A 54,315-nucleotide genomic window follows, 5' to 3' on the forward strand; every position below is an offset into this window, starting at 1 on the left:
AACGACAACGGCTCAGGTGCGGCGGCGATCCTGGAGACCGCGCTGCAACTCGCGAGACGACGGGTCCGGCGCTGCACACAGGGGGGTCAGCGGCTGAATGGGTGGTCAGCCGGGTCCGCAGCGCCGGTCTTCCCCGGACCCGAAGCCCGGGGAAGGGATCAGCCGAACCGGCGGACGAGCAGACAGCCGGCCTGGAAGCGGGACCTGGCACCGAGACCGGCGATCAGCGCGCTGATCTCGGACCGGACGGTCCGCAGCGACAGGCCGAGTTCCCGGGCGATCGCCGCGTCCTTGGCACCGGTGGACATCATCCGGCCGATCGCCACCTGGCGACTGGTCAGCTCCTTCGCCGCCGCGGGGGTACGACGCCGCGATCCCAGCTCGTACACCTCGCAGACCAGCTCCGGCGCGACGTCCTCCCGCCGTACCGCGGGAACGGCCTGGTACACCGACATGCCTGTACTCCTCCCCGGTAAGTAACGGTCACGATTCTCCGGCTGGTCCAGACCGCTCACCAGGTACAACCCATACAGTTGACCCATACAAACCGCGACTGTCGCGTCCGCCGGGCCCGAGCGGGCCGGGTGAGGGTGTGATGTCTGCCACTCAGAGCAGTTCGCGGAGCCGCCGGACGAACGGCCGGTCCGGGATCAGCCAGTCCGCCTCGTCCAGTTCGGCCGGGGCGAACCACCGGAGCTCGGCGTGCTCCCGCAGTACCGGGTCGCCGGCAACGATCGACGCCCGGTAGACGCGGAGGCGGTAGCGCTCGGAGATGTCCACCGCCGGCCCGAGTGACTCGCCGACCTTGATCTCCAGGTCGAGCTCCTCACGGATCTCCCGGACCGCCGCCTGCTCCTCGGTCTCCCCCGGCTCGACCTTGCCACCCGGGAACTCCCACCCACCGTCGGGATCGGGCCGGTACGCCGCCAGCACCCGGCCGTCCCTGACGACGGCGACTCCTACCACGATCTGCACGGGGCGACTCTGCCAGATATACAAGGAGAACTGTCCCCGGCCTCGGGCAGGATGATCTGCATGCCGTTGCAGAACAGGGTTTTGCCGACGCAGGAGATCGTGGCCGACGCCGGCCGCGGCCTGCTGATGGGCAATCGCGGCTCGCTGCACAGCCCCGACCGCCGCCTCGGGACGACGCGCTGGCGCTCCAAGGCCTGGATCTGCTGCGTCCTTGACTGGAAGGGGGTTCAGCGCGATCCGATGCCGCCGGGGCGCTGGACCGCACTGTTCTTCTTCGACGAGGCGGTCGCGCTCGCGGCCGGCCATCGGCCCTGTCATTACTGCCGCCGCAGGGACTTCCTGCTGTACGCCGGCGCCTGGGCGACCGGCCGCGGTCTCGACGAGCGCCCGCGCGCCGCGGCGATGGACGCCCAACTGCATCTCGAACGTGTCGAACCACGCACCCGGCGACAACGCACCACCGTCCAGAACCTCGGCGAACTCCCTGACGGCGCAATGATCCGGTACGACGGCCGCCCGGCGCTCGTGCTCGGCCACCAGGTGCTGCCCTGGTCCTGGGACGGGTACGGCGAGGCCCGCCGGCCGCCCGGACTGCGTGAGGTGGAGGTGCTCACCCCACCGGCGAATCTCGTTGTACTGAAGGCCGGATTCGCTCCATTACTCCACCCGACTGCGGTCGGCAACTGAGGTAACCCTAACTGGAAACACGCCGTACCGAGGGGTCTTCCGTTGGGCGCTCCGCAGAGGCAAAGTGTGCCCATACTGACAGCCACAAGACAACTACTGGAGTCGGCATGGGTGAAGGCAACAGCGGCGTTGCCGCAGTCGTCCGCGCGCTCGAGGCACTACACACGTCCGTCGGCAAACTCAGTCAGGAGTACGGTGACACTCTCGGCATCCGCCGGTTGGTGTCGGATGTGGCCCGGCTGAACGACGACTTGGCTGAGCTCGGCCCTCCCGACCCCCGTCACAGACCCGGACCCGTTCCGGAGGAACTCGAGGAGATTCCCGACGTGGAGTATGACGCGTCCATGTGGACAGACGCGGAGCACGAAGGCTTCGGCGCGCCTGACAGGCACGCTCCCTGATGGCGGCGACGGGAGTCGACGCCCCCGGTCGCGCACAGATCGGGCTCAAGACCGCACGAACAGACCGGTGGTGGCTGGCACCGCTGCGGATCGGTGTGATCCTTCTCTTCTTCATCGTCTATGCGACGATCCGGATCTTCATGGGCAAGTGGTACTGGGTCGACGATTTCCACTACCTCACCCCGCTGTACTCGCCCTGCCTGAGCAGCTCGTGTGTCGAAGGATCCAGCCACCTCGGCACCTGGTTCGGCGGATTCCCGCGCTGGCTGCCGTTGAGCCTCATCACCTTCGTGGTGCTGGCCGGCTTCCGCGGCACCTGTTACTACTACCGCAAGGCGGGCTACCGGTCGCTGTTCTTCGCGCCGGCCGCCTGCGCGGTCCCGGAGCCGCACAAGAGCTACACCGGTGAGACCAAGTTCCCGCTGGTCGCGCTGAACCTGCACCGCTACTTCTTCTACGGCGCCCTGGTCTTCGGTCTGCTGAACGTCTACGACGGCATCCAGGCCTTCCACGGCAAGGACGGTGGATTCGGCATCGGCCTTGGCACGCTGATCATCTGGGTCAACCTGGTGATGCTGTGGCTGTACACGCTGTCCTGCCACGCCTGCCGGCACATCGTCGGCGGTCGGCTGAAGAACTTCTCCAAGCATCCGCTGCGCTACCGATACTGGACCTTCGTGTCCAAGCTGAACCCGAAGCACGGCACGTTCGCGATGGCGTCGCTGTTCACCGTGATCCTCACCGACGCCTACATCATGGGGCTGTCGGCCGACTGGTTCTCCGATCTGCGCTTCATCAACTGACCCACGGGATCTGAAGACTTCATGACTGAGCTGGAACGACACACTTACGACGTCGTCGTGATCGGGGCCGGCGGCGCCGGCCTGCGCGCGGCGATCGAGGCCCGCGAGCAGGGCAAGCGCACCGCGATCGTGTGCAAGTCGCTGTTCGGCAAGGCGCACACCGTGATGGCCGAGGGCGGCTGCGCGGCGGCGATGGGCAACGCGAACTCCAACGACAACTGGCAGGTCCACTACCGCGACACGATGCGCGGCGGCAAGTTCCTGAACAACTGGCGGATGGCCGAACTGCACGCGCAGGAAGCCCCCGACCGGGTCTGGGAACTGGAGACGTACGGCGCGCTGTTCGACCGCACGCCGGACGGCCGGATCAGCCAGCGCAACTTCGGCGGCCACACCTACCCGCGGCTCGCGCACGTCGGCGACCGCACCGGTCTGGAGCTGATCCGCACCCTGCAGCAGAAGATCGTCTCGCTGCAGCAGGAGGACTTCGAGGCCACCGGCGACTACGAGGCCAACCTCAAGGTGTACGCCGAGTGCACCGTCACCGAGTTGCTGAAGGACGGGGACGCGATCTCCGGTGCCTTCGGCTACTGGCGCGAGTCCGGCCGGTTCATCCTGTTCGACGCGCCCGCGGTGGTGCTGGCGACCGGCGGTGTCGGCAAGTCCTTCAAGGTCACCTCGAACTCCTGGGAGTACACCGGTGACGGGCACGCGCTGGCGATGCGGGCCGGCGCGACGCTGATCAACATGGAGTTCATCCAGTTCCACCCGACCGGCATGGTCTGGCCGCCGTCGGTGAAGGGGATCCTGGTCACCGAGTCGGTGCGCGGTGACGGCGGCGTACTGAAGAACTCCGAGGGCAAGCGGTTCATGTTCGAGTACGTGCCCGACGTGTTCCGGGCGCAGTACGCGGAGACCGAGGACGAGGCGGACCGCTGGTACAAGGACCCGGACAACAACCGGCGTCCACCGGAGCTGCTGCCTCGCGACGAGGTCGCCCGGGCGATCAACTCCGAGGTCAAGGCCGGCCGCGGGACGCCGCACGGCGGTGTCTTCCTGGACGTGTCGTCGCGGCTCCCGGCCGAGGAGATCACTCGCCGGCTGCCGTCGATGCACCATCAGTTCAAGGAGCTGGCCGACGTCGACATCACCGCCGAGCCGATGGAGGTCGGCCCGACCTGTCACTACGTGATGGGTGGCGTCGAGGTCGACCCGGACACCGCGTCCTCGAAGGTCCCCGGTCTGTTCGCGGCCGGTGAGGTTGCCGGTGGCATGCACGGGTCGAACCGGCTGGGCGGCAACTCGCTGTCCGACCTGCTCGTCTTCGGGCGGCGCGCGGGCATGGGTGCGGCGGTGTACGTCGACTCGCTGCAGGAGCGGCCGAAGATCGACGAGGCGGACATCGACGCCGCGGCGATCGAGGCGCTGGCACCGTTCGAGCTCGAGGGCGGCGAGAACCCGTACTCGATCCACCAGGAACTGCAGCAGTCGATGAACGACCTGGTCGGCATCATCCGCAAGGAAGAAGAGATGGAGCAGGCGCTCGGCCGGCTGGCCGAGTTCCGCGGCCGGATCGCGAAGATGACGGTGGAGGGCCACCGCCAGTTCAACCCCGGCTGGCACCTGGCGCTCGACCTGCGCAACATGCTGACCGTGTCCGAGTGCGTGGCCAAGGCCGCGTTGCGGCGGCAGGAGTCCCGCGGCGGTCACACCCGCGACGACTACCCGGGCATGAACGCCGAGTGGCGCAAGAAGCTGCTGGTCTGCGCACTCGATGCCGACGGCGGCGTGAACGTGACCGAGGAGCAGCAGATCCCGATGCGCGAGGACCTGCTCGAACTGTTCGAGCTCGACGAGCTGACGAAGTACCTGACGGATGAGGAGCTGCCGGCCAAATGAGTTACAAGGGCAAATTCCGCGTCTGGCGGGGTGACTCCGACGGCGGCGAGCTGAAGGACTACGAGGTCGAGGTGAACGAGGGCGAGGTCGTCCTCGACGTCATCCACCGGCTGCAGGCGACCCAGACGCCGGACATGGCGGTGCGGTGGAACTGCAAGGCCGGCAAGTGCGGCTCCTGCAGCGCCGAGATCAACGGCATGCCGAAGCTGATGTGCATGTGCCGGATGAACACGTTCGCCGAGGACGAGGTCGTCACGGTGACGCCGATGCGCACCTTCCCGGTGATCCGCGACCTCGTCACCGACGTGTCGTTCAACTACCAGAAGGCCCGCGAGATCCCGGCCTTCAAGCCGCCGGCGGACGTGAAGCCGGGCGACTACCGGATGCAGCAGGTCGATGTGGAGCGCTCGCAGGAGTTCCGCAAGTGCATCGAGTGCTTCCTGTGCCAGGACACCTGTCACGTGATCCGCGACCACGAGGAGAACAAGGAGAGTTTCTCCGGGCCGCGGTTCCTGATGCGGATCGCCGAGCTGGACATGCACCCGCTCGACGCCGCCGACCGGCAGCACGCGGCCCAGGAGCAGCACGGCCTGGGCTTCTGCAACATCACCAAGTGCTGCACGGAGGTGTGCCCCGAGCACATCAAGATCACCGACAACGCGCTGATCCCGATGAAGGAGCGCGTCGCCGACCGCAAGTACGACCCGATCGTCTGGCTCGGCAACAAGATCCGCCGCCGCCCCGCCTGATCGACCCTGGGAAGCCCCTGGAACCGTGCAGGTTCCAGGGGCTTCCGCGTGTCACTGCCGATAGACCGACAACTGGTAGACGATCGGCGCGTTCCCGGTGCCGCTGAGGTACAGGATGCGTGCCTCGCTACCGGTGACATCGGGGAACGTCACGGTCGTCGTCTCCCCCTGCTGCCCGAACCCTCCGGTGCCCGAGTACGCCGTCTGCCACGCCGTACCGTCCCAGTACTCGATCCGGTACGCCGTGGTGCGGTTGCCGTACTCCGACACGGCGACCGCGTTGAACGTCGTACTCCGTCCGAAGTCGACCGCCAGCCACTGCCCGGCCCAGCATCCGTCGCAGGCCTGCCAGTTCGTGCCTGGGTCGTTGTCGAAGGCCTTGGCCGCGACCTGGCCGGCGTCCCAGCTGGAGCTCGCCGAGTAGCTCCCGCCCGCAGTGAGATCCGGTGCATCGGTCAACGGGTGCCGGTACAGCCCCAGCTCGGTGACAGTCACCGCGGACGAGGCCACGAACCGGACCTTCGTCGTGGAGATTCGCTGGAATGTCAGCACGGTGCCTACACCAGCGCCTCCGATCTGCCCGGAACCCGACGCCGCCGTCTGCCAGGTCTGCCCGTCCCAGTAGTCGACCCGGTAGGACGCCTGTCCCGACCCAGTGACGATCACCGTGTCCAAGGCCGTCTCGCCCCGGAACGTCGCCTCGAATGAACTACCCTCCGAGCTGGTGCTTCGGTTGCGGTCAGCAGCATTTGCCGGGAGCGTGGCCGCCGGGGTCAGGTCCGGCAGCTGCTGGCGGTAGGTGGCCGTCATCGGCGTACTCGTCTGACCTGAGCGGGTGGTGATGGCTCGCAGCTGCACATCCATCGGGTCGGCGATCCGCACCGGCTCGCTGTAGACGGGACTTGACGGCGTGGGCGTCGTACCGTCCGTCGTGAAGTGGATGGTGGCATTCTCGGTCGACGTTGACAGCAGCACCGGCTGCACGCCTTGGTAGGCGCCGCCGGTCGGGTCGGCAACGGGCTGCCGGGGTGCGCTGCCGATCGGGGCACCGCGGTTGACGGTCAGGACCCAGTCTTCCGCGGTCGGTCTCGCCGGGACGCTCCAACTGCCGCCGGCAGCTTCCACCTTGGCGCTGATGGGTGTCCGTTGCCCGGTGCGTGGGTTGAACCACTCCGCCGTGTAGTAGTGGTCCGGATCGAGCCTCCGGATCGTGCCGGTCGTCGTACCGGTGCTGGTGAAAAGGGCGACGTAGGACTTGTTCGCGTCGGAGGCCAGCACATTGTCGCCGCCGGAGCCGAAGTCGGACCACGTCGCGTCACCGAAGTGCGGCGCGAGCTTCCACCAGTCCAGGCCACGGAAGAACTGCACGCCGTGCGTGAGCTGGTCACCGGTCTGACGATTCGCCCCCGTGTACCACCACTGGTAGCGCGCGGGCATCTCGTAGTCGGTGCCCGCGTCGATCGGCTCGCCCGGGGCGGAGTACACATCGTTCCAGACGCCGGCGACACCGTACCCGTAGCCCCGAAGTCCCAGCAGGTAAGCCTTGTACAGCGCACTCAGCGCATGCCTGCTGTCGGTCCAGAAGTCCTCGTACGGCGTCTCGTAGGCGAGGCTCGGTTTGCCGGACGCCCAGTACTCGGCGACCTTCCCGAGGTTCCAGCCGTCGCTGTACTGCAACTGCGCGGCAAAGCCGTCATGCCAAGGTTCGGTCGCGAAGTGGGAGTTCGTGACGCTGGTCTGGTCGGTGTTCTCCTGGTGCGGCATCAGCGGCTGGTCGTACGCGTCCGCGGCGTCGAGGGCCTTGATCGCGGCCGCCCACGGCGCCATCGCGTCACCGGCGTACACGCCGTAGAAGTCGTTGTCGATCTCTTGCGCCACGGTCCAGATCACCGGGTACGCGCCGTACCGCGCGTCCCAGTAGCGCGCGACCGCGGCCATGTAGTCCGGAGTCATCACGCCAGGGTTGTCGTGCGGCTGGGCGGCCCAGGCGACCATCGCGTTCGCATGCACGAGCCCGGCGTCGGCGATGTAGGCGAACTTCTTGTCCATCTCCGCGAATCCCGCCAGGTCGTCACTGGTCAGACCGTTGGTGAGATCGGCGGCGGGTTGTTCGTCCGGCCTGGTATGGCTTCCGCCGTGCGGCTGCCAGATCGGCTCGGACTGGAAGACGGTGAAACCCTGCCCGACGCGCTTGTCCACGACGTACTTGAACTGTGAGTCGACGCCCGGCGCGTTGGAGGTGTCGAAGCGCTCATGCGGCAGGATCCAGTGCGTGTCGCCGAGGTAGAAGAACGGCGTACCGTCGGCGTGCTGCAGGTAGTGCCCGTCCGTACTCGGCTTCAGGAAGCCGTGCTGGTAGATCTCGAGATTCCCCTGGTAGGGAACGGCTTGGACGGAGGCAACGACTCCGTTGAGTCCGGCATCGGTCGACGAGGTGCGCATCGTCCACACCCCGACGGCAGGTGGCGCGAAGCGGACCTTCCAGGACGAGCCGCCGTCCCAGAACGCCGGCCGCGTGATCACCTGCCCACGCGGTCCACGGAACGTCGCGGTCACCTGCACGTCGGCGAACGGATCGGGGTACGTCGCCTCGGCCGTCAGCCCGATCTCGACCGAGCGCCAGGTCTCGACCGTGTACACCGCCGGACTTGGACCGGCGGCGGCGTCGGGGACGAGAGCAACGGCGCCCAAAGAGAGACTCACGAGCACAGCCAACACCCTGAGGAGGTTCGTGCGCATGTCAGATCCCTTCCAGAGCAGCGGTTTCGTCGGTGTCGCCGTACACGATCAGCTTGACGATCTCCTCGACCGTGCTGTCCGCCCGGCGGCGGATGCCGGCGACCCGGCCGAGGTGCATGACCAGAATCCGGTCAGCGGTCTGCCACACCTGCTGGAGGTTGTGACTGATCAGGATGACCGCCTTGCCCGCGTCGCGCAGGTCGCGGACGAGCCGCAGGACCCGCTCGGACTCCTGGACACCGAGCGCGGCAGTCGGCTCGTCCATGATCACGATGCCGGCGCCACCGGTCAGGACGCGGGCGATCGCGACGGCCTGCCGCTGCCCGCCGGACAGCAGGTAGACCGGCACCCGGACGGACGGGAGCTGAATCGTCAGCCCGGCGAGGATCCGCTCCGCCTCCCGGTAGATCCGCCGCCGGTCGACGAACGGCCCGCGGCGGAACTCCCTGCCCAGGAACAGGTTCTGGGCCACGTCCCGGGTGTCGACCAGGGCGAGATCCTGGTAGACGGTCGCGATTCCGGCCGCTGCCGCATCCGCAGGCTTGCCGAACGCCACCGGCTGGTCGCGAACCTGCAGCTGTCCCTCGGTCAGGTCGTAGACGCCGGAGAGGATCTTGATCAACGTGCTCTTGCCGGCGCCGTTGTCGCCCACCACCGCGAGCACTTCCCCGGCGTGCAGGTCGAACGACACGTCCTGCAGTGCCCGGACATGGCCGAACAGCTTGCCGACACCGTCGGCGGTCAACACTGGTGCGGTCGAGGTCATCGGGCCCTCCGCCGTTCGCCGATCGCACCCAGGACGACAGCGAGTACGAAGACCGCTCCCCTGGCGAGCTGCTGGTAGTACGAGCTGACCGACAGCAACGTCAGCCCGTTGTTGAGTACGCCGATCACCAGGACGCCGGCGAGAGTGCGCTGGATCCGGCCGGATCCACCGGCCAGCCCGATGCCACCGAGCAGGACTGCCGTGAGTACGTCGAACTCCGCGCCGTTCGCGTAGTTCGGACCACCACTGCTCGACGTCCCGGTGGTGATGATGCCGCCGACGGCCGCGAGTACGCCGGTGGTGACGAACACCCCGGCGTACAACCACTTGGTCCGGATGCCGGCGCGCAGCGCGGCGCTCGGGTTGCCTCCGACACCGTAGATGTGCCAGCCCACCGGCGTGAACGTCAGCATCACCCAGCTGACCACGAACACCGCCACCAGGATCCACACCGTCGTGGGCACACCGAGCGGTCGCAACTGCAGGGCGTCGGGCAGGGCCAGGTCGGTCAGTGGCTTGGTCTGACCGCCGGTGCTGATCAGGGCGACTCCGCGCAGCACAATCCCCATCGCCAGTGTCGCAATGATCGAGTTGATGCCGACGCCGACGACGAGCACGCTGTTCGCCAGCCCGATCCCCACTCCGACGGCCAGCCCGAGCAGGACGGCTGCCGGCGTACTCCAGCCCAGGCTCTCGATCGCCAGTGACACGATGACGCTGGTCAGCGCGATGTTCGCACCGACAGTGAGGTCGAGCTGCCCGGCAATCAGGGCGATCGTCATCCCCGCCGCCAGCACCCCGGTGACCGCCACCGCGGCGCCCACGTTGAGCAGGTTGCGCTGGGTCAGGAAGTACGGCGAGGCCTGCGAGAAGTAGACGACGAGGACGATCAGCGCGACGTAGATGCCGAGGTCGAGGAACCGGTCGGAGAGCCGGCGCCGACCGGCCCGGCCGGGCTCGGGTGCGGGCGCCGGCCGGAGCAGGCGGCGCGGATCCAAGACCCCCAGGACGTCGGTCATCGCTTGCTGTCTTCGGGGTAGAACTGGTCGACGGTCGCGGCGGTCAGCACGCGGTCGACCCTGAACTCCCCGAACGGCTTGCCCATCGCGGTCGCGATCGCGGCCTCGACCCAGTTCCAGCCCTCGGCGTACGGCTGGTAGTCGATCGCGGCGACCAGGATGCCCGCGTTGCTGCGATCGCGCAGCGCCAGCCGGGCCGCACTGTCGCCACCGTTGCTGACGGCAAGGATGTCGCCGTCGCGGTTGGCCGCCTTGGCCGCGTTGACCGCGCCGATCACCGGCTCGTCGCCGTACGAGACGACCAGGACGGCGTCGTTCGGGTGCGCGGTGAGGAAGTCGTTGAAGGTCGACCCGGCCGAAGTCGTCGGGTCCTGGCCCTGTGGGGTGAGCATCTTGGTGTTCGCGGCCGGGATGCCCAACGCGGACTCGGCGCGCGCGAACGCGGCCTTCACCCGGGCGTCGCACGGTCCGCAGTTCGCCGACGTGAGCCCGGCGACCAGGACCTTCTTCCCCTTCCAGGCGCCGGCCATCTTGGCCTTCGCGGCCGCCGTCATCGTGTCGACGGCCAGCGTGCCGACCTGCTGGTCGTCGACGCCGAAGTGCGGCAGGTCCTTGAACGACCCGTCGATCAGGACCAGCTTCACCTTGTCCTGGCGAGCCTGGTTGTAGGTGGCGTCGTTCATCGGCTGCGAGCCGACGACGTCCGGCATCTTCACGGCCAACTGCTTGTACTGGTCGAGCTGGGTGTCGTACTTGAAGTTCAGATCGGCCTGGTCGAGCTCGACCCCGTAGTACTTGGCCGCGGCCTTCATCCCGTCCGACCAGGTGGCGAAGTACGGGTAGCTGAGGCCGGGGTTGAGGAAGGCGAGCCGGTACTTCTTCGGCAGCGTCTTCGGCACGGCGAACAGCGGCTGGACCTTGTAGGTCCCGGTGGCTGCCGCGATCTCCGCCGCGGTGTGGGTCGCCGTGGACGCCGTCGTACCGGCCGCGTCCGAGGACCCGTCCGGCTGGTCGCCCGCCGAGCAGGCGGTCGCGGCGAGGGTCGCGGCGAGGGCGCCGAGGGCCAGCAGGGAACGTCGCGGGCGCATGGGCTCTCCTTGGATCTGGAGGATGACTGTTGAAATGTTTCAACACCGGAGCGTAAGGACGGGTCCGATGGTCGTCAAGGCCTCGCCACCAGGGCTGTCCGATCCCGGACACCGATTCTGGACAGCCTTCGGAGCATCGATCTAGGCTCGACGTTGAAATATTTCAAGCACAGGAGCGTGATCGATGGAACGGCCGAAGGTCCTCGCCTACTACTTCCCCGGGTGGCACCACGACCGCCGCAATGCCCGCTGGTTCGGCGCGGACTGGGACGAGTGGGAGCTGCTCCGCGCCGCGACACCGCGGTTCGAGGGCCACCGCCAGCCGCGGATCCCGCTCCAGGGGTACGCCGACGAGGCCACGCCCGCAGCGGCCGAGGCACAGATCGGCCTCGCCAAGCAGTACGGCGTCGACGGCTTCCTGGTCGACTACTACTGGTACGACGACGGGCCTTACCTGCAGGCGGCGCTGGACGAGGGGCTGCTGTCCGCGGCGAACAGCGACGACGTGCAGTTCGCACTGATGTGGGCGAACCACGAACTGCTCGACATCTTCCCGCACGGCGATCCCGCGCAGGGCACGCCGCGCAAGCTCAAGCAGGGCGCGATCGACCGGGCGGCATTCGAGAAGTTCGGCCGGCACGTCATCGACAACTACTTCTCGCGGCCGAACTACCTGACCGTCGCGGGCAAGCCGTGGTTCTCGATCTACGAGCTCGGCAATCTGATCTGCGGCCTCGGCGGGGTGGAAGCGGCCGTCGACGCGTTGCGGTGGTTCGACCACGAGGCCAGGCGTGCCGGTCATCCGGGGGTGCACTTCGACGCCGTCGTCTGGGGGATCGCCGTCCTGCCGGAGGCCATCACCGTGGACGACCCGCAGCGGCTGGTCCGCGAGCTGGGCTTCGCCTCCGCGACGTCGTACGTCTGGGTGCATCACGCCGACGCACGCGACTTCGACTTCCCGGTGGCAGACATCGGACCGATGCGGGAGGCCGCCTTCGCGGAGTACGAGAAGTTCGCCGCGGAACTCGACGTACCGTTCTACCCGAACGTGACCGTCGGGTGGGACGCGTCGCCACGCACCGATCAGGCGGCGCCCTTCGATCGCGGCGGATATCCGTGGACGCCGGTGTGGGACTCGACTCCCGAGGACTTCCGGGAAGGGCTGCTGGCGGCGAAGGACTTCCTGGAGCGGCACCGGCCGCCGGCACCGATCGTCACCATCAACGCCTGGAACGAGTGGACCGAAGGGTCGGCACTGCTGCCCGACACCCACCACCGCTATGCGTTCCTCGAGATGATCCGGGACGTGTTCGGGCACTAGGATGGGCTGTTTCCGGGCCGGCCGACGTTCGGGGTGGTAGTGGCGAGAAGCGTGACGATCAAGGACGTGGCGGCGCTCGCCGGCGTCTCGCTCGGAACGGTGTCGAACTATCTCAACGGCACCAGGACGGTCTCCCCGGACACCAGGACCCGGATCGAGCGGGCGATCGAGGTGACCCGGTACGTCCCGAACCGCGCGGTCCGTACCCTGCGCGGCAACCGCACGCACACGGTCGGCCTGCTGGTCCCGGACGCGGGCAACCCGTTCTTCACCGAGATCGCGCGCGGCGTCGAGGACGCGGCCCGCGGCCGCGGCGACGTACTCGTCTACTGCGACACCGCCGGCGACCCGGAGCGGCAGTCGCTGTACATCCGCCGGCTGGCGGAGATGCGGGTCGGCGGCCTGGTCATCTCCGCCACCGCCTCGATGCCGCCGGACCTCGGCGACCTCGAGGCGGTCGGGACACCGATCGTGGTGGTCGGCGGTGAGGAGATGGCGCTGAGTACGTCGCGGGTCACCTTCGACCACCACCTCGGCGGCAAGCTCGCGATGCGGCACGTGCTGGACCTCGGGCACCGGCAGGTCCTGTACGCCGGTGGGCCGGGTGGTGAGCTCGTCGTGCAGGCGCGCTACCAAGGCGCGCTCGCCGCCCTCGACGAACGCGGCGAGGACCACGCCCTGCTGCACCGCGTCGACGCGACCGGCCGGAGCGTCCGCGAGCGCAGCGAGCTGGCCGACGAGATCATGGCGATGCGGCCGCGGCCGACGGCCGTCCTGTGCGGCAACGACCTGATCGCGATCGCGATCGTCAACACACTGATCCGCCGCGGCTGGTCGGTCCCCGGCGACATCGCGATCGTCGGGTACGACGACATCAGCGACGCGCAACTGGCCGTCGTACCGCTGACGACCGTACGGCAACCGGCGTACGAGATCGGGACGTCGGCCGCCAAGCTCCTGTTCGAGCGCGCCGACGACCCGGCGAGCCCGCACCGCGAGATCAGCTTCGCACCGGAGCTGATGGTCAGGGACTCGTCCAGGGGCTAGTCCCTCGTGTGGGTGAGTTCCGCCGAGCCCTGAACACCTAGGGTTCCGCACATGGATGTCGTGGTCGCGGGGTTGTTCAGCCTCGCCATCTTCATGGTCATCTTCGTGCCGGTCGCGCAGCGCCTGCTCGGGGTGCGCTTCGGCCTGATCCGGATGGCGCTGGGCGCCGCGCTCACACTGACGGTGTTCAGTCCGATCGCCAACGCCCTGGTCGGTGCGACGCCGTTCGAGGGCTCGAACGGCGTCGCCCTGGCGTTCCTGGCCCTGACCGCGGTGTGTTCGATGCTGGCCGGGCTGGTGTTCCTGGTCCTGTCCGAGGCGCTGGTGCCGACCGGTTCGTTGCCGCGGCTGCGGGATCTGCGGCGGGATCTGACCGGCCGGATCGCCCGGACCCGGCGCTACCTGCAGATCCTCCGGATCGCGATCCGGCACGGCCTCGGGCCGTACCTGCGTGGCCGGCGCCGCCCCGGCCGGGAGAACGCCGCCGGCCAGGCCGAGCTGGCCCGATCGCTGCGGCTCGCCCTCGACGAGGCCGGCGTCACCTTCGTCAAGCTCGGCCAAGTGCTGTCCACCCGCAGCGACGTCATCCCGCCCTCGGTCGCCACCGAGCTGAGTCGCCTGCAGGACCAGGCCTCCCCCACGTCTTGGCCACAGATCGAGCAGGTCATCACCGAAGAGCTCGGCGCCCCACCCCACCAGGTGTACGCCGACTTCGACACCGAACCACTGGCGGCCGCCTCGGTCGCCCAGGTCCACACCGCCCGGCTGCGCACGCCCGACGGTCCGCGGGTGGTCGTGAAGGTCCAGCGCCCCGGTATCGCCTCGATTGTCGAGCGGGACCTCGACATCGTCCGCCGGCTCGCCCGGTTGCTCGAGCGGAACACCGACTGGGGCCGCTCGATGGGCGTCCGCGGCCTCGCCGACGGGTTCGCCGAGGCGATGCGCGAGGAGCTCGACTTCACCGTCGAGGCCGGCAACATGACCGCGGTCGCGGCCGGCCAATCAGTTGCCTCCACCAACGATCTGGTCGTGCCCGAGCTCTATCCGCAGCAGTCGACCCACCGGGTCCTGACCATGCAGCGGCTGGACGGCATCGGCCTGGGCGGCGCCGCGCCGGCGATCGCCGAGCGCGGTCTGGACGCGGCCCGGCTGGGCCGGGTGCTGTTCGACTGCCTGCTCGGCCAGGTCGCGATCGACGGGGTCTTCCACGCCGACCCGCACCCGGGTAACTTCCTGCTCCTGACCGACGGCCGGATCGGCATGCTCGACCTCGGCTCGGTCGGCCGGCTGGATCCGGCCACCCGCGAGGCGCTGCAGCGGTTTCTGCTCGCGATCGACCACGGTGACCCGGTCGCCGCGACTGACGCACTGCTGGAGATCGTCTACCGCCCGGACGTGATCGACGAGCGCAGCCTGGGGCGCGCCGTCGGCCAGTTCATGACCCGCCACCTCGCTGCCGGGGTATCGCTCGGGCCTGCCATGTTCAACGACCTGTTCGCGATCATCACCACGCACGAACTCGGTGTGCCGCCGGAGGTGGCCGCGGTGTTCCGGGCGCTGGCGACGATGGAGGGCACCATCTCGCGGATCTCCCCCGGCTTCGACCTGGTTGCCGCGTCCCGCCAGTTCGCCGCCGCCCATGTCACCGATCGCCTTGCGCCCGAGGCGTTGCGTCGTACGGCGACCGAGGAACTCGCCACGTTGCTGCCGATGTTGCGCCGGCTGCCGCGGCGGATCGACCGGATCGCGGCGGCAGCGGAGAGCGGGCGGCTGGGGCTCAACGTACGGCTGTTCGCCGACGACCGGGACCGGCGGCACGTCACCGGCCTGCTGCATCAGACGCTGCTCGCGATCCTCGGCGCCACCGCGGGCCTGATGGCGGTGCTGTTGCTGGGTACGCCGGGCGGACCGAAGGTGACCGCGTCGATGAGCCTGTTCCAGCTGTTCGGCTACAACCTGCTGGTGATCTCCGCGGTGCTCGTGCTGCGTGTCCTGGTGCTGGTCTTCCGGCTCCCGGACGGCCGTCGTACCTGAATCCGCTTGACCTCTAGTGCGCTTGAACCTTGAGCATTGCGGTCATGACTGCGACCGCCTCCACCGGCAGCGACCCCATGACCCGTGAGCGCCTCTTCAGCGGCCGCCACCTGCCGCTCGTGCTGGGCGTGGTCGGACTCGTCACCCTCGGCGCGTTCGAGAACCGCGCGGTCGGTACGGCGTTGCCCACGATGGTCCGGGAGTTCGACGCCCTCGGCAGCTTCGGGCTGGCGAACGCAGCCCCGAATGCGAGCTATCTGATCTCGCTCGCGCTCGCCGGGCTGTGGTCAGATCGGCGCGGCCCGATCCCGACACTGCGGGCGGGCGCGGTCGCTTTCGCGGTCGCGCAGTTGCTCGTCGGCACCGCGACGGGGATGCCGATGGTCGTCGCCGGCCGGCTCCTCAGTGGCCTGGCCGAGGGACTGCTGGACGTCTCGCTGATGGTGCTGGTCGCCCGCGCGCTGCCCGCCGTACTGCGGCCGCGGATGTTCTCGTTGTTCGCGGCGATGTGGATCCTGCCGTCGGTGCTCGGTCCGGTGCTGACCGGTCTGGTGACCGAGCAGTTCGGATGGCGATGGGTCTTCCTGGGTGCCGTCGTACTGCTGGTGCCGAGCTGGATGCTGCTGGGTCCGGCCATGCGCCTGTCGCTCAAGACCCCGGCGCCGGAGCGCAGTGCGGAGGACGTGGCTGAACTCGAAGCCTGGCGAGCCGCACTTCCGTGGGCACTCGCCGCATCCGTCGCGCTGTTCTCGATGACTCTGGCCGGTGACCACTTGGAGGCGCATCCGGTGATCTGCGGCGTCGCGATCCTGGTCGCGTTGGCGGTGCTCGGGCTGGCCGCCGTACGGGTGATGCCGAAGGGGACGTTCGTCGCACGGCGCGGCTTCCCGGCGGTGGTAGCGGTCCGCGCTCTCGGCGGGGCGGGGTTCACCGTAGTGAGCGCGTACCTGCCGCTGCTGCTCACGCTGCTCCACGACTTCAGCCCGTCGAAGGCCGGCGTGACGCTGTCGATCACCGGGGTGAGCTGGGCGTTCGGGTCGTGGCTGCAGGGTCGGGAGCATGGCATCCAGCGGGTGAACGTACTGCGGGCCGGCCTCGCGTTCATGACGGTCGGGCTGGGGATCACGTCCCTGCTGGCCTGGACCGACGCGACAACCTGGATCGGCCTCATCGGCTGGACGGCGGCCGGGATCGGGATGGGCCTGAGTACGTCGAGCCTGTCGGTGCTCACGCTGGACCTGTCGGATCAGAACAACTCGGGTCGCAACAGCAGCGCCGCCCAGATGGCGAGCACGATGAGCATCGCGGCCGGCCTGGCCGTCAGCGGCACCCTGCTCGCTCTGAACTCCTCCGATCCGCAACCCTGGGTCTTCGGCGCGATCATCACCGCCGGCGCGGTCCTCGCCCTCCTCGCCTTCGGCACCGCCACCCGCGTCCGTACCTAGTACGGCGGAGCGTGCCGAGAGGACTAGAGTGACGGCATGGCTGAGCTGCTGACCGATGACCAGATCGACCTTGCGATCCGCGACCACCTGCCGCAGTGGAAGGTCGTGGACGGCGAACTGGTCCGCAGCGTGACGAAGGAAGCGTTCCTGGACGGCATCCGGCTGGTCGCGACGGTCGCGCAGCTGGCCGAGTCGATGAACCACCACCCGGACATCGACATCCGCTACACCACGGTCACCTTCCGGGTCAGCAGCCACGAGGCCGGCGGCATCACCGAGGACGACCTGGTGCTGGCCCGGCACATCGACACCGCGGCGGGCTGACCGCTTTACGTCATGGCGGTTCTCGGTCAGCGGGAACCCTGGCTCAGCACCGCAGCAGGCACCTACACATGAGGGCATGACCTCACGCCGCCTCGCCCTCGGAACCGCCGCCCTCCTCCTGACCTCCCTCGGATCGGCCCTGCCCGCCGACGCCTCCTTCACCACGCCGGGGTGGTCCTGGAACCGCCCACACTGCGACACCGTGTACGGCGACGGGTCGGTGACGATCACCGAGTCCGACGGCGAGGTGCTCGCGCCGACGACGGGCAAACTGCGCCCGGTCACGTACGCGAAGGTCGCCGCGCTGCAGGAACCGAACACCCTGATCACCATCGGCCAGCACCTCATCCAGCGGTCCAGCGACGCTGGTTGCAGCTGGCAACTACTCGACAAGACGCCCGACGATCTCAGTACGTACGACGTCCAGCCGGGATCGGGCGACACGGCGTACATCTACAGCGTGAACGACCAGCCGATCCATCGGGTGAAAGGCGGCACGGTCACCACGGTCCAGGGACCGGTGAACGGCGACGGACTGGCCGCGTTGTCCTCCGAACCCGGCCGACTGCGCGTCGTCGCGGGCGACGGCCAGCTCTACGACTCGTACGACGACGGCGTCACCTGGGCGCGGACCGGCGTACTGCCGGCGCGGAATCTCTTCGCGTACGACGCGGTGATCGATCCGCGGAACCCTGACCACGTCGTCGTCGGCGTGATGTCGGACGGCGTCTACGTCACGTTCGACGGCGGCCGCGGCTGGACCCGGTCGCGGCCGGTGGAGCGGGTGAACGCGTTCAGCCTGGCGATGTCGCCGGCCGACCCGTCGAAGGTCTGGGTCGAGGGGTACGACCGGGACCGCGCAACGCGGTTCATCTGGGAGTCGTCGGACGGTGGGCTGAAGTTCCGCGAGGTGCTGGACCAGAGTCGGGCCACGCTGATCAACGGCAACCGGATGTGGGGCAGCCCGGCCGACCCGGATCTGCTCTACTTCAGCTACGGCACGTCGTTCGCCGGCTTCGGCGCCGACCTGTACCGCTTCCGCCCGTCCACCGGCGAGCTGTCCAAACAGCACAACCGCAACGACGGCATCCCGTCGGTGGCCTTCAACCCGTCCGACCCGAACATCCTCTATCTGGGGCTGGCGGAAGAACGCTGACGCAGTCCGACCAGGACTCCCTCGGTGTCGCGGAGGTAGCAGAGCCGGCCGACCCCGGGCAGTTCCTGGATCTCGCCTTCCGGGCTGCCGCCCGCACCGCGGGCGGCGTCCAGCGTCGCCTCGAGGTCGTCGACCTCGATCCACGCGATCGTGGGCTGCTGCTGGTAGCGGCTGCTCATGATCGCGCCGTCGATCCCCTCCCCCGCGCCGGTCTGCGCGAGCAGATAGCCCTCGGGCACCGGCGCCGGCGTCACCTGCCAGCCGAACACCTTGGTGTAGAACTCGGCGGCCCGGTCGTGGTCGGTGGCGACGAGTTCGACGTGGACGATGCGTCCCATGGTGGATCCTTTCCGGTCGGTTCGGATCCGATCCTCACCCGCCGGGCCGGGCGCCGTCTTGGACGGATCTTCCATGCATCAGCGCGGCGATCCCGTTCTGCACCGCGCGGAACGCGCTCGCGCTGACGCCCGTGTACCGCTTGAAGTCGCGAGCCGCGTGCGCCTGGTCGTAATACCCGTGCAGCGCCGAGAGCGTCGCGGCCGCGTCTCCCCCGATCAATCCGCCGGCGAAGTGGTAGTACCGGATGATCTCGGCGTACTGCTTCGGCCCGATCCCGAGGCTGCGCGTGAACACCCGATAAAGCGTGCTGTACGACGTACCAGTGGCAGCGGCGACGTCGGCGACTGTCGTCCGGCCATGAGCCTCGTCGATCACGCCGACCGCCTGCTCAACCAGTGGCAGCGAAGGCACCTCGGTCAACCGGGGCCTCAGAAAAGCAGCCAGCCGGTCCGCGCGGGACGGGCCGAACGGCTCTCCCCGCAGCTCCTCGACCAATGCAGCCGTCGTACTGTCGCCGACCCAGTCGGAGACCTGCAGTACGCCGTCCACGAGCCGGTCGTCACGGCCGAGCGCAGCCATCCCCCACGGCTTGAACTCCACCCCGGCATAGCTCGACATACCGGTCTGGCCGATCACCTGCGGGCGGGTCATGATCCCGAACAACGATGCGGTGTTGGGCCACTCGGTGAGCGTGAGCGGGTCGTGCCGGGTGCCTGGTTCGGCGAGGGCGATCGCGAGGCCGGGACGGCCGTTCGGGATCAGGATGTCCCGCCGCAGCGAGGCCGGCGGCGGTGACTCGACCAGCCAGACATGCTCGACCAGATCGCGCAGGTCGTCCGGCGGTGCGAACCGCTGATAGGTGACCACGGGTTAGATCGTAAGTCTCTGGCTCCATCGGAATCGGATACGGTTGCCGAGTGACGACAGTCGACGAGTACCGCCTGCTCGGATTCAGCGACGAGGACCGCGAGGCCACCGAAGCGTTCGTTCCGGACCGCGAGGCGGTCGACACATTGGCCCGGCAACTGCGCACCGCGATCGGCAAGTTCGAGGACGAGCCGGAGCTGCAGATGCCCGAGGATCCGCGGAACTCGGTCCAGGCGTTGCTGCAGACCGTGCCCGACATCCGGCGCTTCCACTCCGAGCTGGGGATCAGCGACGAGATCAGCTGGGCGACCCTCTCGGATCTCGGTCAACAGCTCAAGGTCCATCGGCGGACCTTCGGCAGCTACGGCATGGAGACGCACTGGTGGCTGCGGATCCACTGGGCCGGGCAGATCTACGCGCTCGGGCGGCTGCAGTTCCAGCTGTACCAGGTCCCGGCGGACAACCCGGTCCCGGGCACCGAGCCCGGTGAGTGGGTGCTCAACGTGCACATCCCGGAGTGGGGTCCGCTGACACCGGAGGCGGTCGACGACAGCTTCGCGCAGGCGCGTGAGTTCTTCCCGCGGTACTTCCCGCAGTACCCGGTGAAGACGGCGATCCTGTGGTCGTGGCTGATCGATCCGTACCTGCTGGACAACCTGGCGCCGGACTCGAACATGGTCCGGTTCGGCCGCCGGTTCACGCCGTACGGCAAACCGACCGAGGCCCAGGACAGCGCGATCTTCTTCACCTTCCGCCACCACGGCACCGACACCCTGGACGAGCTACCGCAGGACACCTCGCTGCAGCGGCTGGTGGTCAGCCGGATCAAGGCCGGTGGCACCTGGCAGAGCGCCTTCGGCTATCTGCGTCTCTGAGCCGCCTCAGGAGGCCTTCGGTACGCCGTACCTGGTCAGCCAGCCGACCAGTTCGCGGTTGCTGACGCAGCGGACGTCGGGCTGCTTGCAGGTCTCCTGGACGAAGGTGGTCAGCGCATCGGAGTAGACGCTGTTGTTCCACCGGTTGAAGTGGTTGCCGAGGAACAGCGGCGGGTTGCCGTTCGCACGTGACTCCGCCAGCGCCTGCCGGTAGGTGGCGAGCACCTGTGTCCTGTAGGCGGGCGCCTAGGCGATGGGCGCCTTCTTCGCACCGGTCTGGCTGTACCAGAGGTTGTAGTCCATCGTCAGCGTCTTCTTGCTGGTCCCGGCCAGCGTGACCGACTCCAGCGGGAAGTCCCAGACGCCGTCCACCTTCTTCGGCCAGGCGATGTACCCGGGCGCGGAGGCGTCGTACAGCATGCCGCGCTGTGCCATCGCGAGCCGGTACGCCGGCCGGTTGCCCTCGAGACACGGTGTCCGCATCCCCTTGACTGTCGCCGGGTCGAACGGCGGTACGACGGGCCTACCGGCGGCCAGCGACGGTCCGGTCCGCACCATCCGGTCGAACGCGCTCAGCTCGGCGGTCCACTGGGCCGTCGTCCAGCGACCGACCCCGGTCGCGCCGCAGAAGTGACCGTTCCCGTGCGTCCCGATCTCGTGCCCCTCGGCGATCGCCTGCCGCAGTACCGTCGTCCGGCCGAGCACAGCGGCCGTATCACCCCAGCCGACGTCGGAAGCGCCGGGCTTGCGGTACGGCGGCTTGTAGTCGGTGCGACGTGATCCCGGGTAGAGGTACGGGCCGGACAGGAAGAACGTCATCCGGGCGTTGACTTGCTTGGCCACCGCCCGCCAGTGCGACCAGAGCGCGAGATCGCCGGCGCCGTCGAACGACACCACGACGAACAGCGGCGGCTTGCCGTCACGGAGCCGGGCCGGGAACAACCTGGTCACCGGGGCCGCGTCCGCGAGATTGCGCCCGGTCGTCTTCGTGGGCTTCGGCTGGGGCTTCGGGGTGGCCGACGGTGTCTTCGTCGGCGCACTGGGGCTCTGGGTGGGGTCGCTCGGCGACGGCGCGCCCTCGAGTGGGACATCCGCACATCCGGCGAGCAACGCCGCCACGACCGCTGCGGCGCCGAGGAGGTTCGCCCCAGGCCTCACCACCCCCCTACTGACGCACGTGGGGGCGGGATGGTTGGCCCGGGACACGCGCTGGCGCGGAAACCCGAGGGCGGATCGTTAGCCGGCTGTGACCTTGGCAGCGCGGCGCCTGACCGCGATCCGGCGCGAAGTCTCGATCACCAGGCCGATCACGAACGCCAGGCTGAGGCTGAACGCGAGCGCCTTCAGCGAGTCGTGCGCGAACGCGTCGCCACCGAGGTAGCCGAGGAGAGCGACGTACGTGTAGGCGACCGTCACGCCGGCGATGGTGAAGAAGATGAACTTGCGGAACGAGTACCGGGTCGCGCCCGCGGTGAGGGTCGCGACCATCCGCGCTCCGGGGATGTAGCGCACCGTCATCAGGATCAGTCCGCCGCGCGAGTGCAGCGCGGCCGAGACTTTCTCGTACAGCGCCTGTCTGCGGGCCTGGCGCTTCATCCAGCGGTGCAGCATCGGCCCGGATCCGCGGCCCATGAAGTAGCAGGCGGACTCGCCGATGACCGATCCGAGCATCGCCAGCACGATCACGAGCAGCAGGTTCTGATGCCCTGCCGCGGCGGCCATACCGGCCGTCACCACGAGGCCCTCGCTGGGAACCACCGGGAAAACCGCGTCGACCGCGGCGGCCACGAACAAGATCAGCAGAAGCCAATGTGAGGCCATTGCAACGCCGAGCAGGTGCCGCACGACCTCCATCAACTCTGTCACCCGGGTAAGGATGCCATCTCCGGCCAAACCCACCACATTCCCAAGCGTGTGATTCAGGCGTGGTTCATCCGATGTTCAGCGTCGGCGCCCGGGTGTGGTCAGAGCAGTACGGGCAGTTCGCGAATGCCGTTCATCAGCAGGCTGGCGGCGCGGTCCGGATCCTGTTGCGGTGCGGCCAGGCGCAGGTCCGGGAAGCGGTCGAACAGCATTCCCAGCGCGATCCTGCCCTCCAGCCGCGCCAGCGGTGCACCGAGGCAGTGGTGGATGCCGTGCCCGAACGCGAGATGGGCATTCTCCGGCCGGGTGATGTCCAACTCGTGCGGCCGGTCCGTCTTCCGGCCGTCGCGGTTCGCGGGCAGCAGGGCGAACACGATCACCTCGCCCGCCTCGATCCGTGATCCGGAGACCTCGATCGGCGCCTGCGCGACGTACGGGATCGCGGCCTGGAGCGGGCCGTCGTACCGGAGGATCTCCTCGACGGCGGCCGGCAGACGCTCGGGCTCCGCCTTCAGCAGGGCGAGCTGGTCCGGGTGCCGCAGCAGCGCGTGCACACCGTTGGTGATCAGGTTCACCGTCGTCTCGTGGCCGGCTGCCAGGAGCAGGAAGATCATCGAGGTGAGCTCGTCCTCGGTGAGCCGATCGCTGCCGTCGCGGGCCTCGATCAGCGCCGACAGCAGGTCATCGGCCGGGGCCTCGCGCTTCTCCTCGATCAGGTCGCGGATGAAGCCGACCATGGCTCCGGCCGCCTCGATGTACTCGTCCGGTGTGTGCACTGTCGCGTTCACCGCGACCGACGACCAGCGGCGGAACTCCTCGCGATCGCGCATCGGGATGCCGATCAGCTCGCAGATCACGGTGATCGGCAGCGGGTAGCTGTACGCGTCGACCAGGTCCACTCCGTCACCGGCCGCGGCCATCTCGTCGAGCAGGCCGGCCGCGATCTCGCGGATCCGCGGCTCCAGGCCCTCGATCCGCCGGCGGGTGAACGCCGCGGTGACGAGCTTGCGCAACCGGGTGTGGTCCGGCGGGTTGACGACCAGCATGTGCTGCTCGGTCGCGTTCACCAGTTCGGCGGTGATCTGGTCGCGGTGCGGACCGTCCATCGGCGATCGCACCACGTCCGGATGCGCGAGCAGCGCCCGGGTCTCGGCGTACCCGGTCACCAGCCAGACGGGAACGCCGGTGAAGAGGGTCAGATGCGTCAACGGGCCCTTGGCCGCCAGTTCGGCGAACCCTTGGTGGCGGGCGATTCCACTGCTCACGATGAACGGCTGCGTCACACGCATCAGCCTACGTTCGGGACGGACCGGACTTCAGCTGCTCCGCGAGCTCGGTCCGGGAATGGATGCCGAGCTTCGCGTAGACCTTGCGGAGGTGGTACTCGACGGTCTTGGGGCTGAGGAACAGCCTGGCCGCCGCCTCCCTGATGCTCTGCCCGTCGGCCAGTAGCAACGCGATCTGCCGCTCCTGCGGCGTCAACTCGTCCGCAGTGCTCGGCACTCTGCGTCGCGCGGTCTCCCCGGTCGCCTTCAGCTCCGTCGCGGCCTGGTCAGCCCACCCCGCTGCACCCAGTGCGTCGAACGCCTCCACAGCGAGCCTGAGCTGCGCCCGCGCATCCACTCGCCGTCTCGCACGCCGCAGCCATGCGCCGTACGCCAGCCGCGTCCGAGCCGCTTCGAACACATCGAGGGTCTCCGCGTGCCAAGCGAGCGCTTGCCTGAAGTCCTGCTCGTTGTCTCCGACCACACCGCGCGCCCTGGCCGCCCGCGCCAGCGACCACGGCTGTCCCTTCGCCTCGGCCAGAACGGTGTGCTCCTGCGCCACGCGCTCCGCATCCTCGGTCCGGCCCAGCCGTCGATAGACCTCCGCCAGCTCCGGTGCCGGAGACAGGTCAGGGTCCTTGAGGCCGTTGGCAGCCAGTACGTCGACCAGCCGCTCGTACTGCGGCAGCGCCAGAGCCGGAGCGCCACGGCCCAACTCCAGGTCGCCGAGCGCGAACAGCGACCACAGCGTGCCGAGATGGATCTCCCGCTCCGCACAGATCCGCAGGCACTCGGTGGCGAGGTCCTGGCCCTCGGCACGACCTTGGTGCGACGACAGCCAGGCCAGTCCGGCCAGGTTCATCGCCAGCTCCGTCATCTGGCCGGTCTCACGGGACAGCCGGATCCCCTCGTCGTACGCCGCCATCGCGTCGGTCCAACGGTCGGTCGTCGCATCGTCACGGGCCAGCACGAACAGCAGACCGGGTAGCGTGCCGAGAGCGACCTGCTCCCGCCGTTCCAGCATGGCCTGCTGCAGCAGGCCACGACCGGTGCCACTCTCCCGGAGGAACAGGGCGGCCAGGACCATCCACACCTGCCGGCGTCGGTCCCGATCCAGCTCGACCGAAGGCGCCATCGCGACCGCAGCCCGGATCTGGCTCGTTCCTCCTTGCCCAGCGAGGACCTTGGCGACACCACTGGCGAGCATGCCCATGATGCGTGGACCGGGCCGCTCGACGCTGGGGAGCAAGCGGTCGATGTGGTGCGCCAACTCCAGGCCTGCCGCCGCGTCGCACATCCGGAGGCAGGCACCGACCGCGTCGGCGAGCAGTCCGGTCGCCACAGCCGGGTCCTCGCACTCGGCGGCCGCGGCGGCGAGGATGTCGCGGGCCCGGCTCGGGGATCCACACTTGACCGCGATGTCGCCGCGGACCTCCTGCGCCCCTATCCGGACCTGCAACGGTGGTTGGAGTGCCAACGCGTCGTCGAGCAAGGAGTCTGCCCGGTCTGCCTGTCCGGCCGACCAGGCCGCCTCTCCCGCCGCGACGAGCCTGACTGCCCGGTCGTGCAGTCCCTCGGACAGGCGTGCTGCGCGCTCGTAGGCCGTCGCCGCGACGGCATGCGCACCACGAACGGCGGCATGCTCAGCCGCGGCATCCAACCCGGCTGCTACCTCGTCGTCGGTGCCCAGCACAGCTTCGGACAGGTGCCAGGCCCGTTTGTCCGCGTCTGCCGTGACTCGGGCGACCGCCCGGTGCGCAGTACGACGCTCTGCCGGCCCGGCACTGGCATAGATCGCCGAACGCACCAGTGGATGCCGGAACTGGACCTCGCCGTCGCGGATGGCGACCAGCGCAGCCGTCTCGGCCTCCTGCAACGTTGCGACGTCCACACCGAGCTCCTGGCACGCATTCGCGACCGCACCGAGTTCACTGTCGTCCAGGGCGGCCACCAGCAGCGCAGTACGTGCGTCTGAGCTCAGCCGGTTTGCCCTTGTGATAAAGGCTTCTGCGATCAGCTCCGGCACCGGGAGAGGCGCACCCGGCGGCATGCGGTGGAGGTGGTCCTGGTCGGCGGCGAGCTCGAGCAGTGCCAGCGGGTTGCCCGCCACCGTGCTGTGCAGTTGCTCGACCAGCTCGCTCGGTAGGCCGCGCAAGATCGCCTGCGCGGCCTCGAGCGGAACGCCGGCAAGGTGGAGCACCGGAAGATCCGCCTCGGCGAGTGGATGCTGCTCCTGCGCGCGGGCGGCGATCAGCAGCACGATCGGATCGGCGACCAACCGCCGCGCCGCGAACAGCAGTGCCTCCGCGGACGGCCGGTCCAGCAGATGCGCGTCGTCGACGATCAGTGCCAGCGGCGCCTCTTCGGCGTACCGGCAGATCAGGCTGAGTGTTGCCGCTCCGACGGCGAATCGATCAGCTGTGGTGGCCGGCCCAAGTGCCAGCGCGGAGGTCAGCGCCGAACGCTGGGGGCCGGGAATGCGATCGAGGCCGGCGAGTGCTGGCCGGAGCAGTTGGAGGAGGGCGCCGAACGGGAGTTCGCGTTCGGCCTCGGTACCGCGGGCCCGCAGGATCCGCAGTCCCCGGGCCGTCGCGGCGGCTTCGTCCAGGAGGGTTGTCTTGCCGATGCCGGGTTCGCCGGTGACGAGCAGCACTCCGGCGGTGCCGACCCGCGCCCCCGCGACCAGTTGCTCGATCACCCGGCGCTCCGCCTCCCGCCCGATGAGCATGTTTGGCAGTGTGCACCAGGTGCCCCACCTGATGCGATGGCCGGGACGCGCTACCTAGGTTCGCCGTACAACCTAAAGGGGGCGCAAGCAAATGACTGTTGCAATCGACGGCGACAAGCTGATGGGGTTCGTCTTCCGTGCGGTGGACGAGGTGGGGGCGACGCTGAACGCGGCGCTGGTCGTGATGGGCGACCGGCTCGGCTACTACCAGGCACTCGCCGACCACGGTCCGACGACGCCGAGCGAGCTGGCCGAGCGAACCAGCACCAGCGAGCGGTACGCGCGGGAGTGGCTCAACGCGCAGGCAGCCGGCGACTTCGTCGAGTACGACCCGGACAGCGGCCGGTACACACTGCCGCCAGAGCAGGCCGTGGCGATGACGGACCCGGAGAGTCCGGCGTACCTGCCGGGCTTCTTCCAGATCGCGCTGGGCACGGTGCAGCACACCACGGAGATGATCGAGGCGGCCCGTAGCGGCGCCGGTATCGGCTGGCACGAGCGGACCTCGGACGTCCATGTCGGCTGCGAGCGGTTCTTCCGGCCGTCGTACAACGCGAACCTGCTGACCAGTTGGCTACCGGCGCTGGACGGCGTGGTGGCGAAGCTGGAGAGCGGGGCGACGGTGGCCGACATCGGCTGCGGGCACGGCGCGTCCACGATCCTGATGGCGAACGCGTTCCCGCAATCGACGTTCGCCGGTTCGGACTACCACCAGGAGTCGATCGAGACCGCCCGGCTGCGCGCGGCCGAGGCCGGCCTCGGCGAGCGGGTGTCCTTCGAGGTGGCTCCCGCCGCCGGATTCAGCGGGTCCGGCTACGACCTCGTCACGACCTTCGACGCGTTGCACGACATGGGCGACCCGGTCGGTGCGGCCCGTCACGTGCGCGAGGCGCTGGCACCCGACGGCACCTGGATGTTGGTGGAGCCAATGGCCGGTGACAAGGTCGAAGACAACCTGAACCCGGTGGGACGTGCGTACTACGGCTTCTCCACGCTGCTCTGTACTCCGGCATCCCTCTCGCAACCGGTCGGACTGGCCCTCGGCACCCAGGCCGGGCCGGCCCGGATCCAGGACGTCACCACCGCGGCCGGGTTCACCAGGTTCCGCACGGTCGCGCAGACCCCGTTCAACCTGGTCTTCGAGGTTCGCCCCTGACCGCTCACCCTTGACAAACAGTTCACCAGTTGGTGAAGTATCTGCGTGCTGACGACGACCTTCGGTGCGCTCGCGGACCCGACTCGGCTGGCGATCGTGAGCCGGCTGAGCCGGGGCGACGCGACCATGGGGGAGCTCGCTGAGCCGCACCGGATCACCTTGCCCGCGATGACCAAGCACGTCGGAGTGCTGGTCGACGCGGGCCTGGTGACCCGGCGCAAGGTCGGCCGGACCGTGGTGTGCACGATCCGGCCGGAGGCGTTCGCGGAAGTCGAGCAGTGGCTCGGCGATCTGACGGCGTACTGGCACAGCACGGTCGACCGACTGGAAGAACTGCTGCGAGGAGGCGGGGATGGGACCTGACATCCGGATCGACAGGGTGCTACCGGCAACAATCGGGAAGGTGTACGACGCCTGGACCCGGGCGGAACTGCTGACGCAGTGGTACTGCCCCAACCCTGACCTGGAGTTGAAAGTGCAGGCCGACGTACGGGTCGGGGGTGACTACGTGGTCGAGATGGGACCGCATGTCGTCCGGGGCACGTACCTTGAGGTCGAGCCGCCGCACCGGCTGGCGTTCAGCTGGAAGTGGGACGGCACCGAGGACGAGCCGACCCGGGTGGAGGTCGAGTTGACCGAGGTCGCCGACGGCACCCGGATGCTGCTCATCCACAGCGGGTTCGCTACCGACGAGGACGCGGCGAACCACCGGATGGGCTGGGAGCCCGAGCTGGGCCGGCTGGCCGGGTTGCTCACCGCTCGACCGGCCGCCACCGGCCGGTAAAAGGTCGAGCCCCGGGCGGCAACCCGGGGCTCAGGCGGATGGATGGACAGTTGGCGTATCAGCTGCCGGACTTGCGCCGGAATTGGCGCCTCTGCTTGTCGTTGTGGGCCTCGCCGACGCCCTCACGCCGCGTCCCAGACCCCGGGTGCGCGTTGTTGTGGGCGTTCTTCTTCTCGAGCGCCTCCCGGAACTTCTTCTGCAGATCGTCCGCCGGCTCGCTGGACTTGTCGCTCATACCGTCTCCTTCACAAACCGTCAGGCGTACACACCCCACGCTAACCAACTGTGACGACACCCGCGAGGGGATTACCGTCACAGCCTTCCGCCGGGTCTGTCGCACGCGTCACGTCACCCTTCGCTCACCGCGGACGGGCAGCCAGGCTGGCCGCAGCCCTCGGACTCGGGGACCTCACCGTTGAGGTCGTGTTCGTAGGCGTAGTGGAAGCAGTCCCAGTGCATCCGCTCGAACACCTCGTAGTCGTCGCGACTGGACTCCACCTGCTCACCGCAGCGCATGCACGTCTGGTCGCCCACCCGCGCAAGGTACCCCGCGGTCTCACTCTGAGGAAAACCCCCGCGGACCGTCGTCGCTCGCTGTTACCTTCGTGAATGAAGACGATGAAAGGGGACGCAGGTGCTGGTCAGTAGTGAGGCGATGCTCGGGATCGCGTTGGTCGAGCTGGGCCTGGTCATCACGCCAGGGCCGAACATGATCTACCTGATCTCGCGATCGATCGCTCAGAGCCGCCGCGCCGGGCTGATCTCGCTGGCCGGGGTGGGCGTCGGCTTCGGGGTGTATTTGCTGGCGGCAAGCGTCGGCCTGGCCACCCTGTTCGCCCTGGTCCCGGAGATCTACGTGACCCTGAAGCTCGCGGGCGCGGCGTACCTGCTCTGGCTCGCCTGGAACGCGTTCCGCCCCGGTGGCAACTCCGTCTTCGCGACGCAGGAGTTGGAGCCCGACCGGCCGCGGAAGCTGTTCGGCATGGGTCTGCTCACCTGCCTGCTGAACCCGAAGATCGCGATCCTCTACATCTCCGTGCTGCCGCAGTTCCTCGACCCCGCGCGCGGCCATGTCGGCACCCAGAGCATGATCCTCGGCCTGATCCAGACTGCGGTCGGCGTCGGGGTGAACGCGATCTTCGTCATCACTGCCAGTTCGGTCGCCGTCTTCCTCACCCGCCGCCCCACCTGGATGCGCATCCACCGCTACCTCACCGGTACCGCCCTCGCCGCCTTCGCCATCCGCCTGGCGACCGACAAAGCCCGCCCTTTAGCCACGCACTAAATGGAGTGCGGTCCGGCGACGGCTTTCCGGATACTGCTGAGCGTGGCGATGCATGAGGGACAGCTCCACCTGACGACCGAGTTGGTGGATCGGCTGGTGCGATCGCAGTACCCGTCGTGGAGTGGGTTGCCGATTCGCCCGGTTCCTTCGCACGGCACGGTCAATGCGTTGTTCCGGATCGGCGATGGGCTGGTCGCACGCTTCCCGATCCAGCCAGGCGACCCGGCGGCGACGCGCAAGGACCTCGACGACGAGGCCGACGCCGCCCGTCGCCTGCACGCCATCTCGCCGTACCCGACGCCGGAACCGGTCGCGATCGGCGAACCCGGCGAGGGCTACCCGCTGCCGTGGGCGATCTACACCTGGCTCAACGGCACGATCGCGTACGACGCCGACGTCGCCGGCTCGGCCCCGTTCGCCGAGGATCTGGCGCGGTTCGTGCTCGCGCTGCGCGCCGTCCCGACCGAGGGGCGTGAGTTCACCGGCACGTGGCGCGGCGGCGTACTGCGCAGTCAGGACGAGTACGTCGCCGATGGGCTGCAGCGCTCTCGCGGGATGATCGACGTGGATGCGCTCGGCCGGCTGTGGGCCGATCTCCGCACCGCGGCCTGCACCGAACCCGACGTCTGGGCCCACCGCGACCTGATGCCGGGCAACCTGCTGGCCACCGACGGACGTCTGACCGGGGTGATCGACGTCGGCACCTTCACCGTCGCCGATCCCGCCATCGACCTGCAGCCCGCCTGGAACCTGCTGGATGCGCCGGCCCGGGCCGCGTTCCGGACTGCCCTCGGCAGTGATGACGACGAGTGGCGTCGCGGCATGGGCTGGTCGTTCGCCCAGGCCATCGGGTGTCTCTGGTACTACGTCGAGACCAACCCGGTCATGTCCCGCACCGCCCACCACACACTCACGGCGCTGCTCACTGCTTCGTAGTCACGAACACGAACTCCTTGCCCGGCCGATCCGGCGCCTCCCGGACCTCGTCGACGCTGAACCCGGCGGCCGTCAGCGACGTCTCGATCGCGTCCCGCTCCCGGAACCACAAGGTCGAATCCGACGTGAGCACCGCACCGTCGGACTCGAACACATAGGTGCCCCGGAACGAAACGTACGGCAGCTCGACCGCGAGGAGATCGGACCAGCTCTCCACCGTGTCCACGCCCTCGACCGTCACCACCTGGTGCGTGTGCTCCCGGGTCCACTCCTCCCACGCCCGCCGCGCCGGATCCCGCGTCTCGAACACGAACCGCCCACCGGGCCGCAGAGCTTGGCGTACGCCGCCCAGCGTCGCCGCCCACTCCTCATCGGTCAGAAACACCTGCGCCACGTTCCCCGTCATCACCGCGAGGTCAACCTCCAGCGGCGGCAACGTCGTCGCGTCCCCATGGATCCACCGCACCCGCTCGGCATATTTCTTGCCCTTAGCAACTTCCAGCGAGGCCTCGGCCGGGTCGACCCCGACCACCTCGACCCCCTGCCCCGCCAGCAAGCAGGTCAATTCCCCCGTCCCACAGCCCACATCCAGCACCCGCCGTACCCCGAACTCGCCCACCATCGCGGCGTAATGCCCGAGATCCTCCCGCCCCGCATCCAGCGCGTCATACACAGCCACCAACCGAGGCACCCCGAACAAGGCATCAACCATCCCGCGACGCTAACCCGCCCCGCGCCTCGCCCGCGACCACATTTCCGCAGTCAGTCCTGCGCAGTCGCAATCATGAAGCTGTACCCCGCGAGCCTCACCACGAACGACCGCGTCCCCCACGCCCGCTCCTCAATCGGCCCCGGCTACTCAGACGTTGAAGCGGAATTCCACGACGTCGCCGTCCGCTCCCGGAACCCCCGGTTCAACTCAGACGCTGAAGCGGAACTCGACCACGTCGCCGTCCCACCCCACTCGCCCCGCAGGGGCCGTTTACACGTTGAAGCGGAACTCGACTACGTCGCCGTCTTGCATGGTGTAGTCCTTGCCTTCCATGCGCACCTTGCCGGCGGCTCGGGCCGCGGTCATGGTGCCGGCTTCCATCAGGTCGTCGTACGAGACGATCTCGGCCTTGATGAAGCCGCGCTGGAAGTCGGTGTGGATGACGCCGGCGGCCTCGGGGGCGGTGGCGCCGCGCTTGATGGTCCAGGCGCGGGCTTCCTTCGGACCGGCGGTGAGGTACGTCTGCAGGCCGAGGGTGTCGAACCCGACCCGGGCCAGCACATCCAGACCCGGTTCGTCGATGCCCATCTCCGCGAGCATCTCCCGCGCCTCGTCCTCGTCGCCGAGCTCGACCAGCTCCGCCTCGAACTTCGCGTCCAGGAAGATGGCCTCCGCCGGCGCGACCAGGTCACGCATCTGCTGCTTCAGCGCCTCGTCGGCCAGCTCGTCGGCGTCGCAGTTGAAGACGAACAGGTACGGCTTGGCCGTCATCAGCATCAGTTCGCGGATCGCGTCGCGATCCACGTCGGACGCGATGATCGGCGTACCCGCCTCAAGGTGCTTCTGGGCGGCCCGGACCGCCTCGAGCACGATCGCGCTCTCCTTCTTCAGCCGGGCTTCCTTCTCCAGCCGCGGGATCGCCTTCTCGACGGTCTGCAGGTCGGCCAGGATCAGCTCGGTCTGGATGGTGGAGATGTCGTCGGCCGGCGAGACCTTGCCGTCGACGTGGGTGACGTCGTCGTCGCGGAACACCCGGGTGACCTGGCAGATCGCGTCCGACTCGCGGATGTGGCTGAGGAACTTGTTGCCCAGCCCCTCACCCTCCGACGCGCCACGGACGATGCCGGCGATGTCGACGAACTGCACGGTGGCGGGGATCACCTTGGCGGAGTTGTACAGCTCGGCCAGCTTGCCGAGCCGCGCGTCCGGTACGCCGACCACGCCCACGTTCGGCTCGATGGTCGCGAACGGGTAGTTCGCGGCGAGCACGTTGTTCTTGGTCAGCGCGTTGAACAGGGTGGACTTGCCCGCATTGGGGAGCCCGACGATTCCGATGGTGAGTGCCACGGGCGTCAAGGGTACGCGGGGAACCCCGTCGTACCCCAATTCAGATCAGGAAGGCCTCGAGCTCAGCGGCGTACCAGCGGCTGGTGCGGCCGATCGAACGCATGCCCAGGCGGCGGCACACTGCCAGTGACGCCGTGTTGTCCGGGCGAACGACCGCGTGGATCTGATCGAGCCCCGCCTTGAAGCCGCGCGCGATCGCACCGCCTGCCGACTCCGTCGCGAGACCGCGCCCCCACGCGTCCGGATGGAAGTGCCAGCCGACCTCGACCTCCCCCTTGCCCGCGGTGCCGTCGGACGGATCGGGCAGTGGCACGAGTAGGACAGTCCCCGCAACCGTGCCGGTCGACCGCTCCTCCACCGCCCAGACGCCGTACAGCGGGTCCTGGTTGCGCTCGTTCCAGCGCTTGATCACCCGGGCGGCCGCGTCGCGGTCCGTCATCACCCGCGGCTCGGCGCCGAGCCAGCGCGACACCTCCCACCGCCGGTAGATGTCGAACACCCGCTCCTCATCCGTGTCCGCCCAGTCACGCACCACGAGCCGGTCTGTCTCGTAAGCCACCTTCGGATCCATCGCGGCACCTCCCCTGTCCTTCCGATTCATGTAGCCGTCCGAACCAGCCAGGGGCAAGCGGCGTCTCCACTCTGTGACCAGTTGGAGAGATCGCGGCGGCCATCGATCACGCTTCGTGTCCGGATGCCTGCAATTCCTGCGCTTCGGGTGGCTCGAGGTCGTCTCCTGCCTGTTCCCGATCTGTCTGTTCGCCGGCCTGGCCGTCTCGAAGTACGTCGACCTCCCGATCGACCGGTACGACGCCCTGCTCGCGTACTGCGTTGGTCTCACCCTCCTGTTCTGGGCGGTCGGGCTGGAGACGTGGCGCGAGGTCGCGGTGATCTTCGCGTTCCACCTGGTCGGGCTCGGTCTCGAACTGTTCAAGGTGCAGGTCGGGTCGTGGCAGTACCCGGGCGACGCGGTCACGAAGTTCGCCGGTGTGCCGCTGTTCGCAGGGTTCATGTACGCCGCCGTCGGCAGCTACATCTGTCAGGCCTGGCGCAGGTTCGACCTCCGGGTCAGCAGCTACCGCCCGTGGCCCACGACCGTCCTCGCCGTACTGATCTATGCGAACTTCTTCACCCACCACTGGATCGTCGATCTCCGCATCCCGATCGCGCTCGCCCTCCTCGTCGTCCTGCGTCGTACCTGGGTCTTCTTCACGGTCGGCTCACGTCGCTATCGCATGCCGCTGGCGCTGTCGTTCGGCCTGATCGGCTTCTTCCTCTGGATCGCGGAGAATTTCGGCACCTTCCTGGACGCGTGGAACTACCCCGACCAGGTCGACGTGTGGCGCCTCGTCCACCCAGCCAAGTTCGGTGCGTGGGCTCTGCTCGTCAGCATGAGCTTCGTCCTCGTCGCCAGCGTCAAGTCGCTCGAAGGCCGCCTCTACCACCGCGGTACCCCGGCCACCGTCTCGACGCCGGAGGCAACGAACGTCGAACCGGCCGATCTCACGGCCGCTGAGATCGCACCGCAACATGGGGATGCCAACCAGAGCAGACGGTAGGGCGTCTTCCCCGGTGTGAGGCTCCTTCGGGGGAGCAACTGGGGAAATCCGCCTGATCTGTGAGGGAGCATCATGTCCCGAAAGTTCGCCGCTTTCGTCGCGACCGGTGTGGCGTTGGCTGTCGTCGTCGGATCGTTGCTGGCCTTGGCGCTGGGACATTCGCGAGCGCCCAAGCCCGCTGTCGCGACCACACAGACCTCGGCCACACCGACCGTGACTCCGACACCGACACCGATCGTCAACGCCCCGCCGACCACGCGCCACACGCCCGCTCCAGACCCGACCGCAGCGATTGCTGCAGGCAACAAGAAGGTCGTGTTCCTGAGCTTCGACGACGGGCCGGACCCGCTCTGGACTCCGCGGATCCTGCAGATCCTGGCGAAGCACGGCGCCCACGCAACCTTCTTCGAGCTCGGCTCCATGCAGGCCGCGCACCCCGGCCTGCGCGAGCAGGTGCTTGCCGCAGGCAACACCATCGGCAGCCACTCGATCACTCATCCGCAACTCACCGCTCTCCCCGCCGCCAAGCGCCGGCACGAGATCTTCGACGGACCGAAGTCCACTTGCTACCGGCCGCCGTTCGGTGCATCGAACCCGAAGGTCCGCGCGGACATCAAAGCGGCCGGCATGATCCAGGTGCTGTGGGACGTCGACCCTCGCGACTGGGCCCGCCCAGGCACGAACACGATCGTCCACAACATCCTCAACCACGCCCACCGCCGCAACATCATCCTCCTCCACGACGGCGGCGGCGACCGCTCCCAAACAGCCGCCGCCCTCGACAAAGTCCTCCCAATCCTCAAGTCCCAGGGCTACACCTTCCCCGCCATGAACTGCTGACCTCCGCGTTGAGTGACCCGCTCAGCAACGAATCCACCGTTCCGAGCGAGACTGAGCCGCAGGTCCGGGTCGTGCATGGCGCGGCAGTAGGCGCAGACATGCCCGTCGTGCCTGCCTTCCGCCCGACAGATGTGCCCGCTCTTGCCGTCGAACCAGCCGAACGTGCAGAGGTCGCGCTTCATCGCGGCATCTCCGGGTCGTCGTGTCGTTCCCACGGCGGACCGAGCAGCGGCCAGCCCTTTGGGTCGCGGTCGATCGGTATGGCCAGCGGAGCGGGATGCAGGGCCAACTCGACTGCGCGCAGCTTCTCGAACGGCGGCCGGTCCGAGGCCAAGACCACCTGGATCTTCTGCCGTACCGCGCACGATTCGCAGTCGTCTGGGTGGTTCAACCACGTGCTCCCGTCCAGTTGGTACGGGCCGGTCGGCAAAGCGGGGATCTCACGGACTTACATGCCGACCGGCCCGGGCTCCGTCGCTCCAGACTGACCGGCCGGCGCTCGGAAGTCGCTCACTCCCGTGTATCCCTGGGCATGAGGAGACAGGGATACAGCCGGTGGGTGACACTTGGGGGGTGTTGTTCGGGAGCCGGCTGCGGGAGTATCGCGACCATCGTGGGTGGTCGCTGGGTGAGCTGGCTCGGGCGACGCACTACAGCCGGGGGTATCTGAGCAACGTCGAGAACGGGCGGAAGGCTCCGTCGGACGAACTCGCTGGTGCTTGTGATCGAGCCCTGCGGGCCAAGGGTGAGTTGATCGCAGCAGCCCGGCACGACGCCGCAGCCAAAGTGCGCGACACACCGTGGGAGACGGCCGAGCTCGTTCAGAAGATGCAGGCGTCGGACACGACAGCGGCGACGATCGAGACGCTGCACTCGACCATCGAAGAGTTGTGCTGCCAGTACAACCGACGGGACGCTGTGGAGCTTCGGCGAGAGGCGCACGAGTGGCTCCTGCACGTTGGCGCCCTGCTGCGCCGACCGGTTGGCCTGAAGGCTCACAGCGAGCTCCTGGTGGCGGGCGGCTGGCTCGCACTGTTGGCAGGCTGCGTGGAGTACGACCTCGGTATGGCGACCGCAGCAGAGTCGACGCGTGTCGCGGCACTCCAACTCGGGCTCGAGGCCGGACACCCGGAGATCGTCGGCTGGGGCCACGAGATGACCGCCTGGTTCGCGTTGACCCAAGGCCAGTTCGATCGGGCGGTTCAGGCATCACTCAAAGGCCAGGCCGCCGCGCCCAACTCCAGCGTCACTGTGCAGTTGATGGCACAGGAAGCGAAGGCCAAGGCTCGACTCGGAGAGTCCGGTTTGGAAACTCTGCTGGAGTCCGGCCGTGGTCTGCTGCACCAGCTGCCTTACCCCGACCGCCCGGACAACCACTTCAAGGTGGATCCGTCGAAGTGGGACTACTACTCGATGGACATCCACCGCATGGCGGGTGACAACGAGCGGGCGACGCAGTACGCCGAGACCGTGATCCTGGACAACACCGCACCAGATGGCGCGGAGCTGAGTCCGATGCGCATCGCCGAGTGCCGGATCACCCTCGGATTCGTTGCCGGGCGGGCGGGTGATCTCGAGGAAGCGGTCGGGCTCGGCTTGAACGGTCTGAAGGACGGCCGCCAGAGCAAGGTTCACCTGCGGATGGTCGCGGCAGAGCTCGACCAGGAGCTCCGCCAACTCTTCCCCGGCGAGGGCCTGGTGAGCGAATTCGAGGACGCTCTCCGAGGAGTGTGAGCCGCGGTACCGAGTCGGCACTCTTCCGGCACTTTTCGGTACTTCGGCGCGCGTTGGCGGAAAGTGTCGGTGGGGTTGGGCACTATCGGTGACATGACGGGTACGACGGTGTTGCTGGTGTTGCTGTTCCTGGCGGTGGGGTTGCTGCTGGGGGCCGTGTTCGGCGTGCTCTGGGTGCGGGGGCGGGATGGGGCTCAGCTTGCGCGGGTGACTGCTGAGCGGGATGCGGCGGAGGATCGGGTTGTCGAGCTGACGCAGGAGCGGACCACGGTCGGGCAGCAGATGGGGGGCCAGGCTGTGGTGAAGGAGGCTCTGGATCGCCTGCACGTGCAGCTGAATCAGCTCGAGCAAGGCCGGGCCGCGTGGCAGAGCCAGCTGCATCAGCAGGTCAACGAAGTGCGGATGAGTGGCGAGGCGTTGCGGCGCGAGACGGCCTCGTTGTCGACCGCGTTGCGCAAGCCGCAGGTCCGTGGGCGCTGGGGTGAGCTGCATCTGCGCCGGACCGTCGAGCTGGCCGGCATGGTGGCGCACTGCGACTTCACCGAGCAGACCACGACGGCCGGCGAGGACGGCGTACTGCGGCCCGACCTCGTCGTACGGCTTGCCGAAGGCAAGAATCTGGTCGTCGACTCGAAGGTGCCGCTGGCCGGGTTCCTGGAGGCGGCCGAGTCGGACGACGCCGAGTTCCGCGAGGAACGGTTGCGCGCACATGCCCGGCACCTGCGGACGCATGTCGACCAACTGGCGTCGAAGGCGTACTGGACACGGCTGTCGCCGTCACCGGAGTTCGTCATCCTCTTCGTGCCCGGCGAGTCGTTCCTGTCCGCGGCGCTCGACGTCGAGCCGTCCTTGCTGGAGTACGCCGCTGAGCGCCGGGTGATCCTGGCGACGCCGACCACGCTGATCGCGACGTTGCGGGCTGCGGCGTACGCCTGGAATCAGTCGGCTCTGACCGAGTCGGCGCAACAGGTCTTCGAACTCGGCCGCGAGCTGTACGAGCGCCTCAGCACGATGGGCGAGCACTTCGGACGGGTCGGGCGGTCCCTCACCTCCGCAGTCGAGGCCTACAACGGGACGGTCGGGTCGTTCGAACGCCGGGTCTTCATCACCGCCCGCAAACTCCGCGACCTCCACGTCACCGAGGCCGAGCTCACGGCGATGGAGTCCATCGAGGCCTCGGTCCGGCCGCTGACGGCCCCGGAGTTCCTCGCCCTGGAGGATCGCGACTCCACCCGCCGCTGGCCACCCACCCAAGCCGGCTGACCCACCGCGATCCAAGGCCGGACCGGCGGTGCGTGCAGTCACCGGGTTGCGGCTGCCTCTCCCCGATCCGGGGCCGGACCGGGCGGGCGTGGCCGCTGGGTCAGGGGTTTGCGGTCGCCGGGCAGGGCGACTGAGTTGAGCGGTTGGCGGGGGCCTGGGCGGGAGACGGGTGCGGGGTGGCTGCGGTGCGGGCGGGAGACAGCTGACGGGCGGTGGCAGGAGTGCGCGCGGCAGACGGGTGCGGGGTGGCTGCCGTGCGGGCGGGAGACGGGTGCCGGGTGGTGGCTGAGGTCCGGGTGCGGAGGCCGATCCAGATCAGCAGCGCGCTGACGAGAGTGAAGGCAACGTCCGCACTCAGTGCCAACCGGTGGCCACTCACCAGCGTCGCCTGAGTGGCGGCAATCGCGAACAACGCCGGCGTACCCATCGTGACCGCGACCTCGCCGGTCATCGAGCTCAGCCCGGTAGCCAGCCCCTGGTCCTCGTCGCTCACATCGGACGTCGCGGTCACCGTGAACGCGACGATCGCACCCACATGCCCGAAGAAGCCGATGAACAACGCCGGGATCAGAATCACCAGCGCGACCCAGGTCTGCGTCCCGAGGAACACGATCGGAAGCGTCGCCAACCCCTGGACGACCAGACCCACCGTCAAGACCTTCCGATAGCCGAGGCGTCCGATGACGCGACCGGCGACCACGCCCGCAGCCACCGAGGCGACGCCCGGGATGCCGAAGACCAAGCCGGTCTGGAACGGCGACAACCCCAGTACCTGCTGCACGTACAGCGTGGTCAGCACGATCATCGCCGGCTCCATCGCACCGATCACCAGCCCGGCATAGTTGCCCCAGGCCACCGAAGGCCGGGTCAGGATCCGGATCGGGACGAGCGGCGCGGCCGACCGCCGTTCGATCAGCCCGAACGCGATCAGCAGCAGTACGCCGACCAGTCCCGCCGGCAGGCTCCGCTCGATCACTGCATAGACGACGGCCAGCAGACCGCCGGTCACCGTCATCGCCCCAGGGACATCCAGCTTCAGCCGCTCCGGCGCCTTGCTCTCGTCGATCACGAACGGTGCGACCACCAGGACGATCACGACGGCCGGCACGTTGATGAAGAACGCCGCGCGCCAACCGAGCAGGCTGACCAGCGCACCCCCGACCAACGCGCCGACGGCGAAACCGGCCGAGAGCAGCGCGCCCCGCAGACCGAGGACCCGCGCCCTGACGGAAGCCTCCGAGAACGTCGTCGTGAGCAGAGCCATCGTCGCGGGCATCGCCATCGCGGTCGCCACCCCCTGCAGCGCTCGAGCCGTCAGCATGACCTCGGCCTGATTCGCCAGGCCGCCGAGAACGGACGCCGCCGCCAGCAGGGCCATCCCAGACAGGAACAGCCTGCGGCGACCGAAGAAGTCCGCCAGCCGACCGAACAGCAGCATGCACCCGGCCGCGGGCAGCGCGAACGCCGAGGTGATCCACGGCAGGCCCTCCGCGCCCAGGCCGACACCCGCGCCGGCCTGCGGCAGAGCCACATTGAGGATCGAGAAGTCGACCGACAGCATGAAGCCAGCCCCGAGCAGAACGAGCAGGATCACGCGTTGCCGGGCGCTGAACCGGTGCGGCGAGGTGGTGTCCATGAAGGAAGCTCCATTCAATAGCAACTGATCGGTTGCTACTTTATAGCAACCATCGAGTTGCATCAACCTGTCGGAAAGCCGACAGGAATGGGCTGTTGACAGCCGGGGGTGGGGATACGCAACGATGAGAGCGCTCTCACCTGGTCCTTCGGCGATCTACCGTCCCTCGCCGTCCGGACCTGAGCGCCGGTTCGGGCGCTGTTGCGGCCTGGTAGCGCGACAGCTCGGCCGGCCGGTGCCTCGCCTTCTCGAACGGGACTGACCTGAGGAGGATCTGTGCGCATCAGACACCGACTGCTGGCGCTCGCCGCGGCCGCGGCGACCGTGGCCGGCGTGCTGACGGCCGTCATCGACCAGCCCGCCCAAGCGGTTCCGGCCACCATCCCACTGAAGATCACCAACAACTCGGGCCGCGGTGACGCGGTCTACATCTACAACCTGGGCACGAACCTGGCCACCGGGCAGCAGGGCTGGGCCGATGCCTCCGGCAACTTCCATGCCTGGCCGGCCGGCGGCAACCCGCCGACGCCGGCACCGGACGCGTCGATCGTTGGCCCATCCAACGGCCAGTCGACGACCATCCAGATGCCGAAGTTCTCCGGCCGGGTGTACTTCTCCTACGGCCAGAAGCTGGTCTTCAAACTGACCACCGGCGGCCTGGTCCAGCCCGCCGTACAGAATCCGAGCGATCCGAACCGGAACATCCTGTTCAACTGGTCGGAGTACACGCTCAACGACTCGGGCCTGTGGATCAACAGCACGCAGGTCGACATGTTCTCGGCCCCGTACGCCGTCGCCGTACAACTCCCCGACGGCAGCACCAAGACCACCGGGCACCTGAAATCCGGCGGATACAACGGCTTCTACAACGCACTCCGCAGCCAGTCCGGTGGGTGGGGCAACCTGATCCAGACAGCCCCGGACGGATCGGTACTACGAGCGCTCTCACCCCTGTATGGCGTCGAGACCGGCGCACTCCCGGCGAACGCGATGGACGACTACGTGAACCGGGTCTGGGCGAAGTACACCAACGAGACCCTGACGGTCACACCGTTCGGCGACCAGCCGAACCTCAAGTACTTCGGTCGCGTGTCGGGCAACGTCATGAATTTCACCAACAGTTCGGGCGCGGTCGTCACGTCGTTCCAGAAACCCGACTCGGCCAGCATCTTCGGTTGCTTCAAGTTGCTCGACGCACCCAACGACCAGGTCCGCGGCCCGATCTCACGGACACTGTGCGCCGCCTACAACCGCTCGACCCTGCTGGTGAACCCGAACCAGCCGGACCCGAACAACAGCGGTTTCTACCAGGACTCCGTCACCAACCAGTACGCCCGGAACATCCACGCGCAGATGGTGGACGGGAAGGCGTACGGCTTCGCCTTCGACGACGTCGGCAACCACGAGGCGCTCGTCCACGACGGCGACCCGCGGCAGGCGAGCCTGATCCTCGACCCCTTCAACTGATCCGCCGAGGGCTTGACTCCGGCTTTGGTTAGTGGCAACTTACCGTTCGTGGGGACTTACGGATCACTCGAGGCGGCGGGGCCGGTGCTGGATGCACTCGGCGACCCGACCCGACGGGTGATCCTGGAGACACTGCGACGCGGCGGGCCCTGCTCGGTCAGCACCCTGGCCGGGCAGGTGCCCGTCAGCCGGCCGGCGATCTCGCAGCACCTGAAGGTGCTGGGGGCGGTCGGACTGGTGCGCCACGAATCGCGCGGGACGCGCAACATCTACCGCATCCACCGCGCAGGTCTCGACGAGCTCCGGGACTGGCTCGACCAGTTCTGGGGCGATGCACTGGAGGCGTACGCCGACCACATCCGGCGGACCGAGGAGGAGCGGGATGAACATTGACCAAGGCTTGGCGCCGTTGGTGAAGAAGATCGTTGTGCCGGTCGGCACCGAGCGCGCGTTCGAGGTGTTCACCGCCGAGATCTCCGCGTGGTGGCCGATGGTGTCGCACTCGGTCGGTGCGGAAGACGCCCGCGCCATCCGGGTCGAGAGCTTCGCCGGCGGCCGGATCATCGAGTACGGCGACGACGGCGAGCTCGCGACCTGGGGCACGATCTCGGACTGGGATCCGCCCACATCCCTCAGCTTCAGCTGGCATCCGGGCAGCGATCCGGAGCAGGCCGGCCAGGTGACCATCACGTTCACCCCGGTGGACGACGGCACCGAGCTCGCGCTGGTGCACTCCGGCTGGGAGCGCCGCGCCGACGGTGTCCGCGCCCGCGCCGGCTACGACACCGGCTGGGACTACGTCCTCGGCCAGTACGTCGCCGCCACGCGGTAGCGCTCGACTTCCGGCCCACCGTCACCGGATAGTGGGCGAATGGCGAATGCTCCGGTCGATCTCCGCGCGCTGGAAGCCTCGCTGCGACCGCATGGTGAGTCGGTCATGCTGTCGCGCGAGGCCTACATGGATCCCGTTGTCCTGGCCTGGGAACGCCGGCACTTCTTCGCCGGCAGCTGGAGCTGTCTCGGCCGGGTCGACGAGTTGTCCACCGATACGACCCACCGCGCGACCACCGTCGGTGACATCTCGGTCGTGCTGACCTTCGGCGAACGACCGCGCGCGTTCGCCAACACCTGCAGGCATCGCGGGCACGAACTGCTGCAGAACGACGAGACCAGCGAACGGCGGTCCGTGGTCTGTCCGTACCACGGCTGGTCGTACGAACTCGACGGCGCGGTCAAGGCCGCACCCCGGATGGGCGACGCCTTCGACCCCGCGCCGTACAACCTCGTCGAACTGCCCGCGGAGGTGTGGCACGGCTGGCTGTTCGTGAACGCGACCGCCACGGCCGGACCGTTCGGCGAACACCTCGGCGGACTCACGGACCTCGTCGCGCCGTACGCGCCCGAGTCCCTCCAGTTGAAGGCACGGCACCAGTACGACGTCGCGTCGAACTGGAAGACGATCGTCGAGAACTACCACGAGTGCTACCACTGCCCGCTGATCCACCCCGAGCTGTGCAAGGTGTCACCGCCGAACTCCGGCGACAACTGGAACCTCCCCGGTGCCTGGGTCGGCGGACTGATGGATCTGCGGCCCGGGGTCGAGACCATGTCGCTCGACGGACGCTCACAAGGGATCGCCTTGCCCGGCGTGGATCCACGCCGGGTGAACTACCTGGGGCTGTTCCCCAACCTGCTGATCTCGCTCCACCCGGACTACGTGATGACGCACCGCCTCGAGCCACGCGCCCCGGGCCTGACCGCGATCGAGTGCTCGTGGTACTTCCCGGCCGAAGTGCAGGATCCGTCGTACGCCGTGGACTTCTGGGACGTGACGAATCGCGAGGATTGGGCCGCGTGCGAGTCGGTGCAGCGCGGAGCCGAGTCGCCGCACTTCCGGCCCGGCCCGCTGGCACCCGCGGAGGACGCCGTCTACGCGTGGGTGACGATGATCGCCCGCGGCTACCTGGGCAAGCCCCTCGGCAATCAGTAGCCGAGGGTGAAGCGCCGGCGGTTGTGGGCCGGACGCTCGAGCTCGTCGACCGCCGCGACTGCGAAGTCCTCGGCCGAGATGTGGTCACCGACCGGCTCGTCGAGACCGAGCCGGAAGGTGCCGGTGCGCTCGCCGGGCGCGATCACGAAGGCCGGGGCCAGCATCGTCCAGTTGACGTCCTCGCTGGTGGCGCGCAACGCCTCGAGCGCCTCGGCGACCGTGAGCGACTCCCCCTTGTACTCGGCCGGGAAGTCCGGACCGTCGACGACCCGGCTGCCGTTGATCTCCAGACCGCCGGCGCCGCCGATCGTCAGCAGGCGCGTCTTCGTACCGCTGACGGCCGCGATCAGGTTGTCGATGGCATCCAAGTAGTCCTGGTGGTCCCCGCCCGTGCGGCTCGGGCCCAGCGCGGCAACCAGCACATCAGCGTCGGCCGTGAACTCCTTCGCCAGGGCCACATCGTTGGCGCTCCCCTGCACCGCCTGGACGCCGGCCGGAAACTCACCGCCGGAGCGGGTGATGCCGGTGACCTCGTGGCCGCGACTGACCGCCTCGGCGGCGATCCGGCTGCCGACCATGCCACTCGCACCGTAGACCGCGATCTTCATACTGGCGATTCCCTTCGATCTGGATGAAATCTCAACTTGTTTCTCCAATAGTATCGATTGGTTACTGAGCACTTCAACGTGCTATAAGTACCTGATGGTTACTAATGGCCAGACCTGGGAGCGGGGCGATCTCTTCGACCCGAACTGCGCGACCCGGGTGATCCTGGACCGGATCGGCGACAAGTGGACGGCGCTCGTCGTCCTGCGGCTGAAGGACGGGCCGCGCCGGTTCACCGAACTGCGCGACGGGATCGGCCAGGTCGCGCCCAAGGTGCTGACGCAGACCCTGCGCCGGCTGGAGCGCGACGGCCTGGTCACGCGCGAGGTCTTCGCCGAGGTCCCGCCTCGCGTCGTCTACGCCCTGACCCCGATGGGCGAGTCCCTGATCGAGCCGATCACGGTGGTCAGCAACTGGGCCGAGGAGCACGTGCCCGCCATCACCCAGGCCCAGGAGAAGTACGACGCTTCGGCGTGACAGATCACAACTTCACACCCGGCCGATCGCGACTCAACCTTTTGATCCCACCCGGTCATCACACTGCTGACCGATACGGGAGCACTGGGGGTTGGGATGAATCCAGGACGGGACACGGAGTTCGCCGAGTTCGTCGACGGGCGCTTCACCGCGCTGCAACGGTTCGGGTACCTGCTGACGGGTGAGTGGCATCTGGCCGAGGACCTGGTCCAGCCCTCGCTGACGAAAGTGTGGTTCCACCGCAACGGGGCGAAGACGCGGAAGACCGGACAGGAGACGTACACGGCCGAAACGCACACCTACACCAAGCCGGGGACGTACACCTTCCGCTACACCGTGCGGTACTGCAGCATCACGGACACCGTCAGGACCATCAAGCTGGTGATCAAATAGTCCAGGCGTGGTCCGACGTACCGGTCGTGGGAAGGCCGGCGGCCTTGAGGTCACTGCGGAGCTCACGAGGCAGAGCGAAGGTCAGGCTCTCCTCGGCCGTGGTGACCTCTTGGACGTCGGCGTAGCCGCGCTCGGCCAGCCAGCGCAGGACATCGCGAACCAGCACCTCCGGCACGCTCGCGCCGCTGCTGACGCCGACCGAGTCGACACCCTCGAGCCACGCCTCGTCGATCTCGTCGGCGTAGTCGACCAGGTAGCCGGCCTTGGCACCGTGCTCGACAGCCACCTCGACCAGGCGCACCGAGTTCGACGAGTTGCGGGAGCCGACCACGATCATCAGGTCGGCCTCCGCGGCGAGTTTCTTCACCGCGGCCTGGCGGTTCTGGGTCGCGTAGCAGATGTCGTCGCTCGGCGGGTCCTGCAGCTTCGGGAACCGCTCGCGCAGCCGTCGGACCGTCTCCATGGTCTCGTCGACGGACAGCGTGGTCTGGGACAGCCAGACGACCTTCTCGGGGTCGCGGACAGTCACATTCGGTACGTCGCCCGGCCCGTCGACGAGGTGGACGTGCTCCGGCGCCTCACCGCTGGTGCCGACGACCTCCTCGTGGCCTTCGTGGCCGATGAGCAGGATGTCGTAGTCGGTGGCGGCGAAACGCTTGGCCTCGTGGTGCACCTTGGTGACCAGCGGGCAGGTGGCGTCGATCGTCTTCAGTTGCCGCGCGGCTGCTTCCTGGTGCACCACCGGGGCGACGCCGTGTGCGGAGAAGATCACCGTCTCGCCCTCGGGCACCTCGTCGGTCTCGTCGACGAAGATCGCACCGCGCGACTGCAGGGTGTGCACGACGTGCTTGTTGTGCACGATCTCCTTGCGCACGTAGACCGGCGGACCATAGAGGTCGAGCGCCTTCTCCACCGCCACGACCGCCCGATCCACACCGGCGCAGTACCCGCGCGGGGCAGCAAGCAGCACCCGCTTCGTCCGCACCGCGGTCGTCGGTTGAGTGTTGTCAGGCTGGGCAGTCACGTCCCCCATGGTACGGGCCGCCGTCACGGCAGCCCGAGCCGACCGGATTTGTGTGAACAGTGTCACGAAGACAAGTCGAGGAGCCGTCCGCCCTGTCCGGACGGCTCCCCCGTGGGAGGTGTTCCAATGCCTCAAGGATGCGGGGGAATCGCGTTGTCCGCAAAGGATTTTCCGTCGGCCCAGGTCCGGATCGCCGCGAAATCCGTTGCCGTCAGCCCGATTCGCGGATCCACCTGGTGCACCAACTGGTGGTCGCGGTGGAAGAACCTCTCGTCGTCGGAGTCCACATCGTCGTCGATCCAAACGAACGGGCGATCCCCCACGCAGTCCGCGACGTACGGCGTCTTCCACGATCCGCGGCGTACCGGCGTACGGTCCGGCCAGAGGATCGTCGGGAGATCTCTTGGCAGGCCGAGCAACGGGGACAGCAGGCGGTTGGCGCCGCGTTCCCAGCTGGTGGCCCAGACGAGGTCGAAGGTGCCGGCGAGCGCGTTCAGCTCCACCCCGTGCTGCGGGTTGATGCGCACCACCCAGGTCCTCTCCCCCTCGACGATTTCGTGCCGCACGTATCCAGGCGGAGTCCCCGGCGCCCGGTACGGATTCAGCGGACCGTCGAAATCGAGCAGCAGTAACGGGCGCATCAGGCAACGCTAAGTGATCCGCGTGCGTCGCGCGGGGTTTGTCGGCGCGGGGTCGTAGGGTCTGGGGGTGGCTTTGGAGACCTCACCGGATGCGCCTGCGGCCGTTCGCACGATTGCGAACGGGATCGCCAGCTGGATCAACCAGCTCGGTGCGGTGTGGGTCGAGGGCCAGCTGACCGACGTGTCGATCGGGCGCGGTACGACGACGGTGTTCGGCACACTGCGCGACACCGATGCGGACATCTCGCTGCGGTTCACCTGCAACCGGCGGGTGTTCGAGGCCGTCGATCCGCCGGTGACGGACGGGTCCCGCGTGGTCGTGAACGCGAAGCCGAACTTCTTCGCCCGCCGCGGCACGCTCGCGCTGGCGGTCAACGAGATCCGGCACGTGGGCATCGGTGAACTGCTGGCCCGGATCGAACGGCTCAAACAGCTGCTCGCGGCCGAGGGACTGTTCGCGGCGTACCGGAAGAAGAAGCTGCCGTTCCTGCCGCACACGATCGGGCTGATCTGTGGTCGCGATTCCGCGGCGGAGCGCGACGTACTGGAGAACGCGAAGCGGCGGTGGCCGGCGGTGGCGTTCCGGATCGAGTACGCGTCGGTGCAGGGGCCGACGGCGGCCGGTGAGGTGATGACCGCGCTGCGGAAGCTGGACGCGGACGAGTCGGTCGAGGTGATCGTGATCGCGCGCGGCGGCGGATCGCTGGAGGATCTGCTGCCGTTCTCGGACGAGGGACTGATCCGGGCTGTGTCGCAGGCGCGGACGCCGATCGTGAGCGCGATCGGGCACGAGCCGGACTCGCCGCTGCTCGACCTGGTCGCCGATCTGCGCGCCTCGACCCCGACGGACGCGGCGAAGCGGATCGTTCCCGACGTCCGCGAGGAGCTCGACGGTGTTCGGCAGTTGCGCGAGCGCGGGCTGCGGGCAGTCACTTCGTGGCTCGATCGGGAGATGCACGCGCTGGCGGCGATTCGGAGCCGACCGTCGCTCGCGGCGCCGGTGACGGACCTGCAACGGCGGTCCGACGAGGTCGCGGCGCTGATCGAGCGGAGCCGGCGGACTCTGACGCATCGGCTGGATCGGGCGAGCGACGACATCACCCACCGGCTGGCGAGCGTACGGGCGTTGTCCCCGAAGGCGACGCTCGAGCGCGGGTACTCGGTTCTCCAGCTGGCCGACGGGACCGCGGTCCGGGAGGTGGCGCAGGTGGCGCCCGGAGATCTGTTGCAGGCGCGGGTGACCGACGGCCGATTCGCAGTCGAAGTCAAGTCCGAGGAGAACACGTGAGCGGCGACCGTCCCGACATGACGTACGAGCAGGCCCGGGAAGAGCTGGTCGAGGTGGTCCGCAAGCTCGAAGCCGGCGGCACCACCCTCGAGGAGTCCCTCGCGCTCTGGGAACGCGGCGAAGAACTGGCCGCCACCTGCCAACGCTGGCTGGACGGCGCCCGCGAACGCCTCGCCAAAGCCCAAGCCGCCCACGAGGAGAAATCCAACTGAGCACACCGGCCGTCCGAGCAGCCCAAGAAGAGGACCTACTGGGAGCCGCGGAGGCTCGAGTTGCCAGACTGCACGGATGTTTGGGTTTGGGTGCTTGAGGCAAATACTCGGGCGCGGCGGTTCTCTGCGCGCTATGGATTCACCGAGAGGGCCGACCGGACCTGCTCGTCGTTGAACGACCTTCCGGAGATCAGGCTGTCGCTCGGCCGCCGGTGACCTCGCGGACTACTACGGTAAACCCTTCCCCGGATTCGGGCGGACGTTGGCAAATACTGTCCTCGCGCCCGTTTCCCTTGCAGGCAACGCAATTCATCTTGCCGGAGGTTTGTCGTAGATGGTGATCGCGCTCATCGTGGTCGGAGTACTCGTGCTCGGCCTGGCCGGGTTCGTGGTGTGGTTCCGGAAGATCCGTGATCCGCTCAAGGGCGAGGACTTCTACAAGTTCCACGTCGAGCAGAAGTGGCTGTGGGAGCTGACGCTGACGCCTGAGCAGGAGAAGGCGTTCATGGCCGGCCTGGAGGCGTACGACGATGATCGCGGCTGCTACCCCATGCGGTCGGAGGGTCTCCTGCGGGTCTACAGCCCGATGATGCTCATCTCGCTGTACTCCCTGACCGAGCAGTTCGCCGCGATGGGACCGGCGGCGGTGCAGGATCCCGCCCGCGCCGTTCACGACCTGGTGATGCGGGCCGCCGAGGGCGAGGTCGACGGCGTTCTCTACTACAACGACGAGTGGATGGGCGAGGACGTCACCGAGGTCGACGGCATGGACAAGTACGCCTTCACCGACGCGATGATGTCCGCGACGTTCGCCCAGGGGGTGGACCACGAGTTCGCCGGCGGTTATGCCGATGAGAACAAGGGCTACCTGACCATGGGTGTTCTCACCAAGAATCCCGAGCACGTGGAGCGGATGTACCAGGAGGCGTCCGCCCTCGCGGGTGAGCCGACGGAGTACCGCAACCGGCTGGACGTCATGAAGGACGTGATGACACCGGAGAGTCCGGAGTACGTCGCCGCCTTCGACCGGGCCGAGGCGGAGAAGAGCAAGTACATCAACACGCTCGTCTTCTGCTTCGAGCGAGTTGTCGAGCACTACCGCGACCTGAGGCCGCAGATGGAGTACGCCGAGCCCAAGGACGTACTGTCCGTCGTGATGGCACGCATGCTCGAGGACGACCTGCGCGGATACACGTGGACGCGGCCACCATCGGACGAGCAGCAGAACCTGGCCCTTGCGCTCTTGAGCAACCGAAGCTGAGCAGCAGTGGACAAGGATCGTGAAGGTGCTCTGTCGGCTGTGCTCACAGAGCTGGCCGAGGAGATCGCCGAGGCCGCTCCTCGGAGCTGGAAGCGTGCGGAGCTGCATGGTTACGCGGTCGGCCAGGGCGGAACCGGACACCGCGGCTTCTGGTTCGAGCCGAAGGAGCTGAACGAGTACGGCACGAACGACATCGACGTGCACGGCGGCATGACAGCCGTCCACACGTTGATGGAGGCGGCAGAACACCTCACGATCGATCTGGAGCTGGAATCCCGCGGTCGCTACCGGGCTGTCCTGAGCGAGCGACTCGATCGCGCCGATGACCGCGGGTTCCGCTACCTGGTGGACAAGGAGTCCGAGCCGCCCGAGCCCCTGGCAGCTCCCAGCGACGCCGCCGAGGCCGGAGATCCCGTCGAGGCTGTTGCCTTGTTCAACGAATACCGCCGGCGGCTCGAGGATCTGCTCGGCCCGTCGTCCGACGAACTGCCGCCACCCCTGCCCGCAACAAGTGTCCCGCTACCACGGGATCTCAGCGCTCTGTACGCCGTCGTCGACGGTGACGGCGGACGGGGCATGCTCCATGGTTTCGGCTGGTTCGGCCTCGAGACGCTGGAACATTTCGCCGATCAGGACGAACGGTGGTGGGTCACGCGCGGATGGCAGCGCTACGTCGACTCATACTCGTTCGCCAAGGACTTCGGGCCGCCGGGCGCCGTCCGTCGGCTCGCGGACCATCCGGCGTGGATCCCCTTCGCCACCGACACATTCGGGAACTATCTCGCAGTCGACATGGCGCCCGGTCCCAACGGTCGGCCCGGTCAGGTCATCCTGATCGGGCGGTCGTACTACCGCGGCCCGGTCTATGTCGCCGACTCGGTGACCGAGCTGTTGCGCCGGCACGTCGACGCGTTGGTTTCCGGTCGCGTCGAGCGCGATGACGACGAGGGGCTGTGGATCAACGCCGGCGACGTCAGTCAGTACGAACGCCAGTACGACGAGAACTGCACGCTCGAGCTGACCGGAAGGGACGCGGCACCGGTGAGCGGCCTGACCGCAGAGCTTCGCGAACTGTCGGTGCACAACGCGCCGTGGGTCGACCTGCGGCCGGTGAGTGCGGCGCCGGCGCTGCAGAAGTTCTCTGTCCGCAATGTCGCCGGTGTCGACCTCTCACCGTTGCTCGCAACGCCTGTCGAGGTACTCGACCTCGGCACCGACACCATCGACCTGTCCGGGCTGCGGGGTCACCCGACGGTGAGTCAGGTCATTCTGCGCAGTGAGAAACCGATCGATCTCCTGCCGCTGGCGTCCTGCCCTTCCTTGTACGCGCTCGATCTCACCGACGCGCCCTCCGCGGAGCTGTCCTCGCTCGGACAGCTCGCCGGACTCCGGTACCTCAGGATGCAACGCCTGCAGTGGAAGGAATTCCTGGCCCACCAGACAATTCCGCCGAGGTTGGCGGTCGCGGAACTCGCCGAGGAACCACTCGAGGAACGCAAGCACTACTGGTCGTTCGCCAACGCCTACAAACCCCGTCGGCCGACGCTGGACGACGCCCTCGAATGGGCCGGACAGCTCACCCGGAACGCCACCGGCATCGTGACGATCACGGGCAGGTTCACACGCCGCTGACCGCGCCTAGCAGGCTGGTCGTTGCGGTGTGAAGCCCGGACTTGATGCGTGCGAGGTCGAAGCCCTGGTCGCGGAGGGATTTGTGCAGGTCGGCGGCCAGCGGAGCCAGGACCAGGTGTGCGGTGTAGTCGGCGTCGAGGTCCGGGCGGGCTTCCTCGATCAGCAGGGCCAGGTGCCGGCGCCAGAGATTGTAGGAGCCGATTCGGTAGCGAGCGCCGTCCGAGGCGTTCTCGCTGTCCATGAAGAGCTCGACGTGACGGTCCAGCAGGTCGAGGTACGCGTCGAGGAAAGCGATCACCCGCAGGACCGGCGCCGCGCCGGGACCCAGCGGCGGTGGGCCGCTCAGGATCTTCGCCTGCAACTCCTGCTCGCGTTCGTCGAGCAGCGCGACCGCCAGTCCGGCGCGGTCGCCGAAGCGGCGGAAGACCGTCCCCTTGCCGACACCTGCCGCCGCCGCGATCGCGTCCAGCGACACGTTCTTCACGCCCTGCTCGGTGAACAGCCGATCGGCCGCCTCGAGCACCCGGAGCCGGTTCCGGCGGGCGTCGGCGCGTTCCGGGCGCGGCTCCCCGACGACCGCCAGCTTCCGTTGTAAAGCGGACCGCGGTCCGGTACTGTCGTTCATAAGACGGACTGTAGTCCGCTAAAGTCTCTGGAGGAAGAACATGAACGAGCGAAGCGAGTTCATCATCAAGCACAGTGCATCTCGTGTCTCATCGGCGCCCGGAGCGAAGCGAGGACGTCGATGAGCAACACGTCCGCCCGGATCGCGATCGCGTATCACTCCGGGTTCGGCCATACTGCGAAGCAGGCCGAGGCGGTCGCCGCCGGCGCCGCATCGGTGCCTGGCACCGTGACGGACCTGGTTCTGCTGGATGAGCTGACCGACGACATCTGGGACCGGCTCGCCGCCGCGGATGCGATCATCTTCGGCGCCCCGACGTACTTCGGCAGCCCTAGCGCTGTCTTCAAGGCGTTCGCGGAGGCCAGCGTGAAGATCTGGGCCGCCGACCTGGGCTGGCGGGACAAGATCGCCGCCGGGTTCACCAACTCGAAGGCGATGTCCGGCGACAAGCTGAACAGTCTGGTCGACCTGGCCGTGTTCGCCGCGCAGCACGGGATGATCTGGGTCGGACTCGATCTCTACCCAGGCTGGGCGGAGTCGACCGCGAGCATCGAGGATCTCAACCGGCTCGGCAGCTGGCTGGGGGCGATGGCACAGTCCGACGCGGATCTCTCGGCCGAGAAGGCGCCGCCGGCGACCGATCTGCGGACCGCGGCGGCTCTCGGCGCGCGGGTCGCGACCGTCACGCAGCGGCATCTGCGCGGAGGAGCGCTGGCGGCCTGATGGCGTGGTTGGTACTCCTCGCGGCGGCCGCGTTCGAGATCGCGTTCGCCCTCAGCCTGAAACCGAGCGACGGATTCAGCCGGCCGTGGCCGACGGTCGGCGTGCTCGTCTTCGGCGTGATCTCCGTCGTTCTGCTGGCCAGGACGCTCGACCGCCTCCCGGTCGGTACGGCGTACGCGGTGTGGACCGGGGTCGGCTCGATCGGCGTGGTCACGTTGGGCATCGTGCTGTTCGACGAGCCGGTCACCCCCGCTCGCCTGGCCTGCATGGCCCTGATCGTCGCGGGCGTGGTGGGACTGCGGCTGGTCGGGGCGGACTAGGTCGGCGTCAGGACGCGGTACGACGGCGGCGGCGGGGACGCGTGGGGAGTGGGACGGGGTGCGCGTCGTCGATCGGGGTGTCCTCGAAGGCGCCGGGGGTGAACGCGCCGAGGGCCGGCGTGTGGCCGGAGACCAGGCGGCGGTAGTCGTCCCAGGTCCCGGCCCGCGCCGGAATGTTGCCGATGGCATCGACCTGGGTGAGGGGGTAGCCGCCGCCCTCGATCAGGTCCCACAGGTCGTCGTCGCTGCGCAGTTGCCCTAGCTCTCCGAACAGTTCCCGGCCGAACCAGCACGGGTGCCCGTGGCCGTTGTCGTACCGGCAGACGCCGATCGGGGTGGCCGGCCCGGCGACCTCGGCGACCAGCGACCACACGGTGGCCGAGGTCACACCCGGCTGGTCCCCGAGCATCACCACGATGCCGTCGGTCCGGCGATCGACCGCATCCAGGGCGGGCACGATCGAAGAGCTGCCGGTGTCCGCGTGCGGTGAGTCCACCACCCGTACACCGTCCAGGTCGACCCGGTCGCGGATCTGGTCCGCGGCACTGCCCAGCGTCACGATCAGCTGGTCGAACCCGCAGGTCCGGGCGACATCCAGGGTCGCGCCGAGCAGCGTGTCGCCGTGATAAGCGAGTAATTGCCTGGGTACGCCGAGGTGCGGGGAACTGTCGGCGGCAAGCAGGAGCCCCGTGACGAACATCGGCGCATCAACTCCCCGCCCGGGAGAGCGCAACCACGTGAGGCTCCTTCGCACTCTTCCCCGAGCGTGTAAACAGCCGAAAAACGATGGAAACCCGAACCCGGCAGATGTGTCAACGACCGTCCGGAACGCGGTCAGAAAAGCCTGCGAAAACGGTCAGCGCAACGCCGAAGCAAACGCTTCAAGGGCGGGATATCCGGCATTCCCGGTCACGATCGTGGTGGCGCCGGAACCCACCAGGACCAAGGCGTTCTCCTCTTTGCGGTCGAGCAGCACCTTGCGTTGCCAGGTGACGCCGCCGACGGTCGACGTACCGTCGTCGGAGGTCCGGCCGAGTTTGTCGGACTGGAATTTCCCGCCGGTGACATTGGACTGCTCGAGGCCGACGTACTTCTTCTCGTTCGTGACGGTGCCAAGGTGCCAGGTGATCGGAGCCTGCTCCGGGGTGCCGAATTCCACGCTGGTCGCTGTCCAGCCGGACGGCATCGGCTCCGGTCCGCGGACCCAGGGTGCGACCTTCTTCGCGTCCTCCAACTGGGCCGTGTACTCGACCGCCTTGACCTGCTCGTGCTTCGGCCGCCAGGTGACGATCATCAGGAACGCGACCACGATGAAGCAGGCCAGCAGCGCCCAGACCATGTTCGTCAGCGTGCGCGCCTTGGCCCGATCCTTCTGGTTCTGCTCCCGGTAAGCGATCGCCTCGGCCCGCGCGCGGGCCTTCTCCCGCGCCTCCGCCTCGCTGGAAGCACCCTGACCTGTCGAACTCATGGCATGAGTGTCCCATCTCGCCGAAACGGCCGGAGACCGCGTTGGCTACCATCCGTTGGCATGAGTGACCCGACCACGCCACCTGCCCATCTGGAGGTCGAGGCGCACGCGCCAGACCGCAACCTCGCCCTCGAGCTGGTCCGGGTCACCGAGGCCGCGGCGATGGCGGCGGGCCGCTGGGTCGGGCGCGGCGACAAGAACGGGGCCGACGGCGCGGCGGTGAACGCGATGCGCACCCTGATCGGCACGGTCGGGATGAACGGCGTGGTGGTGATCGGCGAGGGCGAGAAGGACAACGCCCCGATGCTCTACAACGGCGAGCAGGTCGGTTCCGGCGACGGCCCGGAGTGCGATGTCGCGGTCGATCCGGTCGACGGTACGACGCTGGTTGCCAAGGGCATGGCCAACGGCATCGCGGTGATGGCGGTGTCGGCGCGGAACTCGATGTACGACCCGTCCGCGGTGTTCTACATGGAGAAGCTCGTGGTCGGCCCGGAGGCGGCCGACGTGGTCGACATCCGGTTGCCGGTCGCGGAGAACATCCGC

Annotated in this window: 61 protein-coding genes (1 of these 61 only partly in view); 34 read left to right on the forward strand and 27 right to left on the reverse strand. The window is 68.3% G+C overall.

The genetic code is table 11. The features are described 5' to 3' along the window. Positions 1–158: 158 nt before the first annotated feature. Together AB0I34_RS08295 and AB0I34_RS08300 are read right to left on the reverse strand one after the other, a co-directional pair. The gene (locus AB0I34_RS08295; RefSeq protein ID WP_360441487.1) at positions 159–455 is read right to left on the reverse strand and encodes a LuxR C-terminal-related transcriptional regulator; all 297 of its coding nucleotides are present in this window, start codon (positions 453–455) and stop codon (positions 159–161) included. Between the two features lie 151 nt (positions 456–606). Continuing rightward, a complete protein-coding gene (locus tag AB0I34_RS08300; RefSeq protein WP_360441490.1) occupies positions 607–975 on the reverse strand; it encodes a (deoxy)nucleoside triphosphate pyrophosphohydrolase in 369 nt (122 codons plus the stop codon). Between the two features lie 60 nt (positions 976–1,035). Between AB0I34_RS08300 and AB0I34_RS08305 the strand changes: the two genes are divergently transcribed. The 5 genes from AB0I34_RS08305 to AB0I34_RS08325 all read left to right on the forward strand — a co-directional run bounded on the left by AB0I34_RS08305 (position 1,036) and on the right by AB0I34_RS08325 (position 5,514). Continuing rightward, the gene (locus tag AB0I34_RS08305; RefSeq protein ID WP_360441493.1) at positions 1,036–1,662 is read left to right on the forward strand and encodes a hypothetical protein; all 627 of its coding nucleotides are present in this window, start codon (positions 1,036–1,038) and stop codon (positions 1,660–1,662) included. A gap of 107 nt (positions 1,663–1,769) precedes the next feature. Further along, entirely contained in the window at positions 1,770–2,063 is a 294-nt protein-coding gene (locus AB0I34_RS08310; protein WP_131359262.1) for a hypothetical protein, read from the forward strand. Then, on the forward strand, positions 2,063–2,866 hold the full coding sequence (locus AB0I34_RS08315) for a hypothetical protein (protein ID WP_360441498.1): 804 nt from the start codon (positions 2,063–2,065) through the stop codon (positions 2,864–2,866). Before AB0I34_RS08310 ends, AB0I34_RS08315 begins: the two co-directional genes overlap by 1 nt. A gap of 21 nt (positions 2,867–2,887) precedes the next feature. Next, positions 2,888–4,765 carry a fumarate reductase/succinate dehydrogenase flavoprotein subunit gene (locus AB0I34_RS08320; RefSeq protein WP_360441501.1) on the forward strand — a complete coding sequence of 626 codons (1,878 nt, stop codon included), beginning with the start codon at positions 2,888–2,890 and terminating at the stop codon, positions 4,763–4,765. After that, complete coding sequence (locus tag AB0I34_RS08325) at positions 4,762–5,514, forward strand: succinate dehydrogenase/fumarate reductase iron-sulfur subunit (protein ID WP_131359268.1); 753 nt, start codon at positions 4,762–4,764, stop codon at positions 5,512–5,514. The genes AB0I34_RS08320 and AB0I34_RS08325 overlap by 4 nt, the downstream gene beginning before the upstream one ends. A 51-nt stretch (positions 5,515–5,565) precedes the next feature. Here AB0I34_RS08325 and AB0I34_RS08330 read toward each other — a convergent pair whose 3' ends face one another. Genes AB0I34_RS08330 through AB0I34_RS08345 form a run of 4 tightly spaced genes read right to left on the reverse strand, consistent with a single transcriptional unit; the run spans position 5,566 to position 11,126 of the window. Next, entirely contained in the window at positions 5,566–8,253 is a 2,688-nt protein-coding gene (locus tag AB0I34_RS08330) for a DUF4038 domain-containing protein (protein ID WP_360441504.1), read from the reverse strand. Between the two features lies 1 nt (position 8,254). Beyond that, positions 8,255–9,019 (reverse strand): ATP-binding cassette domain-containing protein, encoded by a 765-nt coding sequence (locus tag AB0I34_RS08335; RefSeq protein ID WP_360441507.1) that lies wholly within the window; start codon positions 9,017–9,019, stop codon positions 8,255–8,257. Further along, the gene (locus tag AB0I34_RS08340) at positions 9,016–10,038 is read right to left on the reverse strand and encodes an ABC transporter permease (RefSeq protein ID WP_360441510.1); all 1,023 of its coding nucleotides are present in this window, start codon (positions 10,036–10,038) and stop codon (positions 9,016–9,018) included. Before AB0I34_RS08340 ends, AB0I34_RS08335 begins: the two co-directional genes overlap by 4 nt. Continuing rightward, entirely contained in the window at positions 10,035–11,126 is a 1,092-nt protein-coding gene (locus AB0I34_RS08345; protein WP_360441513.1) for a sugar ABC transporter substrate-binding protein, read from the reverse strand. The genes AB0I34_RS08340 and AB0I34_RS08345 overlap by 4 nt, the downstream gene beginning before the upstream one ends. A gap of 184 nt (positions 11,127–11,310) precedes the next feature. On the opposite strand from AB0I34_RS08345, the gene AB0I34_RS08350 reads away from it, so the two are divergent. The 6 genes from AB0I34_RS08350 (at position 11,311) to AB0I34_RS08375 (ending at position 18,453) form a co-directional block, all read left to right on the forward strand. Further along, entirely contained in the window at positions 11,311–12,447 is a 1,137-nt protein-coding gene (locus AB0I34_RS08350) for a glycoside hydrolase family 99-like domain-containing protein (RefSeq protein WP_360441516.1), read from the forward strand. A 51-nt stretch (positions 12,448–12,498) separates the two neighbouring features. Beyond that, positions 12,499–13,494, forward strand: coding sequence for a LacI family DNA-binding transcriptional regulator (locus AB0I34_RS08355; RefSeq protein WP_360441519.1), 996 nt, complete (start codon positions 12,499–12,501; stop codon positions 13,492–13,494). Positions 13,495–13,545: 51 nt separating this feature from the next. Beyond that, the gene (locus AB0I34_RS08360; protein WP_360441522.1) at positions 13,546–15,528 is read left to right on the forward strand and encodes an AarF/UbiB family protein; all 1,983 of its coding nucleotides are present in this window, start codon (positions 13,546–13,548) and stop codon (positions 15,526–15,528) included. Between the two features lie 44 nt (positions 15,529–15,572). Beyond that, on the forward strand, positions 15,573–16,973 hold the full coding sequence (locus AB0I34_RS08365) for an MFS transporter (RefSeq protein WP_360441525.1): 1,401 nt from the start codon (positions 15,573–15,575) through the stop codon (positions 16,971–16,973). Between the two features lie 36 nt (positions 16,974–17,009). Continuing rightward, on the forward strand, positions 17,010–17,297 hold the full coding sequence (locus AB0I34_RS08370; RefSeq protein ID WP_360441528.1) for a 4a-hydroxytetrahydrobiopterin dehydratase: 288 nt from the start codon (positions 17,010–17,012) through the stop codon (positions 17,295–17,297). 76 nt (positions 17,298–17,373) lie between these two features. Then, positions 17,374–18,453 (forward strand): hypothetical protein, encoded by a 1,080-nt coding sequence (locus AB0I34_RS08375; protein ID WP_360441531.1) that lies wholly within the window; start codon positions 17,374–17,376, stop codon positions 18,451–18,453. Here AB0I34_RS08375 and AB0I34_RS08380 read toward each other — a convergent pair. Together AB0I34_RS08380 and AB0I34_RS08385 are read right to left on the reverse strand one after the other, a co-directional pair. Further along, a complete protein-coding gene (locus AB0I34_RS08380; RefSeq protein WP_360441534.1) occupies positions 18,426–18,791 on the reverse strand; it encodes a VOC family protein in 366 nt (121 codons plus the stop codon). The two genes, AB0I34_RS08375 and AB0I34_RS08380, sit on opposite strands and share 28 nt — an antisense overlap. A 34-nt stretch (positions 18,792–18,825) precedes the next feature. Beyond that, positions 18,826–19,659 (reverse strand): AraC family transcriptional regulator, encoded by an 834-nt coding sequence (locus tag AB0I34_RS08385; protein WP_360441537.1) that lies wholly within the window; start codon positions 19,657–19,659, stop codon positions 18,826–18,828. A gap of 50 nt (positions 19,660–19,709) precedes the next feature. On the opposite strand from AB0I34_RS08385, the gene AB0I34_RS08390 reads away from it, so the two are divergent. After that, positions 19,710–20,534, forward strand: coding sequence for an acyltransferase domain-containing protein (locus AB0I34_RS08390; protein ID WP_360441540.1), 825 nt, complete (start codon positions 19,710–19,712; stop codon positions 20,532–20,534). Between the two features lie 6 nt (positions 20,535–20,540). Here AB0I34_RS08390 and AB0I34_RS08395 read toward each other — a convergent pair whose 3' ends face one another. From AB0I34_RS08395 to AB0I34_RS08415, 5 genes are all read right to left on the reverse strand, one after another. Further along, positions 20,541–20,759: a hypothetical protein gene (locus AB0I34_RS08395; RefSeq protein ID WP_360441543.1), complete on the reverse strand. Its 219-nt coding sequence runs from the start codon at positions 20,757–20,759 to the stop codon at positions 20,541–20,543. Between the two features lie 21 nt (positions 20,760–20,780). Next, positions 20,781–21,695, reverse strand: coding sequence for a hypothetical protein (locus tag AB0I34_RS08400; protein ID WP_360441546.1), 915 nt, complete (start codon positions 21,693–21,695; stop codon positions 20,781–20,783). A gap of 75 nt (positions 21,696–21,770) precedes the next feature. After that, positions 21,771–22,400, reverse strand: a complete 630-nt coding sequence (locus AB0I34_RS08405; RefSeq protein ID WP_360441549.1) for a DedA family protein — start codon at positions 22,398–22,400, stop codon at positions 21,771–21,773. A 98-nt stretch (positions 22,401–22,498) separates the two neighbouring features. Then, complete coding sequence (locus AB0I34_RS08410) at positions 22,499–23,686, reverse strand: cytochrome P450 (RefSeq protein WP_360441552.1); 1,188 nt, start codon at positions 23,684–23,686, stop codon at positions 22,499–22,501. 4 nt (positions 23,687–23,690) lie between these two features. Further along, complete coding sequence (locus AB0I34_RS08415) at positions 23,691–26,390, reverse strand: AAA family ATPase (RefSeq protein WP_360441555.1); 2,700 nt, start codon at positions 26,388–26,390, stop codon at positions 23,691–23,693. 91 nt (positions 26,391–26,481) lie between these two features. Between AB0I34_RS08415 and AB0I34_RS08420 the strand changes: the two genes are divergently transcribed. From AB0I34_RS08420 to AB0I34_RS08430, 3 genes are read left to right on the forward strand one after another with little or no spacing between them, the layout of a single operon-like run. Beyond that, complete coding sequence (locus AB0I34_RS08420) at positions 26,482–27,546, forward strand: class I SAM-dependent methyltransferase (RefSeq protein WP_360441558.1); 1,065 nt, start codon at positions 26,482–26,484, stop codon at positions 27,544–27,546. 45 nt (positions 27,547–27,591) lie between these two features. Next, positions 27,592–27,909: a metalloregulator ArsR/SmtB family transcription factor gene (locus tag AB0I34_RS08425; RefSeq protein ID WP_360441561.1), complete on the forward strand. Its 318-nt coding sequence runs from the start codon at positions 27,592–27,594 to the stop codon at positions 27,907–27,909. Beyond that, positions 27,899–28,330 carry an SRPBCC domain-containing protein gene (locus AB0I34_RS08430; RefSeq protein WP_360441564.1) on the forward strand — a complete coding sequence of 144 codons (432 nt, stop codon included), beginning with the start codon at positions 27,899–27,901 and terminating at the stop codon, positions 28,328–28,330. Before AB0I34_RS08425 ends, AB0I34_RS08430 begins: the two co-directional genes overlap by 11 nt. Positions 28,331–28,388: 58 nt before the next feature. On the opposite strand, the gene AB0I34_RS08435 is transcribed toward AB0I34_RS08430, so the two are convergent. Next, positions 28,389–28,565 (reverse strand): DUF5302 domain-containing protein, encoded by a 177-nt coding sequence (locus AB0I34_RS08435; protein WP_360441567.1) that lies wholly within the window; start codon positions 28,563–28,565, stop codon positions 28,389–28,391. Between the two features lie 113 nt (positions 28,566–28,678). Further along, entirely contained in the window at positions 28,679–28,864 is a 186-nt protein-coding gene (locus AB0I34_RS08440) for a hypothetical protein (RefSeq protein WP_360441570.1), read from the reverse strand. Positions 28,865–28,964: 100 nt separating this feature from the next. Here AB0I34_RS08440 and AB0I34_RS08445 point away from each other — a divergent pair, with 100 nt between their 5' ends. Together AB0I34_RS08445 and AB0I34_RS08450 are read left to right on the forward strand one after the other, a co-directional pair. Then, entirely contained in the window at positions 28,965–29,615 is a 651-nt protein-coding gene (locus AB0I34_RS08445) for a LysE family translocator (protein WP_360441573.1), read from the forward strand. Positions 29,616–29,663: 48 nt separating this feature from the next. After that, positions 29,664–30,551 carry an aminoglycoside phosphotransferase family protein gene (locus AB0I34_RS08450; protein WP_360442205.1) on the forward strand — a complete coding sequence of 296 codons (888 nt, stop codon included), beginning with the start codon at positions 29,664–29,666 and terminating at the stop codon, positions 30,549–30,551. Here AB0I34_RS08450 and AB0I34_RS08455 read toward each other — a convergent pair. From AB0I34_RS08455 to AB0I34_RS08465, 3 genes are all read right to left on the reverse strand, one after another. Continuing rightward, entirely contained in the window at positions 30,538–31,263 is a 726-nt protein-coding gene (locus tag AB0I34_RS08455) for a class I SAM-dependent methyltransferase (protein WP_360441576.1), read from the reverse strand. The two genes, AB0I34_RS08450 and AB0I34_RS08455, sit on opposite strands and share 14 nt — an antisense overlap. Positions 31,264–31,533: 270 nt before the next feature. After that, positions 31,534–32,610 carry a redox-regulated ATPase YchF gene (gene ychF, locus AB0I34_RS08460; RefSeq protein WP_360441579.1) on the reverse strand — a complete coding sequence of 359 codons (1,077 nt, stop codon included), beginning with the start codon at positions 32,608–32,610 and terminating at the stop codon, positions 31,534–31,536. Positions 32,611–32,650: 40 nt separating this feature from the next. Beyond that, entirely contained in the window at positions 32,651–33,181 is a 531-nt protein-coding gene (locus tag AB0I34_RS08465; protein ID WP_360441582.1) for a GNAT family N-acetyltransferase, read from the reverse strand. Between the two features lie 73 nt (positions 33,182–33,254). On the opposite strand from AB0I34_RS08465, the gene AB0I34_RS08470 reads away from it, so the two are divergent. Together AB0I34_RS08470 and AB0I34_RS08475 are read left to right on the forward strand one after the other, a co-directional pair. Further along, positions 33,255–34,169, forward strand: coding sequence for a DUF817 domain-containing protein (locus AB0I34_RS08470; RefSeq protein WP_360441585.1), 915 nt, complete (start codon positions 33,255–33,257; stop codon positions 34,167–34,169). 72 nt (positions 34,170–34,241) lie between these two features. Then, positions 34,242–35,009, forward strand: a complete 768-nt coding sequence (locus tag AB0I34_RS08475) for a polysaccharide deacetylase family protein (protein ID WP_360441588.1) — start codon at positions 34,242–34,244, stop codon at positions 35,007–35,009. Here the strand turns inward: AB0I34_RS08475 and AB0I34_RS08480 are convergent. Further along, the gene (locus AB0I34_RS08480) at positions 34,982–35,191 is read right to left on the reverse strand and encodes a hypothetical protein (protein WP_360441591.1); all 210 of its coding nucleotides are present in this window, start codon (positions 35,189–35,191) and stop codon (positions 34,982–34,984) included. The genes AB0I34_RS08475 and AB0I34_RS08480 overlap by 28 nt on opposite strands. After that, positions 35,188–35,400 (reverse strand): hypothetical protein, encoded by a 213-nt coding sequence (locus AB0I34_RS08485; protein WP_360441594.1) that lies wholly within the window; start codon positions 35,398–35,400, stop codon positions 35,188–35,190. The genes AB0I34_RS08480 and AB0I34_RS08485 overlap by 4 nt, the downstream gene beginning before the upstream one ends. 164 nt (positions 35,401–35,564) lie before the next feature. Here AB0I34_RS08485 and AB0I34_RS08490 point away from each other — a divergent pair, with 164 nt between their 5' ends. Continuing rightward, positions 35,565–36,743 carry a helix-turn-helix transcriptional regulator gene (locus AB0I34_RS08490; RefSeq protein WP_360441597.1) on the forward strand — a complete coding sequence of 393 codons (1,179 nt, stop codon included), beginning with the start codon at positions 35,565–35,567 and terminating at the stop codon, positions 36,741–36,743. Positions 36,744–36,836: 93 nt separating this feature from the next. After that, positions 36,837–38,006 carry a DNA recombination protein RmuC gene (locus AB0I34_RS08495; RefSeq protein ID WP_360441600.1) on the forward strand — a complete coding sequence of 390 codons (1,170 nt, stop codon included), beginning with the start codon at positions 36,837–36,839 and terminating at the stop codon, positions 38,004–38,006. A 100-nt stretch (positions 38,007–38,106) separates the two neighbouring features. Here AB0I34_RS08495 and AB0I34_RS08500 read toward each other — a convergent pair whose 3' ends face one another. Continuing rightward, on the reverse strand, positions 38,107–39,642 hold the full coding sequence (locus AB0I34_RS08500) for an MFS transporter (protein WP_360441603.1): 1,536 nt from the start codon (positions 39,640–39,642) through the stop codon (positions 38,107–38,109). Positions 39,643–39,918: 276 nt separating this feature from the next. On the opposite strand from AB0I34_RS08500, the gene AB0I34_RS08505 reads away from it, so the two are divergent. The 4 genes from AB0I34_RS08505 to AB0I34_RS08520 are packed head-to-tail and all read left to right on the forward strand — an operon-like array spanning position 39,919 to position 43,099. Next, entirely contained in the window at positions 39,919–41,109 is a 1,191-nt protein-coding gene (locus tag AB0I34_RS08505; protein WP_360441606.1) for a glycoside hydrolase family 64 protein, read from the forward strand. Positions 41,110–41,157: 48 nt separating this feature from the next. Continuing rightward, positions 41,158–41,502 carry a metalloregulator ArsR/SmtB family transcription factor gene (locus AB0I34_RS08510; protein WP_360441609.1) on the forward strand — a complete coding sequence of 115 codons (345 nt, stop codon included), beginning with the start codon at positions 41,158–41,160 and terminating at the stop codon, positions 41,500–41,502. Next, positions 41,492–41,941 carry an SRPBCC domain-containing protein gene (locus AB0I34_RS08515; RefSeq protein WP_360441612.1) on the forward strand — a complete coding sequence of 150 codons (450 nt, stop codon included), beginning with the start codon at positions 41,492–41,494 and terminating at the stop codon, positions 41,939–41,941. The genes AB0I34_RS08510 and AB0I34_RS08515 overlap by 11 nt, the downstream gene beginning before the upstream one ends. A gap of 39 nt (positions 41,942–41,980) precedes the next feature. After that, a complete protein-coding gene (locus AB0I34_RS08520) occupies positions 41,981–43,099 on the forward strand; it encodes an aromatic ring-hydroxylating dioxygenase subunit alpha (RefSeq protein WP_360441615.1) in 1,119 nt (372 codons plus the stop codon). Here the strand turns inward: AB0I34_RS08520 and AB0I34_RS08525 are convergent. After that, the gene (locus AB0I34_RS08525; protein ID WP_360441617.1) at positions 43,093–43,707 is read right to left on the reverse strand and encodes an NAD(P)H-binding protein; all 615 of its coding nucleotides are present in this window, start codon (positions 43,705–43,707) and stop codon (positions 43,093–43,095) included. The two genes, AB0I34_RS08520 and AB0I34_RS08525, sit on opposite strands and share 7 nt — an antisense overlap. A gap of 94 nt (positions 43,708–43,801) precedes the next feature. Between AB0I34_RS08525 and AB0I34_RS08530 the strand changes: the two genes are divergently transcribed. Both AB0I34_RS08530 and AB0I34_RS08535 read left to right on the forward strand, forming a co-directional pair. After that, complete coding sequence (locus AB0I34_RS08530) at positions 43,802–44,182, forward strand: helix-turn-helix domain-containing protein (protein ID WP_360441620.1); 381 nt, start codon at positions 43,802–43,804, stop codon at positions 44,180–44,182. A gap of 96 nt (positions 44,183–44,278) precedes the next feature. Further along, on the forward strand, positions 44,279–44,575 hold the full coding sequence (locus tag AB0I34_RS08535) for a hypothetical protein (RefSeq protein ID WP_360441623.1): 297 nt from the start codon (positions 44,279–44,281) through the stop codon (positions 44,573–44,575). Here AB0I34_RS08535 and AB0I34_RS08540 read toward each other — a convergent pair. Together AB0I34_RS08540 and AB0I34_RS08545 are read right to left on the reverse strand one after the other, a co-directional pair. Then, positions 44,568–45,608 (reverse strand): 4-hydroxy-3-methylbut-2-enyl diphosphate reductase, encoded by a 1,041-nt coding sequence (locus tag AB0I34_RS08540; RefSeq protein WP_360441626.1) that lies wholly within the window; start codon positions 45,606–45,608, stop codon positions 44,568–44,570. The two genes, AB0I34_RS08535 and AB0I34_RS08540, sit on opposite strands and share 8 nt — an antisense overlap. Before the next feature lie 122 nt (positions 45,609–45,730). After that, positions 45,731–46,240 (reverse strand): HAD domain-containing protein, encoded by a 510-nt coding sequence (locus tag AB0I34_RS08545; RefSeq protein WP_360441629.1) that lies wholly within the window; start codon positions 46,238–46,240, stop codon positions 45,731–45,733. Between the two features lie 67 nt (positions 46,241–46,307). On the opposite strand from AB0I34_RS08545, the gene xseA reads away from it, so the two are divergent. The 4 genes from xseA (at position 46,308) to AB0I34_RS08565 (ending at position 50,633) form a co-directional block, all read left to right on the forward strand. Continuing rightward, positions 46,308–47,528: an exodeoxyribonuclease VII large subunit gene (xseA, locus tag AB0I34_RS08550; protein ID WP_360441632.1), complete on the forward strand. Its 1,221-nt coding sequence runs from the start codon at positions 46,308–46,310 to the stop codon at positions 47,526–47,528. A gap of 17 nt (positions 47,529–47,545) precedes the next feature. After that, positions 47,546–47,740 carry an exodeoxyribonuclease VII small subunit gene (locus tag AB0I34_RS08555; protein WP_131516650.1) on the forward strand — a complete coding sequence of 65 codons (195 nt, stop codon included), beginning with the start codon at positions 47,546–47,548 and terminating at the stop codon, positions 47,738–47,740. Between the two features lie 334 nt (positions 47,741–48,074). Next, a complete protein-coding gene (locus tag AB0I34_RS08560) occupies positions 48,075–49,001 on the forward strand; it encodes a hypothetical protein (protein ID WP_360441636.1) in 927 nt (308 codons plus the stop codon). Positions 49,002–49,040: 39 nt separating this feature from the next. Beyond that, positions 49,041–50,633, forward strand: coding sequence for an SMI1/KNR4 family protein (locus AB0I34_RS08565; RefSeq protein WP_360441639.1), 1,593 nt, complete (start codon positions 49,041–49,043; stop codon positions 50,631–50,633). Here the strand turns inward: AB0I34_RS08565 and AB0I34_RS08570 are convergent. Further along, positions 50,620–51,258: a helix-turn-helix domain-containing protein gene (locus tag AB0I34_RS08570; protein ID WP_360441642.1), complete on the reverse strand. Its 639-nt coding sequence runs from the start codon at positions 51,256–51,258 to the stop codon at positions 50,620–50,622. The genes AB0I34_RS08565 and AB0I34_RS08570 overlap by 14 nt on opposite strands. 120 nt (positions 51,259–51,378) lie before the next feature. On the opposite strand from AB0I34_RS08570, the gene AB0I34_RS08575 reads away from it, so the two are divergent. Both AB0I34_RS08575 and AB0I34_RS08580 read left to right on the forward strand, forming a co-directional pair. Next, a complete protein-coding gene (locus AB0I34_RS08575; RefSeq protein ID WP_360441645.1) occupies positions 51,379–51,981 on the forward strand; it encodes a flavodoxin family protein in 603 nt (200 codons plus the stop codon). Further along, positions 51,981–52,301: a multidrug efflux SMR transporter gene (locus tag AB0I34_RS08580; RefSeq protein WP_360441648.1), complete on the forward strand. Its 321-nt coding sequence runs from the start codon at positions 51,981–51,983 to the stop codon at positions 52,299–52,301. The genes AB0I34_RS08575 and AB0I34_RS08580 overlap by 1 nt, the downstream gene beginning before the upstream one ends. A gap of 7 nt (positions 52,302–52,308) precedes the next feature. Here AB0I34_RS08580 and AB0I34_RS08585 read toward each other — a convergent pair whose 3' ends face one another. Beyond that, positions 52,309–53,001 (reverse strand): nucleotidyltransferase family protein, encoded by a 693-nt coding sequence (locus AB0I34_RS08585; protein ID WP_360441651.1) that lies wholly within the window; start codon positions 52,999–53,001, stop codon positions 52,309–52,311. A 156-nt stretch (positions 53,002–53,157) separates the two neighbouring features. Beyond that, the gene (locus tag AB0I34_RS08590) at positions 53,158–53,769 is read right to left on the reverse strand and encodes a DUF4245 domain-containing protein (protein WP_360441654.1); all 612 of its coding nucleotides are present in this window, start codon (positions 53,767–53,769) and stop codon (positions 53,158–53,160) included. A gap of 60 nt (positions 53,770–53,829) precedes the next feature. Here AB0I34_RS08590 and glpX point away from each other — a divergent pair, with 60 nt between their 5' ends. After that, on the forward strand, positions 53,830–54,315 hold the beginning of the coding sequence (glpX, locus tag AB0I34_RS08595; RefSeq protein WP_360441657.1) for a class II fructose-bisphosphatase. Its footprint extends 549 nt past the window's final position; 486 of the gene's 1,035 nt are visible here — the first part of the coding sequence; its start codon is at positions 53,830–53,832; the stop codon falls past the right edge of the window.

The organism is Kribbella sp. NPDC050281 (assembly GCF_040655855.1).
Lineage (GTDB): Bacteria > Actinomycetota > Actinomycetes > Propionibacteriales > Kribbellaceae > Kribbella.

Excerpts from the sequence above, each read along its gene's own strand:
- AB0I34_RS08520 (WP_360441615.1), top strand. The coding sequence starts at position 41,981 with ATGGCGAATGCTCCGGTCGATCTCCGCGCGCTGGAAGCCTCGCTGCGA.
- AB0I34_RS08450 (WP_360442205.1), top strand. The coding sequence starts at position 29,664 with ATGCATGAGGGACAGCTCCACCTGACGACCGAGTTGGTGGATCGGCTG.
- AB0I34_RS08570 (WP_360441642.1), bottom strand. The coding sequence starts at position 51,258 with ATGAACGACAGTACCGGACCGCGGTCCGCTTTACAACGGAAGCTGGCG.
- AB0I34_RS08365 (WP_360441525.1), top strand. The coding sequence starts at position 15,573 with ATGACTGCGACCGCCTCCACCGGCAGCGACCCCATGACCCGTGAGCGC.
- AB0I34_RS08580 (WP_360441648.1), top strand. The coding sequence starts at position 51,981 with ATGGCGTGGTTGGTACTCCTCGCGGCGGCCGCGTTCGAGATCGCGTTC.
- AB0I34_RS08585 (WP_360441651.1), bottom strand. The coding sequence starts at position 53,001 with ATGTTCGTCACGGGGCTCCTGCTTGCCGCCGACAGTTCCCCGCACCTC.
- AB0I34_RS08435 (WP_360441567.1), bottom strand. The coding sequence starts at position 28,565 with ATGAGCGACAAGTCCAGCGAGCCGGCGGACGATCTGCAGAAGAAGTTC.
- AB0I34_RS08330 (WP_360441504.1), bottom strand. The coding sequence starts at position 8,253 with ATGCGCACGAACCTCCTCAGGGTGTTGGCTGTGCTCGTGAGTCTCTCT.
- AB0I34_RS08590 (WP_360441654.1), bottom strand. The coding sequence starts at position 53,769 with ATGAGTTCGACAGGTCAGGGTGCTTCCAGCGAGGCGGAGGCGCGGGAG.
- AB0I34_RS08325 (WP_131359268.1), top strand. The coding sequence starts at position 4,762 with ATGAGTTACAAGGGCAAATTCCGCGTCTGGCGGGGTGACTCCGACGGC.
- AB0I34_RS08545 (WP_360441629.1), bottom strand. The coding sequence starts at position 46,240 with ATGCGCCCGTTACTGCTGCTCGATTTCGACGGTCCGCTGAATCCGTAC.
- AB0I34_RS08415 (WP_360441555.1), bottom strand. The coding sequence starts at position 26,390 with ATGCTCATCGGGCGGGAGGCGGAGCGCCGGGTGATCGAGCAACTGGTC.
- AB0I34_RS08575 (WP_360441645.1), top strand. The coding sequence starts at position 51,379 with ATGAGCAACACGTCCGCCCGGATCGCGATCGCGTATCACTCCGGGTTC.
- AB0I34_RS08340 (WP_360441510.1), bottom strand. The coding sequence starts at position 10,038 with ATGACCGACGTCCTGGGGGTCTTGGATCCGCGCCGCCTGCTCCGGCCG.
- AB0I34_RS08465 (WP_360441582.1), bottom strand. The coding sequence starts at position 33,181 with ATGGATCCGAAGGTGGCTTACGAGACAGACCGGCTCGTGGTGCGTGAC.
- AB0I34_RS08530 (WP_360441620.1), top strand. The coding sequence starts at position 43,802 with ATGGTTACTAATGGCCAGACCTGGGAGCGGGGCGATCTCTTCGACCCG.
- AB0I34_RS08335 (WP_360441507.1), bottom strand. The coding sequence starts at position 9,019 with ATGACCTCGACCGCACCAGTGTTGACCGCCGACGGTGTCGGCAAGCTG.
- AB0I34_RS08555 (WP_131516650.1), top strand. The coding sequence starts at position 47,546 with ATGACGTACGAGCAGGCCCGGGAAGAGCTGGTCGAGGTGGTCCGCAAG.
- AB0I34_RS08500 (WP_360441603.1), bottom strand. The coding sequence starts at position 39,642 with ATGGACACCACCTCGCCGCACCGGTTCAGCGCCCGGCAACGCGTGATC.
- AB0I34_RS08320 (WP_360441501.1), top strand. The coding sequence starts at position 2,888 with ATGACTGAGCTGGAACGACACACTTACGACGTCGTCGTGATCGGGGCC.
- AB0I34_RS08305 (WP_360441493.1), top strand. The coding sequence starts at position 1,036 with ATGCCGTTGCAGAACAGGGTTTTGCCGACGCAGGAGATCGTGGCCGAC.
- AB0I34_RS08310 (WP_131359262.1), top strand. The coding sequence starts at position 1,770 with ATGGGTGAAGGCAACAGCGGCGTTGCCGCAGTCGTCCGCGCGCTCGAG.
- AB0I34_RS08495 (WP_360441600.1), top strand. The coding sequence starts at position 36,837 with ATGACGGGTACGACGGTGTTGCTGGTGTTGCTGTTCCTGGCGGTGGGG.
- AB0I34_RS08375 (WP_360441531.1), top strand. The coding sequence starts at position 17,374 with ATGACCTCACGCCGCCTCGCCCTCGGAACCGCCGCCCTCCTCCTGACC.
- AB0I34_RS08455 (WP_360441576.1), bottom strand. The coding sequence starts at position 31,263 with ATGGTTGATGCCTTGTTCGGGGTGCCTCGGTTGGTGGCTGTGTATGAC.
- AB0I34_RS08540 (WP_360441626.1), bottom strand. The coding sequence starts at position 45,608 with ATGGGGGACGTGACTGCCCAGCCTGACAACACTCAACCGACGACCGCG.
- AB0I34_RS08410 (WP_360441552.1), bottom strand. The coding sequence starts at position 23,686 with ATGCGTGTGACGCAGCCGTTCATCGTGAGCAGTGGAATCGCCCGCCAC.
- AB0I34_RS08430 (WP_360441564.1), top strand. The coding sequence starts at position 27,899 with ATGGGACCTGACATCCGGATCGACAGGGTGCTACCGGCAACAATCGGG.
- AB0I34_RS08560 (WP_360441636.1), top strand. The coding sequence starts at position 48,075 with ATGGTGATCGCGCTCATCGTGGTCGGAGTACTCGTGCTCGGCCTGGCC.
- AB0I34_RS08480 (WP_360441591.1), bottom strand. The coding sequence starts at position 35,191 with ATGAAGCGCGACCTCTGCACGTTCGGCTGGTTCGACGGCAAGAGCGGG.
- AB0I34_RS08525 (WP_360441617.1), bottom strand. The coding sequence starts at position 43,707 with ATGAAGATCGCGGTCTACGGTGCGAGTGGCATGGTCGGCAGCCGGATC.
- AB0I34_RS08515 (WP_360441612.1), top strand. The coding sequence starts at position 41,492 with ATGAACATTGACCAAGGCTTGGCGCCGTTGGTGAAGAAGATCGTTGTG.
- AB0I34_RS08420 (WP_360441558.1), top strand. The coding sequence starts at position 26,482 with ATGACTGTTGCAATCGACGGCGACAAGCTGATGGGGTTCGTCTTCCGT.
- AB0I34_RS08360 (WP_360441522.1), top strand. The coding sequence starts at position 13,546 with ATGGATGTCGTGGTCGCGGGGTTGTTCAGCCTCGCCATCTTCATGGTC.
- AB0I34_RS08475 (WP_360441588.1), top strand. The coding sequence starts at position 34,242 with ATGTCCCGAAAGTTCGCCGCTTTCGTCGCGACCGGTGTGGCGTTGGCT.
- AB0I34_RS08350 (WP_360441516.1), top strand. The coding sequence starts at position 11,311 with ATGGAACGGCCGAAGGTCCTCGCCTACTACTTCCCCGGGTGGCACCAC.
- AB0I34_RS08535 (WP_360441623.1), top strand. The coding sequence starts at position 44,279 with ATGAATCCAGGACGGGACACGGAGTTCGCCGAGTTCGTCGACGGGCGC.
- AB0I34_RS08380 (WP_360441534.1), bottom strand. The coding sequence starts at position 18,791 with ATGGGACGCATCGTCCACGTCGAACTCGTCGCCACCGACCACGACCGG.
- AB0I34_RS08345 (WP_360441513.1), bottom strand. The coding sequence starts at position 11,126 with ATGCGCCCGCGACGTTCCCTGCTGGCCCTCGGCGCCCTCGCCGCGACC.
- AB0I34_RS08315 (WP_360441498.1), top strand. The coding sequence starts at position 2,063 with ATGGCGGCGACGGGAGTCGACGCCCCCGGTCGCGCACAGATCGGGCTC.
- AB0I34_RS08370 (WP_360441528.1), top strand. The coding sequence starts at position 17,010 with ATGGCTGAGCTGCTGACCGATGACCAGATCGACCTTGCGATCCGCGAC.
- AB0I34_RS08295 (WP_360441487.1), bottom strand. The coding sequence starts at position 455 with ATGTCGGTGTACCAGGCCGTTCCCGCGGTACGGCGGGAGGACGTCGCG.